The 49095-nt window shown below is 70.2% G+C and carries 46 protein-coding genes; 22 read left to right on the top strand and 24 right to left on the bottom strand.

What is annotated here, in order from left to right; translation table 11 throughout:
- Window positions 1-252: 252 nt before the first annotated feature.
- The gene (locus E4V01_RS12835) at window positions 253-978 is read left to right on the top strand and encodes a DUF2076 domain-containing protein (protein ID WP_060770291.1); all 726 of its coding nucleotides are present in this window, start codon (window positions 253-255) and stop codon (window positions 976-978) included.
- Window positions 979-1058: 80 nt separating this feature from the next.
- Here E4V01_RS12835 and E4V01_RS12830 read toward each other — a convergent pair whose 3' ends face one another.
- Window positions 1059-1769: a L,D-transpeptidase gene (locus E4V01_RS12830; RefSeq protein WP_135298604.1), complete on the bottom strand. Its 711-nt coding sequence runs from the start codon at window positions 1767-1769 to the stop codon at window positions 1059-1061.
- A 229-nt stretch (window positions 1770-1998) separates the two neighbouring features.
- On the opposite strand from E4V01_RS12830, the gene E4V01_RS12825 reads away from it, so the two are divergent.
- The 5 genes from E4V01_RS12825 to E4V01_RS12805 all read left to right on the top strand — a co-directional run bounded on the left by E4V01_RS12825 (window position 1999) and on the right by E4V01_RS12805 (window position 7179).
- Complete coding sequence (locus tag E4V01_RS12825) at window positions 1999-2724, top strand: protein phosphatase CheZ (RefSeq protein WP_060770289.1); 726 nt, start codon at window positions 1999-2001, stop codon at window positions 2722-2724.
- A gap of 95 nt (window positions 2725-2819) precedes the next feature.
- Complete coding sequence (uvrC, locus tag E4V01_RS12820; RefSeq protein WP_135298603.1) at window positions 2820-4868, top strand: excinuclease ABC subunit UvrC; 2049 nt, start codon at window positions 2820-2822, stop codon at window positions 4866-4868.
- Between the two features lie 85 nt (window positions 4869-4953).
- On the top strand, window positions 4954-5553 hold the full coding sequence (pgsA, locus tag E4V01_RS12815) for a CDP-diacylglycerol--glycerol-3-phosphate 3-phosphatidyltransferase (RefSeq protein WP_135298602.1): 600 nt from the start codon (window positions 4954-4956) through the stop codon (window positions 5551-5553).
- A gap of 54 nt (window positions 5554-5607) precedes the next feature.
- Complete coding sequence (gene moaD / locus E4V01_RS12810) at window positions 5608-5859, top strand: molybdopterin converting factor subunit 1 (protein ID WP_060772289.1); 252 nt, start codon at window positions 5608-5610, stop codon at window positions 5857-5859.
- A gap of 147 nt (window positions 5860-6006) precedes the next feature.
- On the top strand, window positions 6007-7179 hold the full coding sequence (locus tag E4V01_RS12805; protein ID WP_135298601.1) for a TMEM43 family protein: 1173 nt from the start codon (window positions 6007-6009) through the stop codon (window positions 7177-7179).
- Window positions 7180-7203: 24 nt separating this feature from the next.
- Here E4V01_RS12805 and E4V01_RS12800 read toward each other — a convergent pair whose 3' ends face one another.
- Window positions 7204-8133: a metal ABC transporter substrate-binding protein gene (locus tag E4V01_RS12800; protein ID WP_060770285.1), complete on the bottom strand. Its 930-nt coding sequence runs from the start codon at window positions 8131-8133 to the stop codon at window positions 7204-7206.
- A gap of 219 nt (window positions 8134-8352) precedes the next feature.
- On the opposite strand from E4V01_RS12800, the gene E4V01_RS12795 reads away from it, so the two are divergent.
- From E4V01_RS12795 to E4V01_RS12775, 5 genes are all read left to right on the top strand, one after another.
- The gene (locus E4V01_RS12795) at window positions 8353-8886 is read left to right on the top strand and encodes a Spy/CpxP family protein refolding chaperone (protein ID WP_135298600.1); all 534 of its coding nucleotides are present in this window, start codon (window positions 8353-8355) and stop codon (window positions 8884-8886) included.
- A 120-nt stretch (window positions 8887-9006) separates the two neighbouring features.
- On the top strand, window positions 9007-10797 hold the full coding sequence (locus E4V01_RS12790; RefSeq protein ID WP_135298599.1) for an ABC transporter ATP-binding protein: 1791 nt from the start codon (window positions 9007-9009) through the stop codon (window positions 10795-10797).
- An 81-nt stretch (window positions 10798-10878) separates the two neighbouring features.
- Window positions 10879-11919 (top strand): aldose epimerase family protein, encoded by a 1041-nt coding sequence (locus E4V01_RS12785; RefSeq protein WP_135298598.1) that lies wholly within the window; start codon window positions 10879-10881, stop codon window positions 11917-11919.
- An 89-nt stretch (window positions 11920-12008) separates the two neighbouring features.
- Window positions 12009-12569, top strand: coding sequence for a GbsR/MarR family transcriptional regulator (locus E4V01_RS12780; RefSeq protein WP_060770281.1), 561 nt, complete (start codon window positions 12009-12011; stop codon window positions 12567-12569).
- Window positions 12570-12622: 53 nt separating this feature from the next.
- Window positions 12623-13318, top strand: coding sequence for a DUF4166 domain-containing protein (locus tag E4V01_RS12775; RefSeq protein ID WP_135298597.1), 696 nt, complete (start codon window positions 12623-12625; stop codon window positions 13316-13318).
- 17 nt (window positions 13319-13335) lie between these two features.
- Here the strand turns inward: E4V01_RS12775 and rsfS are convergent, their stop codons facing one another.
- The 4 genes from rsfS to proB form a co-directional block, all read right to left on the bottom strand.
- Window positions 13336-13638 (bottom strand): ribosome silencing factor, encoded by a 303-nt coding sequence (gene rsfS / locus E4V01_RS12770; RefSeq protein WP_245517538.1) that lies wholly within the window; start codon window positions 13636-13638, stop codon window positions 13336-13338.
- 351 nt (window positions 13639-13989) lie between these two features.
- Window positions 13990-14547, bottom strand: coding sequence for a nicotinate-nucleotide adenylyltransferase (locus E4V01_RS12765; protein WP_245517537.1), 558 nt, complete (start codon window positions 14545-14547; stop codon window positions 13990-13992).
- A 55-nt stretch (window positions 14548-14602) separates the two neighbouring features.
- Window positions 14603-15901, bottom strand: coding sequence for a glutamate-5-semialdehyde dehydrogenase (locus E4V01_RS12760; protein ID WP_135298595.1), 1299 nt, complete (start codon window positions 15899-15901; stop codon window positions 14603-14605).
- Between the two features lie 124 nt (window positions 15902-16025).
- Window positions 16026-17159: a glutamate 5-kinase gene (gene proB / locus E4V01_RS12755; protein ID WP_060770277.1), complete on the bottom strand. Its 1134-nt coding sequence runs from the start codon at window positions 17157-17159 to the stop codon at window positions 16026-16028.
- A 131-nt stretch (window positions 17160-17290) separates the two neighbouring features.
- Here proB and E4V01_RS12750 point away from each other — a divergent pair, with 131 nt between their 5' ends.
- Complete coding sequence (locus tag E4V01_RS12750) at window positions 17291-17803, top strand: response regulator (RefSeq protein ID WP_371688519.1); 513 nt, start codon at window positions 17291-17293, stop codon at window positions 17801-17803.
- Between the two features lie 92 nt (window positions 17804-17895).
- Here E4V01_RS12750 and E4V01_RS12745 read toward each other — a convergent pair whose 3' ends face one another.
- From E4V01_RS12745 to ftsE, 3 genes are all read right to left on the bottom strand, one after another.
- Complete coding sequence (locus tag E4V01_RS12745; RefSeq protein WP_135298594.1) at window positions 17896-18600, bottom strand: YdcF family protein; 705 nt, start codon at window positions 18598-18600, stop codon at window positions 17896-17898.
- A 241-nt stretch (window positions 18601-18841) separates the two neighbouring features.
- Window positions 18842-19822, bottom strand: a complete 981-nt coding sequence (locus E4V01_RS12740) for an ABC transporter permease (RefSeq protein WP_135298593.1) — start codon at window positions 19820-19822, stop codon at window positions 18842-18844.
- Window positions 19819-20520, bottom strand: a complete 702-nt coding sequence (ftsE, locus tag E4V01_RS12735; protein ID WP_003600594.1) for a cell division ATP-binding protein FtsE — start codon at window positions 20518-20520, stop codon at window positions 19819-19821. The genes E4V01_RS12740 and ftsE overlap by 4 nt, the downstream gene beginning before the upstream one ends.
- Window positions 20521-20688: 168 nt before the next feature.
- Between ftsE and E4V01_RS12730 the strand changes: the two genes are divergently transcribed.
- The 3 genes from E4V01_RS12730 to E4V01_RS12720 all read left to right on the top strand — a co-directional run bounded on the left by E4V01_RS12730 (window position 20689) and on the right by E4V01_RS12720 (window position 22832).
- Window positions 20689-21444 (top strand): DUF3426 domain-containing protein, encoded by a 756-nt coding sequence (locus E4V01_RS12730; protein WP_135298592.1) that lies wholly within the window; start codon window positions 20689-20691, stop codon window positions 21442-21444.
- A 290-nt stretch (window positions 21445-21734) separates the two neighbouring features.
- Window positions 21735-22304, top strand: a complete 570-nt coding sequence (gene hpt, locus E4V01_RS12725) for a hypoxanthine phosphoribosyltransferase (protein WP_060770272.1) — start codon at window positions 21735-21737, stop codon at window positions 22302-22304.
- 162 nt (window positions 22305-22466) lie between these two features.
- Window positions 22467-22832, top strand: coding sequence for a response regulator (locus tag E4V01_RS12720; RefSeq protein WP_003600588.1), 366 nt, complete (start codon window positions 22467-22469; stop codon window positions 22830-22832).
- A gap of 156 nt (window positions 22833-22988) precedes the next feature.
- On the opposite strand, the gene E4V01_RS12715 is transcribed toward E4V01_RS12720, so the two are convergent.
- A complete protein-coding gene (locus E4V01_RS12715) occupies window positions 22989-23504 on the bottom strand; it encodes a TspO/MBR family protein (RefSeq protein ID WP_060770271.1) in 516 nt (171 codons plus the stop codon).
- 97 nt (window positions 23505-23601) lie between these two features.
- Here E4V01_RS12715 and E4V01_RS12710 point away from each other — a divergent pair, with 97 nt between their 5' ends.
- Window positions 23602-24819: a PLP-dependent aspartate aminotransferase family protein gene (locus tag E4V01_RS12710; protein WP_135298591.1), complete on the top strand. Its 1218-nt coding sequence runs from the start codon at window positions 23602-23604 to the stop codon at window positions 24817-24819.
- A gap of 91 nt (window positions 24820-24910) precedes the next feature.
- A complete protein-coding gene (locus E4V01_RS12705) occupies window positions 24911-25378 on the top strand; it encodes a hypothetical protein (protein WP_135298590.1) in 468 nt (155 codons plus the stop codon).
- A gap of 93 nt (window positions 25379-25471) precedes the next feature.
- On the opposite strand, the gene mdoH is transcribed toward E4V01_RS12705, so the two are convergent.
- Window positions 25472-27403: a glucans biosynthesis glucosyltransferase MdoH gene (mdoH, locus tag E4V01_RS12700; protein ID WP_135298589.1), complete on the bottom strand. Its 1932-nt coding sequence runs from the start codon at window positions 27401-27403 to the stop codon at window positions 25472-25474.
- A gap of 34 nt (window positions 27404-27437) precedes the next feature.
- Between mdoH and E4V01_RS12695 the strand changes: the two genes are divergently transcribed.
- The 3 genes from E4V01_RS12695 (at window position 27438) to E4V01_RS12685 (ending at window position 30106) form a co-directional block, all read left to right on the top strand.
- Window positions 27438-29114, top strand: coding sequence for a glucan biosynthesis protein G (locus tag E4V01_RS12695; RefSeq protein WP_135298588.1), 1677 nt, complete (start codon window positions 27438-27440; stop codon window positions 29112-29114).
- Window positions 29115-29181: 67 nt separating this feature from the next.
- Window positions 29182-29826: a PRC-barrel domain-containing protein gene (locus E4V01_RS12690; protein WP_135298587.1), complete on the top strand. Its 645-nt coding sequence runs from the start codon at window positions 29182-29184 to the stop codon at window positions 29824-29826.
- Window positions 29827-29869: 43 nt separating this feature from the next.
- A complete protein-coding gene (locus E4V01_RS12685) occupies window positions 29870-30106 on the top strand; it encodes a hypothetical protein (RefSeq protein WP_060770266.1) in 237 nt (78 codons plus the stop codon).
- A 160-nt stretch (window positions 30107-30266) separates the two neighbouring features.
- Here the strand turns inward: E4V01_RS12685 and E4V01_RS12680 are convergent, their stop codons facing one another.
- Genes E4V01_RS12680 through E4V01_RS12670 form a run of 3 tightly spaced genes read right to left on the bottom strand, consistent with a single transcriptional unit; the run spans window position 30267 to window position 32475 of the window.
- Window positions 30267-31094, bottom strand: coding sequence for a substrate-binding domain-containing protein (locus E4V01_RS12680; protein WP_135298586.1), 828 nt, complete (start codon window positions 31092-31094; stop codon window positions 30267-30269).
- Window positions 31067-31783, bottom strand: a complete 717-nt coding sequence (locus tag E4V01_RS12675; RefSeq protein WP_135298585.1) for a phosphate ABC transporter ATP-binding protein — start codon at window positions 31781-31783, stop codon at window positions 31067-31069. Before E4V01_RS12675 ends, E4V01_RS12680 begins: the two co-directional genes overlap by 28 nt.
- On the bottom strand, window positions 31780-32475 hold the full coding sequence (locus E4V01_RS12670; RefSeq protein ID WP_135298584.1) for an ABC transporter permease: 696 nt from the start codon (window positions 32473-32475) through the stop codon (window positions 31780-31782). The genes E4V01_RS12675 and E4V01_RS12670 overlap by 4 nt, the downstream gene beginning before the upstream one ends.
- A 125-nt stretch (window positions 32476-32600) precedes the next feature.
- On the opposite strand from E4V01_RS12670, the gene E4V01_RS12665 reads away from it, so the two are divergent.
- A complete protein-coding gene (locus E4V01_RS12665; protein WP_135298583.1) occupies window positions 32601-33638 on the top strand; it encodes a substrate-binding domain-containing protein in 1038 nt (345 codons plus the stop codon).
- 58 nt (window positions 33639-33696) lie between these two features.
- Here E4V01_RS12665 and glp read toward each other — a convergent pair whose 3' ends face one another.
- The 4 genes from glp to E4V01_RS12645 are packed head-to-tail and all read right to left on the bottom strand — an operon-like array spanning window position 33697 to window position 38542.
- On the bottom strand, window positions 33697-34947 hold the full coding sequence (gene glp / locus E4V01_RS12660) for a gephyrin-like molybdotransferase Glp (protein WP_135298582.1): 1251 nt from the start codon (window positions 34945-34947) through the stop codon (window positions 33697-33699).
- A 3-nt stretch (window positions 34948-34950) separates the two neighbouring features.
- Entirely contained in the window at window positions 34951-35487 is a 537-nt protein-coding gene (gene mobB / locus E4V01_RS12655) for a molybdopterin-guanine dinucleotide biosynthesis protein B (protein ID WP_135298581.1), read from the bottom strand.
- On the bottom strand, window positions 35484-37460 hold the full coding sequence (locus tag E4V01_RS12650) for a molybdopterin biosynthesis protein (protein WP_135298580.1): 1977 nt from the start codon (window positions 37458-37460) through the stop codon (window positions 35484-35486). Before E4V01_RS12650 ends, mobB begins: the two co-directional genes overlap by 4 nt.
- On the bottom strand, window positions 37457-38542 hold the full coding sequence (locus E4V01_RS12645) for a molybdopterin-binding protein (protein WP_135298579.1): 1086 nt from the start codon (window positions 38540-38542) through the stop codon (window positions 37457-37459). Before E4V01_RS12645 ends, E4V01_RS12650 begins: the two co-directional genes overlap by 4 nt.
- 218 nt (window positions 38543-38760) lie before the next feature.
- Between E4V01_RS12645 and E4V01_RS12640 the strand changes: the two genes are divergently transcribed.
- The gene (locus E4V01_RS12640; RefSeq protein ID WP_135298578.1) at window positions 38761-40062 is read left to right on the top strand and encodes a c-type cytochrome; all 1302 of its coding nucleotides are present in this window, start codon (window positions 38761-38763) and stop codon (window positions 40060-40062) included.
- A 27-nt stretch (window positions 40063-40089) separates the two neighbouring features.
- On the opposite strand, the gene E4V01_RS12635 is transcribed toward E4V01_RS12640, so the two are convergent.
- From E4V01_RS12635 to E4V01_RS12610, 6 genes are all read right to left on the bottom strand, one after another.
- The gene (locus E4V01_RS12635; RefSeq protein ID WP_003606929.1) at window positions 40090-40263 is read right to left on the bottom strand and encodes a metallothionein; all 174 of its coding nucleotides are present in this window, start codon (window positions 40261-40263) and stop codon (window positions 40090-40092) included.
- A 188-nt stretch (window positions 40264-40451) separates the two neighbouring features.
- The gene (locus E4V01_RS12630) at window positions 40452-42320 is read right to left on the bottom strand and encodes a response regulator (protein ID WP_060770256.1); all 1869 of its coding nucleotides are present in this window, start codon (window positions 42318-42320) and stop codon (window positions 40452-40454) included.
- Window positions 42317-44050, bottom strand: a complete 1734-nt coding sequence (locus tag E4V01_RS12625) for a response regulator (protein WP_135298577.1) — start codon at window positions 44048-44050, stop codon at window positions 42317-42319. Before E4V01_RS12625 ends, E4V01_RS12630 begins: the two co-directional genes overlap by 4 nt.
- Complete coding sequence (cheB, locus tag E4V01_RS12620) at window positions 44047-45132, bottom strand: chemotaxis-specific protein-glutamate methyltransferase CheB (RefSeq protein WP_135298576.1); 1086 nt, start codon at window positions 45130-45132, stop codon at window positions 44047-44049. The genes E4V01_RS12625 and cheB overlap by 4 nt, the downstream gene beginning before the upstream one ends.
- On the bottom strand, window positions 45129-47375 hold the full coding sequence (locus E4V01_RS12615; RefSeq protein WP_135298575.1) for a response regulator: 2247 nt from the start codon (window positions 47373-47375) through the stop codon (window positions 45129-45131). The genes cheB and E4V01_RS12615 overlap by 4 nt, the downstream gene beginning before the upstream one ends.
- Window positions 47376-47399: 24 nt before the next feature.
- Window positions 47400-49094, bottom strand: a complete 1695-nt coding sequence (locus tag E4V01_RS12610; RefSeq protein WP_060770252.1) for a methyl-accepting chemotaxis protein — start codon at window positions 49092-49094, stop codon at window positions 47400-47402.
- Window position 49095: the final 1 nt, after the last annotated feature.

Here is a 49095-nt window from a genome sequence, read left to right as displayed (position 1 = left end):
TTATGCCCGTTCGGGGCGCCGTCGCGGATACGGATCGGCCTTTCACGCGCGGGTAATCGACGCGAGACCCCTGACAAAAGCTCGGCTGGTCCCCATCTCCTAGAGCGCATCCGGACGACGCGGTCACCAACTCGTCGAAAGAATGCGCGTCAAAACAACGACCTAGAGACGACGGCCTGATGCGATCAGGTCGGATACGGTTCTAGCCGCCGCGCGGTCACGATGCCGTCGGCGCCTCAGGGAGACGGCTCCATGAACAGCGAAGAACGCGACATCATCAACGGCATCTTCCAGCGGCTCGAACAGGCGTCCGGACAGGCCCGCGACGCCGATGCGGAGCGCTTCATCGCCGAGAAGCTTCGCAACCAGCCTTACGCACCCTACGCCATGGCGCAGCTCATCTACGTGCAGGAAGAGGCGATCAAGAGCCTCAACCAGCAGCTCGAACAGGCACGCCAGCAGGCTCAGTCCCAGCCGGCCGGCGGCGGTGGCTTCCTGTCGAGCATCTTCGGTGGTGGCCAACGCTCCGAACCGCAGCGCCCCGCCGGCCAAGCCTGGAGCCAGCAGGGCGGCTACGGCCAGCAAGGCGGGTATGGCGGTCCCCAGGGCGGCCCGCAGCAGGGCTATGGGGGCGCTCCGCAGGGTGGACCCTGGGGCGGCCAGCCTCAGCAGCCCGCACGCGGCGGCGGCTTCCTGGCCACGGCCCTGCCGATGGCAGCGGGCGCAGCGGGCGGCATGCTGCTCGGCAGCGCGCTCTCCAACGCCTTTGCCGGCGGACATTCCCAGCTCGGCAGCGCCTCCGCGGCGGGCTTGGCTGGCGGTGAGACGGGCGGCGGTATGTTCGGTGGCGGTGGCGATCAGGATCTCGGGTCGGCGCTCGGCGGCGGCGACGGTGGCTTCCAGGACGCCTCATTCGGTGGCGGCGGCGATGATTTCGGCGGCGACCTCGGCGATGGCGGGGACGACGACTGGGCCTGATCCCGCCCGAACGCCCTGAAGACTCGCGAAGCCCGACGCCGCTCCCGCGGCGCCGGGCTTCTTGCTTTTGTCGGATGACGTCAGATGACCTCGACGCGGGTGCCGACCGGCGTGCGCTCGTAGAGGTCGATCACGTCTTCATTCATCATGCGGATGCAGCCCGAGGACACGTTCTGCCCGATCGTGTGCGGCTCGTTGGTGCCGTGAATGCGGTAGAGCGAGGTGCCGAGATACATCGCGCGCGCTCCGAGCGGATTCTCCGGGCCCCCCACCATGTGGCGGGGAAGGTCGGGGCGTCGCCGGAGCATTTCGGCGGGCGGCGTCCAATCGGGCCATTCACGCTTGGCCGAGATCGTCTTCGCGCCGGTCCAGACGAAGCCCGGTCGTCCGACGCCGATGCCGTAGCGGATGGCCTGCCCGGCCGACTGTATGAGGTAGAGATACTTGGCGTTCGTATCGATCACGATCTGGCCGGCCCGTCCCGGCCCGTCATAGGCGACGACCTGCCGGGCGAAGCGCGGATCGACTGCCCGCGCAATCCGACCCTCCTCGGGTGCCGGCCCCGTCGGCAGCGCCGCGAACCGGGCGCGCGGCTGCATGACGGCCACCGGCCGCCGCTCGCCGAGAGTGCCGTAACCGTCCACGGCGGGGCGCCGGGTCGGGCCGTGCCCGTCCCCCGTCATCAGGAACTCAATGAAGCCGCCGCCGTAGCGGCCCGGCTCCGCCCGCGCCACCACGCTCGAACCCATCACTGCCAGCGCCGCCAGCGCCACGCTCCACTTGCCCCGCATCCCCGGCTCCCAACCTGCCCACGCAATGCGGCAAGTCTTTTCCGGGTCGTGCCTGCGGGCGATGAACGGACGTGGTGAACAATTCTTTCCGAGGCTTGAGCCCCCGCTAAGTCCGGGTCGTCGTCAACGAGCCGTAAATGCCGTCGCTCCGCTGGAAAATTTCAGCAAATCGAAACCACTGCACGGGATTGTATCAAACGAGATTTTTGCTCGAAGGCCTGTCGGACCGATGATCACCAAACGCTACCGCATCGAGGAAAGCCTGGGCTTGCCCGTTCCGGCGGCCGGTATCTCTGCGGCTCCGGCGGAGTCAGCGCCGAACCCGCGGCTCGACGAGATCCTGACGGCGATCAACGACCTGCGTCGCATCACGCAGGCTAGTGCCGGCGAGACCATCGAAGCCTGCCGCCGCGAACTCAGCGAAGCGTTCGCCATGCGCCACGAACTCGAGGTGATGAAGGAAGCGATCACCCGCACCAAGGGCGAGATCGCGAGCCTCCACCGCTCCGAGACCACGGGCAAGGGCATGCGCCGCGTCGCCGGCGAACTCGATGCTGTGGTCGAATCGACCGAAGAGGCCACCTCGACGATCCTCGGCAGCATCGAGCGGATCGAGACCAACGCCAACATGATGCGCGGCCTGCGTCTGCCCAAGGCGGCGCAGGAGGGTATCGACGGCATCCTCGACAACGTCGTCTCGGCCTATGAGGCCTGCAACTTCCAGGATCTGACCGGTCAGCGCATCAGCAAGATCGTCAACGTGCTGAAATTCGTCGAGGAGCATCTCGACCGCGTCATCGAGGCCTGGAGCAACCTCGAAGGCTTCCGCGACCTGCTCGCCGTCGAAACGGCCGCGGTCGATGAGAACGACGAGAGCTCGCTCCTCAACGGACCGAAGCTTCAGGACGATCCCGGCCACGTCGATCAGTCGGACATCGACGCCCTGTTCGACTGACGCCCCGCGCCGCAGGGCCATCGCCGCAGGCGATTGTCCCGCCTCAGGCCACCGCGGCCCTTTCAACCGGAATCGGTGCGGCTTACATCGGAGCCATGAGCCGCGCGACCCGATCCGCCTTCGACGACGTCCCGCCCGACGGGTTCGACGAGGACGAGACCGAGGCTGCCTCCCTCGACGAGGCGCCCGAGATAGACTTCGATTTCGAGCCCGGTGCCGTCCAGGCGGGCACCGAGATCATCCGCCGGTTCTGGTCGACCCTGCCGACCTCGCCGGGCGTCTACCGGATGTTCGACGCCAAGGGCGACGTGCTCTATGTCGGCAAGGCCAAGAACCTGAAGGCCCGCGTCGGCTCCTACGCCCGCGGTCAGGCGCATTCCAACCGCATCGCCCGCATGATCGCCCAGACGGCGGCGATGGAGTTCGTCACCACCGCGACCGAGACCGAAGCGCTGCTGCTGGAGGCCAACCTCATCAAGCAGCTGAAGCCGCGCTTCAATGTGCTGATGCGCGACGACAAGTCGTTCCCCTACATCCTGCTGACCAGCGACGGGCCGGCGCCGCAGATCGTCAAGCATCGCGGCGCGCGCCGCCGGAAGGGCAATTACTACGGCCCCTTCGCCAATGTCTGGGCGGTCAACCGCACGGTCAACGCGCTCCAGCGCGCCTTCCTGATGCGGACCTGCTCGGACAGCTATTACGAGAACCGCACCCGGCCCTGCCTGCTCTACCAGATCAAGCGCTGCTCCGGCCCCTGCACCGGCGAGATATCTTCCGAAGACTACGTCGCCTTGGCCGACAACGCGCGAGCCTTCCTGTCCGGCAAATCCAACGCCGTGAAGGACCGGATGCGCGAGGAGATGCAGCACGCCTCCGAGGCGCTCGAATTCGAGCGTGCCGCGCGGTTCCGCGACCGCATCGCCGCGCTCTCGGCGATCCAGGGCACGCAGGGGGTGAACACCCAAGGGGTCGAGGAGGCCGACGTGTTCGCCATCGACGAGCAGGCGGGCCAGTTCTGCATCGAGGTGTTCTTCTTCCGCAACTTCCAGAACTGGGGCAACCGCGCCTACTTCCCCAAGGCCGACCGCTCGATGAGCGTGGACGAGGTGCTGGCCTCGTTCATCTCGCAGTTCTACGACGACAAGCCCGCCCCCCGGCTCGTCCTCGTCAGCCACACGATCGAGGACGCCGAACTCGTGGCCGCCGCCCTGTCGAGCCGGGTCGAGCACCGCGTCGAGGTCCACCAGCCGCAGCGGGGCGAGCGCAAGAACCTCGTCGATTACGCGCAACGCAACGCCAAGGAGGCACTCGGGCGCCGGCTCGCCGACACCGCCTCGCAGGGCAAGCTGCTGACGGCGCTGGGCCAAGCCTTCGGTCTCGACAAGCCGCCCCGCCGTGTCGAGGTCTACGACAACTCGCACATTTCCGGCACGGCGGCGGTCGGCGGCATGATCGTCGCCGGGCCGACCGGATTCATGAAGACGCATTACCGCACCTTCAACATCAAGTCGGAGGAGCTGACCCCCGGCGACGATTTCGGGATGATGCGCGAGGTGCTGACCCGCCGCTTCAAGCGGCTGGCCAAGGAGGCGCCGCGCACCCCGCGGGAGGGCGAGGCCGGCGAGTCTCAGGCTCCGGAGCAGGCCGTTCCGGCCGTGGTCGAGGTGCCCGACGATCCCGACGCTTTTCCGGCTTGGCCCGACCTCGTTCTGATCGACGGTGGCGCCGGACAATTGGAGGCGGCCCGCGCCTCGCTCGCCGAGATCGGCGTGACCGGCGTGCCGCTGGTCGGCATCGCCAAGGGCCGCGACCGCGATGCGGGCCGCGAGACGTTCTTCGTGCCCGGCCGCAGCCCGTTCAAGCTGCCGCCGCGCGATCCCGTGCTCTATTTCGTGCAGCGCCTGCGCGACGAGGCCCACCGTTTCGCCATCGGCACCCACCGGGCACGGCGCAAGCGCGAGATGACGAAAAACCCGCTCGACGAGATCGCCGGGATCGGCCCCACTCGCAAGCGCGCGCTGCTGCACCATTTCGGCACGGTGAAAGCCATCGAACGCGCCGCCTTGGAGGATCTCGCCAAGGCGCCGGGCGTGAACGCCGCCACCGCGCGGGCGGTCTACGACTTCTTCCATGCCAATGCTTGAGCCGAGCCCCGTGCCGAGAGAGCCCGCACCCGATGCAGCAACGCCGCGGTTGACGCCCCCCGCCGCCCGTGATTTCACCCCGCCGATGAACGCCGTCCTCCCCCGACGCCGGTCGCAGGCCTGGACGCTCGCGAACTGCCTCACCTACGGCCGCCTCGTCGCGGTGCCGGTCGTCGTCGTCCTGCTGTTCTGGCCGGACGAGTTCGCCGCACGCTGGACCGCCTTCGGTGTGTTCGTAGCCGCCGCGATCACCGACTATCTCGACGGCTACGTCGCCCGCGCCTGGGCGCAGAGTTCGGCGCTCGGGCGGATGCTCGATCCGATTGCCGACAAGCTCCTCGTTTCCGCTCTCCTTCTGATGCTGGCAGCCGACCGCACCATCGCCGGCATGTCGCTCTGGGCGGCCATCGTCATCCTGTGCCGCGAGGTGCTGGTTTCCGGCCTGCGCGAGTATCTGGCGGAGCTGAAGGTCGGTCTGCCGGTCAGCCGCATCGCGAAGTGGAAGACGACGGTCCAGCTCATCGCCCTCGGCTTCCTCGTCGCCGGCCCGGCCGGCGAGGCCGTCATTCCCGGCAGCCTCACCGTCGGCATCGTCCTGCTCTGGCTCGCCGCAGCCCTCACGCTCTACACCGGCTGGGACTACATGAGGGCCGGGATCCGGCACGTGATCGACGATCCACGCTGATTGTGTTGGGATTCTTTGGCGCGGCGCTTCGCGGCGCCGCCGGGGATGCATGCGATGAAGCTCGTCTATTTCGCCTGGGTGCGCGAGCGCGTCGGCAAGCCCGAGGAGACGGTGAGCCCGCCCGAGGGCGTCGCCACCGTCGCCGACCTGATCGGCTGGCTGAAGACGCGGGGCGAGGAATACGCCTACGCCTTCGAGAATGAAGGCGTGGTGCGCGCGGCGATCGACCGGGTCCATGCCAAGCCCGGCAGCGCCATCGCCGGGGCGCAGGAGATCGCCTTCTTCCCGCCGATGACGGGCGGCTGAGACCGGGCCGCCGCCGCGAGGGGACGATTCACCGATCTCTGGGACGCCGGGTCAAGACAAGCCGGCCGCCGGCCCGCCGATTCTGCGCTACGGTCACCGCGTGACGCGCGACGCCTTCGGCACCGCGCCGGAGGCGGGTGACGGGCCATGGCGGATCAGGACGACATCTTCGCGAATTCTTCCGATGCCGATGTGGTGGCCGCACCGCAGGGCTTCGGAGAACGGCTCGGCGGCAGCTTCGTGGCGATTCTGTTCGGGATCGTCCTCGTTCCGCTCGCCTGTTTCGGCCTGTTCTGGAACGAGGGACATGCCATCCACGTCGCCAAGGCGCTGGCCGAGTTGGGTACGGTCGTCCGCTCGATCCCGACCGACCGGCGCGACCCCGCTGTCGACGGCAAACCGGTCCACATCGCCGGGACCGTGACGAGTGCTGCGGGCGTGGCCGACACGCAGGTCGGCCTGCATGTTCCGGGCATCCATCTCGATCGGCAGGTCGAGATGTACCAGTGGCGCGAGTCCGAATCCGGCAGCGGCCAGGACCGGAAATACACCTATCGGCGCGAATGGTCGGCACACCCGATTGCGTCGGACCGTTTCCACGCGCCCTCCGGCCACCAGAACCCGTCCTTTCCCGCGATCCGGTCGCGCCACCTCGGGGCGGCGGATGCACGAATCGACGCCGTTCCGGTCGGTGCGCAGGCGGCGCAGATGCTTGTCGCCGACGAGCCCGTGGCAGCCGATGCCGCGGGCGCCGCCGCTCTCGCCCGCGCGACTGGCCGTCCGGCGATCGTGGATGGCGGTGCCTACTTCGTCGGTCGCGACGCCGCCGAGCCGAAGGTAGGCGACTTGAAGATCCTCTATCATCGAGCGCCGGAGCGGCCGGCGTCCTTCATCGGCCGGCAGGAGGGCACGGGCCTCACGCCCTTCCGCACGACGAACGGCGAGGAGATCCTGTTGGCCGAACCCGGAACGCTCTCGGCCGAGGCACTCATCGCCAGGGGCCACGAGGACAACCGGGTGATGACCTGGATCCTGCGAATCGCCGGAATGGTGGTGCTGCTGATCGGCTTCTGCCTGTTGTTCGCGCCGGTGAACCTGCTCGCGAGCCTCGTCCCGTTGCTGGGAAGCGTCGTGGCGGGGGCGACCTTCCTGATCGCCCTGGCCGCGACCCTGCTCGTCGGGCCGACCGTGATCGCGCTGGCATGGCTGGCCTACCGGCCGTTGCTCGCCCTCGGCATCATCGCTGCGGCGCTCCTCGTGGCCGGCGGGCTTTTCGCCCTGCGCCGGCGCCGGACCATGCCGCTTCTGGCGCCGGCCTGATCCCCGGAAGGATGCGACGCCCCGTCAGCTCAGCGCGTCCCGGAACGCGCTGAGATTGGCGCGCATCATCTCGAGATAGCCGGGGGCCGGCCCCCCCGGCGCGCTCAGCGCGTCGGAGTAGATCCGCCCGCCGACCTTGGCGCCGCTTTCGCGGGCGATCTGCTGCATCAGCCGCGGGTCGGCGATGCTCTCCACGAACACCGCCGGCACCTTGTCCCGGCGGATCTGGCGGATGATGCGGGCGACATCCTTCGGGCCGGCCTCGCTATCCGTGGAGATGCCCTGCGGCGCCAGGAAGCGCATGCCGTAGGCGGCGCTGAAATAGCCGAAGGAATCGTGCGTGGTGATGATCCGACGCCGCTCTTCCGGGATCGCACCCAAAGCCGCGCGGATCTCCGCGTCCAGCGCGTCGAGCTTCTGCGTGTAGGCGGCGGCGTTCGCGGCGTAGAGCGAGGCGTGGTCCGGGTCGGCGGCGCTGAGGCCGTCGCGGATGTTGGCGACGTAGAGCTTGGCATTCGCCACGTTCTGCCAGGCATGCGGATCGGGGTGGTCGCCGTGATCGTGTCCGTGATCCTCGGCGTGATCGTGGTCGTGGCTGCCCGCGACCGTTTTCACCCCCTTGGAGGCGACGGTGACCGGCGCCTTGGTGCCCGAGGCCTTGATCAGCCGCTCCATCCAGCCCTCGAAGCCGAGGCCGTTGACGACGACGAGATTCGCCTCGGCCAGCTTGCGGGCGTCGCCCGGCGTCGGGGAATAGCCGTGAGCGTCTGCGTCCGGCCCGACGAGGCTCGTCACCGCGACCTGCTCGCCGCCGACCTGCGCCACGAGATCGGCCAGGATCGAGAAGGTCGCCACCGCCTTCAGCCGCGCGCCGTCCGCCGCGGCCATCGACGGCGCGAGGCCGAGCCAAACCAGAACAACGATCGCGACGCCGCGCCCCACGCCCAAACCCATACCGAAAGCTCCTCCGCTCAGCCGTAGTGATAATGTAACATTATCACATCTCCAAGGGCTGGGTTGAGATGGAGCCGCGGAGAACGGGCCGGGCTGCCAACATGGAGAAGGTTTCATGGAGCAGACACAAACCGGAGACGCGCGGACACATGCGAGAGAAGGGGCGGACGCATCCTCTCAGGGTTGGGGCAAGGGCCCCTGAATGATGGAAGATGTGTCATGACCAAGCCGAACTTGAGCAAGCGAAGCGTGGCCGGGCTCCTGCTGGCGGGGCTGGCGGTCCTCGGTGCGGCCGGCTTCGGGTCCGCGGCGGTGCGCGCCGGTGACCGGGGCGGCCCCTTCGCGGACGGCCCCCACGGCCATCGGCACGGGCATTGGGCGGCGCTCTCGGCCGAGGATCGGGCCGCCTTCACCGACGCCCGCATCGCCGGCCTGCATGCGGGCCTGAAGCTGAACCCCGAGCAGGAGGCGTTGTGGCCACCGGTCGAGACCGCTCTGCGCGATCTCTCCAAACAGCGGGACGCCCAACGCGAAGCGCGGCGCGGGCGCGGCAGGATGACCGAAGACGCCCCTGCGGCACTCCGCGCGATGGCGGATGCGGCCACCGCCCGCGGCGAGGCTCTGCGCAAGCTCGCCGAGGCCAGCACGCCGCTCTTCGCCAGCCTGGACGAAGGCCAGAAGCGCCGCGCCATGGTGCTCGCCCGGCCGATGCGTCCGTTCGGCGAGCATCGGCACCGGCACGGGGGCGAGTAGCCCTCCCGCGAAGGCTGGGTTTCGCGGCAGGCAACCGCCCGCGCTTGATCCACGGCCCTTACGGCTGCAAACACCGCGGGCCCCGGCGTTCCGCCGGGGTCAGCACAGACACGGTACAAGATGGCGCGCCGGCCGCTCCTGAGAGGCGACACCCTTCCCCTGCTCGGGCGGCTCTGGCGGGAATGGCTCTCACCCCACCGCGCGACGCTCGCGGTGGTCCTCGTGCTCATCACCGTCGTCGGCGTGGCGACGGGGCTCTACCCCGCTCTCATCAAGGCCGCCTTCGACGCGTTCGACCGGAAGGACATGAGCGCCCTGGCCTACGGCCCGCTCATCGTCATCGCGGTCACGTCCGCGCGCGGCTTCGCCCTGTTCGGGCAGACGGTGCTGACCAACCGGGTCGTCACCCGCGTCGAGGCCGACATGCAGGCCGCGCTCTACGCCCATCTGATCGATGCCGACCTCGCCCAGCTCGGCCGCGAAAGCCCGGCGGCCTTCACCCAGCGCTTCACCACCGACTTCGCCTTCATCAAGGAGGCGTTGACCCGCATCTCGACGGTGCTGCTGCGCGATGTGGCGATGCTGGCCGCACTGGTGATCGCACTGGTCTGGATGGACCCGCTGCTGACGCTCGCCGCCGCGGTCACGGCTCCTCTTGTCGCCGGCCCGGTCAACCGGATCGGCAAGCGGCTGCGCCAGGTCTCGACCACGACCCAGGAGCAGATGGGCGCGACCGCGAGCCTCATCACCGAGAGCCTCCAGGGCGCCCGCGTCGCCAAGACCTATGCCCTCGAAGGCTATCTCAAGGACCGCGCGGCGCAGGCTCTGGACGAGGTGCGCCGCCTGAAGATGAAGGCGGCCAACGCGCGCGGACGGCTCGACCCGCTGATGGAGATCGGCGGCGGTCTCGCCGTGGCGGGCGTGCTGGTGCTGGTGGGCCAGCGGGTGATGTCGGGCGACCGCACCGTCGGCGACTTCACCGGCTATGTCGCCGCGCTCCTGCTCGCCGCGCAGCCGGCCCGGGCGCTCGGCACCCTCAACGCCATCCTGCAGGAGGCGGCGGCGGCGCTGACGCGCTACTTCGCCCTGATGGACGAGCAGCCGACGATCCGCGAATCCGTGGCGGCCCGTCCGCTCACGGTAACGCGGGGCGAGATCCGCTTCGAGAACGTGCATTTCCGCTACCGGGCCGATGCGCCTGCCCTCGAGGGCATCGACCTCGTGGTGCCCGCGGGCTCGACCACGGCACTCGTCGGGCGTTCCGGCTCCGGCAAATCCTCCCTGCTCAACCTCGTCCCCCGGCTTCAGGACGTGACGGCGGGCCGGGTTCTCATCGACGGCACCGACGTGCGCGACGTGACCATCGCCTCCTTGCGTGCGGCGATCGCGGTGGTGTCGCAGGAAGTGGTGCTGTTCGACGATACCGTCGCCGCCAATATCGGCTTCGGCCGGCCCGGCGCGACGCAGGACGAGATCGAGGCGGCGGCGCGGGCCGCGGCGGCGCACGGTTTCATCACGCGTCTGGGCGAGGGCTACGCGTTCCGGGTCGGGCCGGGCGGCGGCCGGCTCTCGGGCGGTGAGCGCCAGCGCATCTCGCTCGCCCGCGCCTTCCTCAAGAATGCGCCGATCCTGCTCCTCGACGAGGCGACCTCGGCTCTCGATTCCGAATCCGAGCACCTCGTGCAGGAGGCGCTGGAGCGGCTGATGCGCGGGCGCACGACGCTGGTCATCGCCCACCGCCTCTCGACCGTGCGCGAGGCGGGCCGCATCGCGGTGCTGGAGGCGGGCCGGGTGATCGAACGCGGGCGCCACGACGAGCTGGTGGCCGCGAGCGGCACCTATGCGCGCCTGCACCGGCTGCAATTGTCGGACGATTCCGGCGTATCGCCAGCGCAGGCGGCCCCCGTCTGACAGCGGTGGCATGAATCGACCGGCCCCGTGCGACCCGCACGGCCTCTCGCGCGTAATTCCCGGTCATGGCGGGAGACAGGGATGCGGCCAGAGCCGTTCGGAACGACGCGGGCGGGCGAGCGCGTCACGCGGCACACCCTCGCCCGCGACGATCTGCGGGTCCAAGTGATCGATTACGGCGCGATTCTCACCGCCATCGAAGTGCCGGACCGGGAGGGCCGCCGCGCCAACGTCGTCCTCGCCCTCGATTCGGTGGAGGGCTACGAGACCGTGAGCCCACATTTCGGGGCGATTGCCGGGCGTTACGCCAACCGCATCGCCAGGGGGCGCTTCACCCTCGACGGCACCGCCTTCGAACTGCCGATCAACGAGCCGCCCAACTCCATGCATGGCGGTCCCGAGGGTTTCGCCAAGCGCCTGTGGCAGGTGTCGGAGGTGGATGAGACGCGCATCGTGCTGAGACGGCGCAGCCCCGACGGCGAGGAGGGCTTTCCGGGCAATCTCGACGTCGAGGTCGTCTACAGCCTGCCCGAGCCCGGAACGCTGCGCATCGATTACCGCGCCGAGACCGACCGGCCGACAGTGCTGAACCTGACCAATCACAGCTACTTCAACCTCGCCGGCGAGGGCACGGGCGATGTGATGGATCATGTCGTGCAGATCGTCGCCGACGCCTACGCGCCGACGGACGCGACGCAGATCCCGACCGGAATCATCGCGCCGGTCGCCGGCACGCCCTTCGATTTCCGCGAGCCCACGCCGCTCGGTGCGAACATCCGGCAGGGTCACGAGCAGATCGTGATCGCGGGCGGATACGACCAGTGCTTCGCTCTGCGAGGAGCCGTCGGCGCGCTGCGTCCGGCCGCCTCCTGCTTCTGCCCGGCCAGCAGGCGGCGCCTCGATCTCGCGACGACCCAGCCGGCGCTGCAGCTCTACAGCGGCAACAATCTCGACGGCTCGCTGGTCGGCCCGTCCGGCCGCACCTACCGCTCGGGCGACGGCGTCTGCTTCGAGACGCAGGGGTTTCCCGATGCGCCGAACCATCCGAACTTTCCGAGCACCGTCCTGAGGCCGGGAGAGGTCTTCACCGCGATCAGCACTTACCGATTCTCGGTCGGCTGAGCGGACGCGCGTCCTTCACGAAGCAAGGAAAGAGGCGAGCGTGGACCTGAGCGCTTGACATCCATCTCGTTTGGTCTGAAATTTCTGTCATGACAGAAATTTCAGACCAAACGCAAACGCTCGCTCCCGCAGTGGAGCGGTTTATCCTCCATTGGGGGGATCTCGGCGGGCAATGGGGCGTGAACCGCTCCGTCGCTCAGATCCACGCCCTGCTCTACCTCGCCGACAAGCCGCTCGCGGCGGAAGACATCGCGGGGACGCTCGGTATCGCCCGCTCGAACGTCTCGAACTCGCTGAAGGAATTGGCGGGCTGGAACCTGATCCGGCGGGTGCCGGTGCTGGGCGAGCGGCGGGACTTCTTCGTCGCCGAGACGGACCTGTGGGAGATGGTCACCCGCATCGCCGCCGGCCGCAAGGAGCGGGAGATCGACCCGGCGCTCAAGGCCCTGCGGGAATGCGTGGCCGAGGCGGAAGGCGATCCTCGGGTCGGGGCGGTGGCCGGGCGGCGACTCAAGGCGATGCTCGACTTCACCCAGACGCTCGACGGCTGGTACGCGCAGATGTTGAACGTGCCCCACAACACCCTGGCCAAGCTGATCCGGCTCGGCGGACGTATCGTCCGCTACCTGCCCGTGAAATCCGAGACCTGATCCCCCGCCGGTCGGGGGTCCGCCGTCCGGGAGCGTGTTTGAGGAGGCCCTTGATGCCCGCCGCCGGCAAAGCCGCCATCCCGATTGCAGACGCGGTCCGCCCGGCGGAACTGTTCGATCTGCGTTTTCGCGCGCTGGTGCCCGAGGCGGATTGGGCGCGTCTGCCCCCTGCCGTGCGGCGGCGTTTCTCCAAGCGGCTCGGCGAGGGCGAAAGTGCGGTCTATGCCGGGCGGGTGGTCGAGACCCATCTGACCCGGCTCGGCTGGTTGCTCGCTCACGCCTTGCGCCTCGTCGGCGCACCGCTGCCGACAGCTCGGATCGCCAACGTGCCGAGCGTGGTCGCCGTCACCCAGGACGGCGCCGGCAACGGGCAGATCTGGACGCGGCTCTACGCCCGTGGCTCAGGCTTTCCGCAGACGATCCACTCGGCCAAGCGCTTCCGGGGGCCGACCGGGCTGGAGGAGCGGGTCGGCGCCGGGCTCGGCATGAGTCTGCGGGTTCTGGTAGAGGATCGGGCGCTGGTGTTTCGCAGCGAGCGCTACTTCATCGATCTGCCGGGCTTCCGGCTCATCCTGCCGCGATGGCTGACGCCGGGCACCCTGACGGTCAGCCACGGTGCCACCGGCGCCCGCGCCTTCCGCTTCGTTCTGGAGATCCGTCACCCGTGGTTCGGCCGGCTGCTGCGCCAGGAGGCGGAGTTCTCCGACCAAGTCGATGCGCGCGACGAGGTGACCGCCGCGCTGCACTGATCGAGCCTGATCGAGGCTCAGCCTGCCAGAAGTGCGCCCGAAGGCCGGTCGGCGCCCCAGATCTTCTCGAGGTTGTAGAAGCCGCGGACTTCCGGGCGGAAGATGTGGACGAGGATGTCGCCCGCATCGATCAGCACCCAGTCGCAGGCCGGCATGCCCTCGACGCGGGCATTGCCGAATCCCTTGACCTTCATCTCCTGGATGATCTTGTCGGCGATCGAGCCGACATGGCGTTGCGAGCGGCCGGACGCGATGATCATCGTATCGGCGAGCGAGGTCTTACCCGCGAGGTCGATCTCGACGGTTTCCTCGGCCTTCATCTCATCGAGACATCCGAGGGCCAGGGCCTTCAGCGCGTCGGAGGAAGCGGGCTCGGCATCGGAGCTGACGGCGACGTGTGGAATGTGTGCGGACAGGGTCTCGATTCCCGAAGATCAATTCGCGGCGGTCCCGCCACGCGCTGAAATTGGCCGCTTTCGGCCCACTTTTCAAGCGGAAGAAGCGCCCTAAGGCTCGTGTGCCGCGATTGGGGAGGCAAAACGCGGGTTCGCGCGCCCATATGATGGACGTTTTCGCGACCGATCGGAGGACGGGCACGCCGCGAGCGGGCGCCGTACGGTGCCGGGTCGTGCCGGCGAATTTCGACGTCATGTCGCCGGCAGGAGGCCCCGTCACCGCGTGCGCAGAGCGGTGGAGGACAACGCGGAGCGCGGCCCGTGCAGGAAGGTCCAGGCCGGCGTGGGGCGGATCGCCAGGGTGGGGGCGTCCACTTCCGGAATTCGGGCCGATGCGAAAGCCTGCGCCGCCCGCGCCGAAGAAGCCGTCAGGGTGTAACCGGGCCGGTCGATCACCGCGACCGGCATCAGCGACAGGATCTCGTCGAAACGGCGCCAGCGATGGAAGGTGCCGAGCGAATCCGCACCCATGATCCACACGAAGTGAAGGGCCGGCCGGCGCCGGACCAGCCAGCGCAGCGTATCGGCGGTGTAGCGGCTGCCGATCCCCCCCTCGAAGCCGGTGACCGCGATGCGCGGATCGGTGGCGAGCGCCCGCGCCTGCGCCACCCGCTCGTCCAGCGGGGCGAGCACGCCATGGTCCTTGAGCGGGTTGCCGGGCGTGACGAGCCACCAGACCCGGTCGAGCCGAAGGCGCCGCAGGGCGGTGCGGCTGACATGCAGGTGCCCTGCATGCGCCGGGTTGAAAGAGCCGCCGTAGAGGCCGATCCGCATGCCGGGCGCGGCCGGCGGTAGCCTGTGATCGCGCAGAGGAACCGCCGTCAGCGCGTCACGGCCGCGTCTGGCCGCTGCCGTGGACGCGGTACTTGAAGGTGGTGAGCTGCTCGACGCCGACCGGGCCGCGGGCATGCATCCGCCCAGTGGCGATCCCGATCTCGGCGCCGAAGCCGAACTCGCCGCCATCGGCGAACTGCGTCGAGGCATTGTGGGTCACGATCGCCGAATCGACTTCGTTGAGGAAGCGCGCGGCGGCCTCGGTGTCGTCGGTGATGATCGCGTCGGTGTGGTGCGAGCCGTTGGCCTCGATATGAGCGATCGCCGCATCGAGCCCATCAACCACCTTCGCGGAGATGATCGCGTCGAGATACTCGGTGCGCCAGTCCGCGTCGGTCGCCGCACTCACCCGCGGGTCGGCGGCTTGCGTCGCCGCGTCGCCGCGCACGGCACAACCGGATTCGAGCAGCGCCTCGACCAGCGGCTTGAGGTGGGTCTGCGCCACCGCCGCATCGACGAGCAGCGTCTCGGCGGCGCCGCAGATGCCGGTGCGCCGCATCTTGCTGTTGAGGAGCAGGCTGCGCGCCATGCCGAGGTCGGCGCCTTCGGCCACGTAGACGTGGCAGATGCCGTCGAGATGGGCGAAGACCGGCACCTTGGCTTCGGCCTGGACGCGCTCCACGAGGCTGCGCCCGCCGCGGGGCACGATCACGTCGACGCAGCCGCCGAGGCCGGTGAGCATCAGGCCGACCGCTGCCCGGTCGCGGGTCGGGACGAGCTGGATCGCATCCGCAGGCAGGCCAGCGCGGGCGAGGCCCTCGCTCATCGCCGCCGCGATGGCGGTCGCGGTGCGGTGTGAATCCGAGCCCGCGCGCAGAATCGCGGCGTTGCCGGCCTTGAGGCAGAGCGCGCCGGCATCCGCCGTCACGTTGGGGCGGCTCTCGAAGATGACGCCGACGACGCCGAGCGGCACCGAGATGCGCTCGATCAGGAGGCCGTTCGGCCGCTCGAAGGCGGCGAGCTGGCGTCCGACCGGATCGGCCAGGCCCGCGACCTTCTCCACCGCCTCGGCGATCGCCGCGACCCGACCCTCGTCCAGGGTCAGGCGGTCGATGATCGCCTTAGTGAGGCCCGCGGCCTGCGCGGCGGAGACGTCCCGCGCGTTCTCGCGCAGGATCGCCGGGGCGCTGGCGCGGATCTGCTCCGCGATGGCCCGCAGACCCAGATCCTTCGTCTGCGCCGGCGCGAGCGCCATGGCCCGGCCGGCGGCGCGGGCGCGCCGGCCGATGCCGGCCATCAGCGTCTCAAGGTCGTCGGCGTCCGCAAGATCGGACTTGAGATTCAGGACAGGCACGTTCCTGCTTCCCGTCTGGCACCGCTGGTGCGGCGCGATTGCGCATTTGAATGCATATGCACCCTCCCGCGCCCCTTTGCACATCGCCTTGGGGTTGAACAAGCGTCGATGTGAAGTTGCCGCGTCAGGCCCCGATCATTGCAAGGTCGTCGCGGTGGATCATCTCCGTGCGACCGGCCTGGACTGAGGCGGCGGCGATCTCGCGGCTGGAGCGGCCGATGATGGCGGCGGCATCCGCGCTGTCATAGGCCACGAGCCCCCGCCCGAGAATGCGCCCCTCGGGTCCGCGGATCAGCACGGTGTCGCCCTTGGCGAAACTCCCCTCGATCGCTGTGACGCCCACCGGCAGCAGGCTCGCCCCGCCCTGAAGCGCGCGGGCAGCGCCGGCATCGACCACGAGGGTGCCGGAGGCCTCCAGCGAGCCCGCGATCCAGGTCTTGCGCGCGGCGGTGGGGGTCGAGCCCGACAGGAACCACGAGCAGCGTCCGCCCTCTCGCACCACGCGCAGCGGATTTTTTCCGCGCCCGTCGGCAATGACCATGTGGGTGCCCCCGCTGGCGGCGATCTTGGCCGCCTCGACCTTGGTGCGCATGCCGCCGCGGGACAGATCGGAAGCGGGCCCCCCGGCCATCGCCTCGATCTCCGGGGTCACCCGCTCGATCACCGGCAGGTGGCGCGCTTGCGGGTCGCTGTGAGGCGGCGCGGTGTAGAGGCCGTCGATGTCGGAGAACAGCACCAGCACGTCGGCCCCGATCATGGTGGCGACCCGCGCCGCCAGTCGGTCGTTGTCGCCGTAGCGGATCTCGGCGGTCGCCACCGTGTCGTTCTCGTTGACGACCGGGACCGCGCGCACTTCGAGAAGCTTCTGCATGGTCGCGCGGGCGTTGAGGTAGCGGCGGCGCTCCTCGGTGTCCTTCGGCGTCACAAGCACCTGTCCCGCGACGATGTCGTGGTGACCGAGCGCCTCGGTCCAGTACCGGGCGAGCGCGATCTGGCCCACCGCCGCCGACGCTTGGCTCTCCTCCAGGCGCAGCGCACCGGGCGGAAGGCCCAGCACCGTGCGGCCGAGCGCGATGGCGCCGGAGGAGACGACCACGACATCGACGCCGCGACCATGCAGGTCGGCGATGTCCTCGGCGAGCGCGGCGAGCCACGCGTGACGCAGGCGTCCCCGCGCGCGATCCACCAAGAGGGCCGAGCCGACCTTCACGACGACGCGGCGGAAATCTTCGAGAGCGGGAGGGAGGAGCGCGGTCATGCGACAGTCGTTACAGGGAGCCTGGCGAGTGCTGGTGCCGAAGACGGTTCCTGTGCATCAAACGTCCGGTCCTGGCCAGATCCTTGCCGCACATCAGCCGGCCACCGAATTCAGGGTCGTACAATTTCTAGGTGCTTTTTCGCCAACGAGTGATACGTCATGCGCGCTGGCTCATTTTAATCATGTTCTTTGAATTGATGGTGCCGAAGGGGGCTTCACGCGAAGCCCGCGCGCATCTCGACGCGCTTCGAAATGGAGGAAGTGCCCCATTGCCGGTCAGTGCCCTCCTGAACCGCTGCGTTCTGATCGTCGAGGACGATTACTTCTGGGCCGATGAATTGCGACGGGGCTTGGAGAAGGCCGGGGCGGTCGTTCGCGGCCCGGTCGCCAGCATCGAGGCGGCCCTGGATGCCCTTGGTTCCGATGGCGCCGTGGACGGCGCGATTCTCGACCTCGGTCTCAGGGGCGAGCGCGCCTACGCCGTCGCCGAGCGCCTGATTGCCCGGCGCACACCCTTCCTGTTCGTGACGGGCTACGACGCGGGTTCCATTCCGGATGCCTACACCGCCGTTCCACGGTTCGAGAAGCCGGTGGCGTTCGATACGATCTTAAGGGCATTGAGCGCGCTGATGCCCCCCGCCTGACCCCTCCCGCCTGCTTCTCGGCTTTGGCGGCGGCATAGCCGACCTGAATCGTCGGCACGCCTTGCTGGCCACGGGCGGGGCCGCCGCGCCGGTCAGTTCGCCTCGCGCAGCAACCGTTCGGCCACGACCTTCACCGGTTGGCGGCGCCCGATCAGTACGGCGAAGCGTGACTGCTCCGGGTCGGACTCGAAACGGGTCCGTCCCCAGGCGACCAGAAATTTGAGATATTCGGCCCCGAGCAGACGGGTGGCCGCCGGATCCGCCCACCAGCGGCCGACATCGAGCCCATCGGAGACGACGGGATAGGGGATCAGCGTCTCGCCGTCCTTCAGGGCATGCCGCAACTCCACCAGGGTGCGCGGCATGTGATAGTTCGACGTCACGACCACGACGGTGCCGAAGCTGTGGCGCCGCATCCAGCGCCGGGTCTCGATGGCGTTGCCGATCGTGTTGCGCGCCCGGTAGTCGAGATCGACGCAGCAGGTGATCCAGTGCTCCTGTGACGGATTGAGGCGCACGATCTCCTCGCGGGTGGTGCGCTCGTTGACGCCTGAGATCAGCAGCCGCCTGCCATGGCCCTCCGCCAGCAGATCGATGGCATCGCCGACGCGTTGCGAGCCCCCGGTCATGGCGACGACGCCATCGACGCCGTCCAGGCTCGGCCGGTCGGTTCGCTCGACCACCGCGACGAAAGCGAGGAAGCCGCCCGCCAGAGCGAGCAGACTGAGGAGGGAGAGGCCGACGAAGGCCCGAAGGAGCCGGATGCCGCGCCCCGACCGCGCCGGGTTCTCAGTCATTCGAGCCGCGGAGGGCTGCGACGATGCGTGGGCCGACAGGTCCGCCGCCCAGGACCATCCGAGCGCCTCGCGGTGGGACTCGCAGCGGGAATCGTTTGGGAGCCGGCCCGGGCCGGCCGCCTGTCGGCGGGGCACTCGCGGAAGCATGACGGACGGAACAGGGGCTCATGAACGGTGTCGGTGCCGAGACTCTCGGTTCTCAATGGTTGTCGAAACGTTAACAGGTTCAATCGACCCGACTCTATCGGAGGAACCGGCGTACGGTGAAGCGCGACACAGCCGCCGTGACGAGGGACGCGATCATGCCGATGAACACGATGATCGCGTAACCCCGCCAGCCGATCTGGAACGTCCCGAACAGCGCCTCGATCTCCTCGCCAGCCGGTCCCGAGCGCCACATCCGGGCGAACAGGCCGGCGAGCGCGCAGGTCAGCAGCGCGGCGCCCGCACCCAGCGCCCCTCCCCTCAAGCCTAAGCGGAAGAAGCGGCTCTGGAAGGCCTTGGCGATGTAGTCGTCGTCGGCGCCCACGAAGTGCAGCACCTCGACCACCTCGCGGTTTCCGGCCATGGCGCCGCGGGTGGCGAAGACCACGGCGAGCCCGGTGGCGAACAGGACGAGGAGGACGATGCCGATGCCGATGCCGGCAAAGGTGTTGGCCATGGTCGAGAGTCGCTGGAGCCAGAGCGCGTGGTCATCGAGGCTCGCCACGCCCGGAAGCGCCTCGGTGAGCGCGGCGCGCAAAGCCGCGAGGTCGGGGCTTCGGTCGCTCGCGAGCGTCAGCGCGATCAGCCGCGGAACCGGCAGGTCCGACATGTCGAGGCCACTTCCGAGCCAGGGTTCGAGCAGCCGCTCGGACTCCGCCTTGGAGAAGATGCGCGCACCGACGATGCCCGGCGCGGCGCGTGCGAGGCTTTCGGCCCGCTTCACGTCCGCCTCGATGTCGCGCCCGGCTCCGGGCCGGATCTGCACCGTCATCTCCTGCGCGACGCTGCCCTGCCACTGGCTGGCGCTGGAGACGGCGATTTCCGCCGCACCCGCGCAGAGCGCCGCGAGGAAGGTGAGGATGGCGATGACCGCCGCCAGCGCCCGGCTCGCGGCGGAATCGGTCGGCACCAAGGGGGCGTTGCGACGCAGGTTGGCCGGAAGCGGCGCCTCGGATGCGGGGGCCGCCGCTTTCGCCGCAGCTGCGCCGCTCCGGGCGGGGGAGCGCACCTCGTTCATGGGCCTTCCACCCGCAGCCTGCCGTCGGCGAGCACCATGCGGCGCGCCTCGACGAGATCCATCAAGCCGTAATCGTGGGTGGCGATCACCACGGACGTGCCGAGCCGGTTCAGCTCCATGAACAGCCGCAGCAGGCGCCGGGCGAGGCTTGGATCGACGTTGCCGGTGGGCTCGTCGGCCAGCAGCAGTTCCGGCCGCGCGATCAACGCCCGCGCGATCGCCGCGCGCTGTTTCTCGCCGCCCGACAGGAGCGGCGGCAGGACGTGCATGCGCTCGCCGAGCCCCACCCAGCGCAGCAATTCGACGACCTCCGCCCGGTAGCTCGCCTCCGCCCGCTCCTGCACGCGCAGGGGCAGGGCCACGTTCTCATAGGTCGTCAGGTGATCGAGCAGGCGGAAATCCTGGAACACCACGCCCATGCGGCGGCGCAAGCCCGTGAGCGCGTCGTTGGAGATCCCGCTCACCTCCCGGCCGAACACCGAGACGATGCCGCGGGTCGGGCGCACGGAGAGCAGGATCAGGCGCAGCAGCGTCGTCTTGCCCGCTCCGGAAGGGCCGGTGAGGAACTGAAAAGAGTGCGGCGCGATCTCGAAGCTCACATCGGACAGCACCTCTGGCCCGAGGCCGTAGCGCATGCCGACGCTCTCGAACCGGACGACGGGCTCCTCCGCGCCGGACAGGAGGCTGCCCGTTTTCATCCCAGCCGACAAGGACCGCTCACTCCACGCTTCGCACGCGACACATCACCCTGTGCCATATCCGGCTTCACTGCCGGTTAACCCTACTCGGTGAGAACGTTTGTGTCCTTTTCGAGAGCGCGGCAACCCGCTGCCGGGACCTGACACCGACGCGGCTTAACCCATCCCATGCTGATCGTCTGCCCGGCCTGCGCCAGCGAGTATCGCATCGATGCCGACCGCGTCGGCACCAGCGGGCGCTCGGTGCGCTGCGCGGCCTGCCGCGAGACGTGGTTCATCTCGTCCGACGAGGTCGTGGCCGCGATGTTCGACGAGATGTCGGCGGCCGAGGAGCCTGACACCAGCGCCGCTCCCCCATCACCGGAGCCGCCGCCAACCGAAGCCCCGGTCGATGAACCCGTGCCGCGTCCGCGACCGAGCAAAGGGAAGGCCGCCAAGCGGAGCAAGCCGAAGCGCTCGGCGCGGCGCTTCTCCCCGGCGATTGCCGCCTGCCTCGTCCTTGCCGCCGCCTTGCCGCTCGTGCTCCTCGGGCGCGCCAGCGTCGTGCGGGCGATGCCGCAGACGGCGGGGCTGTTCGCCCGCGTGGGCCTGCCGGTGAATTTGCGCGGCATCGATCTGACCGACATCGCCGCGTTTCAGGTGGCCGCCGACGGCAGCAACCCCGCCCGGCTCGTCGTGGAGGGGGATCTCGTGGCGGTTGCCCGGGACCGGGTCGCCGTGCCGGCGATCGAGCTCGAGGTCCGCGACGCCGGGGGACAGTCGCTCTACCGTTGGACCGTCCCGGGACCGCGCGCGGCCCTGGAGCCCGGCGAGCGGGCGCGGTTCAAGGCGAGCCTCTCGGCCCCCCCGGAAAAGGGCCGGCAGGTCGAGGTGCGCTTCTCGGACGATGCCGCCGTCGGCGCGGGCGCCGTTCCGTCCCCTTAGAGCACCGCCCTGGATATAGGATCCGGGACGGTGCTCTATCCTCCTGGTTTTGCATCATCCATTTCCGAAAGCCGGCAACCACCTTTCGGGATGATGCTCTGGAGCAATCTCGGGAAAGCCATCGTGGCGTTCCGGATTACAGCTGTGGATTGCGTCGATCCGGCAGCGGGCGCGTCGCTTGCGCGGGTCTGCAACGCTGGCGGAGCCCGCTGCGCATGGTATGGTGAAGTATGGCACGGCCGAGGGTGGTTCGTGCCGTTGGAACATTCCGCGAAACCATCACGAGCCGCATGAGCACCGCATCGAAACGCGTCCGTGTCCTGTTCGACGAGGCGGCGATCGCCAAGCGCAACGACGAGTTGGCTGACGAGATCGTCGCGGCCAAGCCCGAGAACCTTCTCGTCGTCGCGGTGCTCAAGGGCAGCTTCATGTTCGCCGCCGACCTGCTGCGGTCGCTCCACCGGGCCGGGCTCTCGCCGCAGGTCGAGTTCGTGCATCTCTCCAGCTACCGCAACTCGACCGTCTCCTCGGGCCAAGTCGAGATCCTGCGCGACGTGCAGAGTGAGGTGCGCGGGCGTGACGTGCTGCTGGTCGACGATATCCTCGAATCCGGCCGCACGGTCGTCTTCGCCAAGGACCTGTTGATGGCCCGCGGCGCCAAGCGCGTGCTGACCGCGGTGCTCCTGGAGAAGCCGGGCAAGCGTGCCGTGACGATCGACGCGGATTTCGTCGGCTTCACCTGCCCGGACGTGTTCGTGGTCGGCTACGGCATGGACGCTGCCCACGCCTTCCGCCAGCTCCCCTTCGTCGGATTGGTCGACTACGACAGCAGCGACGCGGATCTGTTCGGGGGCGCCTGACCGTAATCCCGGTCCGGCAAATTCCTGATAAGAACGTGATACTTGCTCGAAATTTGCCACCGATGGAACTCTGTCAGCTTATGAGGCTTGACAGGCCGCGCTTCCCTGCGGTCACTCGGGCGCGACGATCCCCATCGAAGGAACGGTAGAGGACGCCCGACCATGGCGCGCATCCTGCTCGTGGATGACGAGGATACGGTTCGCGGCTTCCTCAAGCGCGGGCTGGAATTGGACGGTCACACCGTCGTCACGGCCATCGACGGCAGCGACGGCCTCGATCGCCTGTCCGAGGCCGGTGGCGGCTTCGACCTGATGTTGACCGATATCCGCATGCCGCTGATGGACGGCATCGCGCTGTCGCTCGCGGCCAAGCGCGACTATCCCGATCTCACGATCCTGCTGATGACGGGCTTTGCCGACCAGCGCGAGCGCGCCCGCGGCCTCGATGCCATCGTCACCGACGTGCTGACCAAGCCCTTCTCCCTGGCCGACCTGCGCTCCACGGTGACGCGGGCGCTGGCGGCTTAAGGCATCGTCTTTTTGCCGAAAGCGGCGCCCACCTTTCGGGACGATGCCGTCGATCCGTATCCGACCTGATTGCATCGGGCCGGCGCTTCTCGATCATGGGTTCGAGGCGCATCCCGACGAACCGGTAACCCCTTTGTCGGGATGCGCTCTCGGGACTCAGTTCATCTGCCAGATCGTTCCGTTGAGCAGGCAGGCAAACGACACCCAGGCGGCGTAGGGCACGAGCAGCCACGCCGCAGCCCGATCGAAGCGCCAGGAGAGGCGGATCGTCCACAGGATCATGGTCAGCATGGCGAGCGCGACGATCAGCGCGAGGCCGAGCTGGTGGGCGGCGAAGAAGACCGGTGTCCAGGCGGCATTGAGGGCGAGCTGCGCGCCGAAGGCGGCCAGTGCCAGCCACCACGCCTTCCGGGCCGGCCCCGGCACCGGGCGCGCGCCGAGCAGCCGCCAGAGAGAGACCGCGATCAGGGCATAGAGGATGGTCCAAGCCACTGGAAACACCCAGTTCGGCGGGTTGAAGGCCGGCTTGCGGATCGTCGTATACCACTCCTCGATATTGGTGCCGGTCGAGAGCGACCCCACCGCCGTCACCAGGATGACGGGGAGGATCGCGGCGGCGAGCCGTGGGATCGGCGGCAGGGCCGGCCGCTCGGGGATGTCCAATGCGCTCATGCGCCCTGCAATGCTCCGTCGCTCATTTCTCCGCCTTGCCCGGTCCGGCGGATTCGCTCAAGCCGGCATCGCGACCCGACACCGAGCGAGGAAACCCATGAGCCGGTCCAACGCGCCTCACGGCGATTCCGATGCAGCGTCTTCCGAGGCACTTTCGTCCGAGGAATGGCGCCCGGCGACGCTGGCCGCGCAGGCGCTCGGCCGGGTCGAGCCGGTGACGCGGGCGGTGGTGCCGCCGCTTCATCTCTCGACCACCTATCTGCGCGACCCCGACAACGCCTACCGCTCCGGTTTCATCTACGCCCGGCCCGACAATGCCACGACGCGCGAGGCGGAGGACGTGATCGCCGCGCTCGAACGGGCGGAAGCGGGCGCCCTGCTGTTCGGCTCCGGCATGGCGGCAGCGTCGGCGGTGTTCTGCGCGTTGGAGCGCGGCGACCACGTGATCGCGCCCGACGTCATGTACTGGGGGCTGCGTCGCTGGCTGAGGCAGGAGGCGCCGCGCCTCGACCTTGCGGTCGACTTCGTGCCGATGGACGACACCGAGGCCGTGCGTGCCGCGATCCGGCCCGGCAAGACCCGTCTCGTCTGGGTCGAGACGCCGGGCAACCCGCTCTGCACGGTCACCGACATCGCCCGCATTGCCGAGATCGCCCATGCCGCCGGGGCGCGGGTCGCCGTGGACTCGACCGCTGCGAGCCCGATTCTGACCCGGCCGCTGACGCTCGGGGCCGACATCGTGATGCATTCGGCCACCAAGATCCTGAACGGCCATTCCGACGTGGTGGCCGGCGTTCTGGCCGGGGCGCGGACGGATGCGTTCTGGGATCGGCTCGTGGCGATCCGCGGCGGCTGGGGCGCGATCCTCGGCCCGTTCGAGGCGTACCTTCTGATGCGGGGACTGCGCACGCTGCCCCTGCGCGCTGCCGCACAGAGCGCCGGGGCGCTCCACCTCGCGCAGCGGCTCTCCGCGCATCCGCTCGTGAGCGCGGTGCTCTATCCGGGGCTGCCCGACCATCCCGGCCACGCAGTTGCTGCGCGGCAGATGACGGGCGGGTTCGGCTACATGCTCTCGATCCGCGTGGCCGGCGGCGAGGCAGCGGCGATCGAGACCGCCGCGCGGGTGGCTCTGTGGAAGCGGGCCACCTCGCTCGGCGGCGTGGAGAGCCTCATCGAACACCGCGCCTCCGTCGAGGGGCCGGGTACCCCCTGCCCGCCCGACCTGTTGCGCCTCTCCACCGGCATCGAAGATCCGGAGGACCTGCTTCGCGATCTCGACGCGGCTCTGACGGCTGCGCACAGGCCGACCGGCTGACGCTTTTTTCGAATTTTGTGGAGGGCGCGTGGCCGTTGCGGTGCTCCGTGCGTTGTCGGGGCGACGAGCCCCAACCGGGACGCGAGCCGCCATGATGAACCGCACGCCCCTCCTCCTCGCCACACTCTCCCTCGGCCTTCTCTGCGGCGCAGCCCAGGCCGAGGACGGGCCGCCGAAGCTCGATGTCGAGGCGACCTGCCAATCGGCAAAGCGGGTGCAGAAGACGCTCAGCGACAATGTCAGCGCCGATTCCTGCCTCAATTCCGAGCGCGGCGCCGAACGGGATCTGAAGAAGCGCTGGAGCGAGTTTCCGGCCGCGGCCAAGACGCAATGCACGCAGCAATTCGAGGCCGGTGGCTTCCCGTCCTATGTCGAGCTGCTGACCTGCCTCGAACTGGCGAGCGGTACGGTCCCGACACAGCCCGCCCTCGACTCCTCGGGCAAGTCCGATGTCGGCGGTGCGGCCAGCCGCGGCGAAAGGAAGGATGGGAGCACCCTCACCCGCGACCCCGCGCCCACCCAGCGCACTAATCCGATCGAGGTGCTCGAGGGCAAGTAGCCCGGCGGTTCATCCGCGCCGATCCTCTCGGCCCATGTGCGCCGAGGGCTGCGCCCTGACGCCGAGCCGGAAATCCGCTTCGGCGCAGAACGCTCAGCGCAGGGTCGGCGCGTGCGCCTCGTCGATGGTCGCAGGGAGCCACGGGGACGGCGCGGCGGTGATCGCCGTCGGCTCGGCGCCGGCGGTGCGGCTCTGGTGCAATTCGAGCAGTTCCGGAGCCGGGCGCGTGTCGTCCTCGGTGAGGAAGAGGCCGCGCGCCTTCGAGCCGAGCCCGAGGCGGGTGCTGCTGGTGAGAACACTCTGGAACGGGCTCGTCAGCAGAGCGAGGGCGACCGGCGCCATCCACAGGGCGAGCCAGGAACTGCCGAAGGCGAGCAGCACCGCGAGCGCCCCGCCCGCCGCAACCGCGTCGCTCTGGAGGCGGAGCGCCTCCCGCCACGGCACGCTGCGATCGTCGCGGGATTGCGTGTCCCAGCGAACCACCCGCCCGAACAGGGTCGTCACGACGGCGCCCGCCGCGAACAACGCCATCACCGGCCAGAGCAGGACCCAGATCGCCTGCTCGAGCGCCGCGCTCACGAGCAGCGAGCGGGTGCCGCCGAAATCCGCCCGGCGCCGGGCCGAGGCGAGGACGTAGCCGAGGCTCAGTAGCTTCGGCAGCGCCATCACCGCGACGACGAGGGCCGCGAGCGCCCAGGCCGCCGCGTTGCCGCCGTCGAGACCGTAGCCGATCAGTCCGAGTTCGCCCGAGCGCACCGCCTGCCACGTGCCGAGCGCGAGGAAGGCGATCCAGAGCGGATACACGCAGTAGCCGAGGATACCCACGCCGAGATGCCAGCGGCTCGCGCCGAGCAACCCCTTCATCGGCAGCACGCGGATATGCTGCAGGTTGCCCTGGCACCAGCGCCGCTCGCGCCCGAGCAGGTCGATGAGGTTGGTCGGCATTTCCTCCCAGGTGCCGCCCATCTCCGGCAGCAGGCGCACTTCCCAGCCGGCGCGGCGCAGCAGCGCCCCCTCGACGATGTCGTGGCAGAGGATCTCGCCGCCCAAAGGCGGCTTGCCGGAGAGGACCGGGAGTTCGGCGTTGTTCGCAAACGCCTCGATGCGCAGGATCGCGTTGTGACCCCAGTAGGAGCCGTCCGGCCCCTGCCACGTCTCGAGGCAGCGCAGGGAGAGCGGCGCATAGAGGCGCACGGCGAATTGCTGGATGCGCGCGAACAGCGTGTCGCGGCCGGCCGCGTAGGAAACGGTCTGGATCAGGCCGGTGCGCGGGTTCTCCTCCATCAGCCGGGCGAGCCGGCGCATGGCGGCGCCGGTCATCAGGCTGTCGGCGTCGAGCACGATCATGAAGTCGTATTCGTGCCCGTAGGTGGCGCAGAACTCGGCGATGTTGCCCGCCTTGCGGCCGGAATTGTCGGCGCGGCGGCGGTAGCGGATGCGCGGCATGCCGCGGCCCTCGCGCCGGCTCCAGGCCTGGATGCGGGCGAATTCGTGCTCCTCGACTGCGCTGATCGCGCCCTCGCGGGTATCGGACAGGACGAAGATGTCGACATCCGAACCGTCGCCGCCCTCGCGCTGGAGCGACCGGGCCATGACCCGGATCGCCGAGAACACCGCGAGCGGGTCCTCGGCATGGATCGCCACCACCGCCGCCGTGCGGCTGAGGCCGGTGGGACGGGTCGAGATCGTCGCGGCGCGGCGCTCCAGCGCGGACAGGGTACGGTCGCCCATCAGCGCGGCGATGAGCCCGTAGAGATACTGCCACGCGGTGAAGCTCTGCCACGCCATCAGCACGACGAAGAGCCCGAGTACGGCGCACCCGAGCCACGTCTCCGGCACGCCGTAGGCCGCGAGCGCCAGGGCGGCGATGGCGGCGGCGATGGCCAGCGTCGGCGCCGCCAGCGCGAGGCGGCGCCGGCGGAACGAGGCCGGCCGCGGCGCGGGGCCCGCGCCCCTCGGGCGGGTTTCACCCCCGGCCCCCGTCTCGACGGAGCGGTCCGCCTGCGGCAAGTCTGGGCTGGACATGATCGGCGTCGACACTCGCGGGAGGGATGAACGGATGGCAGGACCGTCGGACGCGGACAACGAGGCGCCCGAAGTAATCGACGTTTCGCGGCGCGCCATCGTCCGTGGCGCTTTTCGAGGTGCTCTTGCCGGTACGGCCGGCCTGGGCATTCCTGGCCTCTTCGACCTGAATGCCGCCAGAACGATGGCTCAAACGTTGCCAAACGCCTCATCCCAATCGCCGATCGAGGCCCGTCCGGTCACCTTCGAGGCCGTGGCGGAACGGGCCGAGCGGCTGGCGGCGCAGGTTTACGCGGCGCCGAGCAGCTCCCTGCCGCCGGAGCTGGCCGCGCTCGACTACGACGCCTTCCAGGCGATCCGCTTCCGACCCGAGGCGACGGTCCCGCTCGGACCCCGCTTCTCGATGCAGCCGTTCCACCGCGGCAACCTGCACGCCAAGCGAGTGAAAATTTTCCTGCAATCGCCCGACGGCGTGCGCCCCTTCGGCTACGATCCCGACCTGTTCGATCTCGGGCTGGCCTTGCAGGGGCGCCGCTATCCCACCTCGCTCGGCTATTCGGGCTTTCGCATCGCCCACGGGTTCGATGCGAGCCGGCCGATGTCCCACGAGGAATTCCTGGTCTTCCTCGGTGCCTCCTACTTCCGCATCCGCGGCCGGGGGCAGATCTATGGCCTCTCGGCCCGCGGCATCGCCGTGAATACGGGATTGCCGCAGGGCGAGGAGTTTCCCGACTTCACCAGTTTCTGGATCGAGGAGCCGCACGGCGGCGCGGCGACGATCACGATTCTCGCGCTGCTCGACGGTCCGAGCCTGACGGGCGCCTACCGCTTCGCCGTCACGCCGGGCGATCCGTCCCATGTCGCGGTCGAAGCCGCCTTGTTTCCGCGCCGTCCGATCGCAGCGCTCGGCCTCGCGCCGCTCACCAGTATGTTCCTGTTCGGCGAGAACGGGCCGGGCGTACGCGGCGCCGAGCCGTTCGACGATTTCCGACCACAGGTGCACGATTCGGACGGGCTGGTGGTGCAGACCACCGGCGACCGGTTGTGGCGGCCCCTCGTCAACGGCCGGCCCGCGCCGCAGATCTCGTCGTTCCGCGCCGCCCCGCTCGAAGGCTTCGGTCTGCTGCAACGGGAACGGCACTTTGCCGCCTATCTCGACGTGCAGGCGCAGCACGAGGACCGGCCGGGCCTGTGGATGACGCCGCAGGGCGGATTCGGCGCGGGTGCGGTCCGGCTGTTCGAGATCCCCTCACGCACGGAGGCGACCGACAACATCGTCGCCGCCTTCGTGCCGGAGGCGCCCGTCGAAGCAGGCAAGCCATTGCGGCTCGCCTATTCCCTCGTCACGGTCGGCGCCGAGCCGGCGCCGGCCCTCGCGCCGCCGCTCGCCCGTGTGGTTTCGACCCGCGTCGGTTCGGCTGAGCGTCTGCGGCCGACCGATCCGCCCTCGCCGCAGCGGCGTCTCTACGCCATCGACTTCGAGGGGCCGGGCCTGCCCGACGATCCGAAGGCATCCATCGACGTGGCGCTCTCGGCGAGCGCGGGCGCGCTGGTCGAGCCCTATGCCGAGCGGGTGCCGCAGACCGGCGGCTGGCGCCTCTACGCCGAGTTCCGGCCGCCCGATCCGCGGCCTGCGGGGGACGTGGTGCTGCGCGCCCGCCTCTCGCATGCGGGACGCGTTATCACCGAGACGTGGGACGGCGTCGCCTGACGCGGATGAACTGGCAGGGTCGCCGGCCGTTAACGGGGCACCAGCACGTCCGAACCCGGAGTCAGGGATGCGTCCCAACTTGTCCAGCGTCCCGCGATCCGCGCTCGCCGCCCTCGCCCTCTCACTCGCGGTTGCCCCGCTTCCCGCCCTCGCCGAGGCGGCGCCCGCCGGGCCTGCGGCCACCCGCTTCATCGAGCGGCCCGAGGTGGGCACGATGCGCGGCTCCAAGGTGATCGGCGTCGGCGTGGTCGGGGCGGACCATGTCCGGGTCGGCAAGATCGAGGACGTGCTCGTGGACGGCACGGGCCGCATCCAAGCGGTGGTGATCGGCGTCGGCGGCTTCCTCGGCGTCGGCGAAAAATACGTCGCGGTGCCCTTCGACCAGCTCGCCTGGAATTTCGAGGATGTGTCCCTCACCGGCGGCACGTCTTCGGTGGTGACGCCGGACAACGCACCGAGCGAGAAGGCCGCCGACAAGGCCAGTGCGGAGACGATGCCGGGCTCGAAGGTTTCCCCCGAGGTGCTAGGCGCGGTGCAGAACCAGCAGAGCGGCCGCGTCACAGAAGCGACCGGTTCGGTCGAGCCTCAGCAGCCAAGTTCCACGCCCGCGACGGTGCTCGTGGGCCACGATCTGATCCATGCCGAGGTGCGCTTGACCAAGGCACAGCTCAACGACGCGCCGGCCTTCCAGTTCGACAGGGCGAAAGAGTAACCGCCTTCGCCCGGGCGGCCTGCATCCTTGGAGCTTGCGTATCATGAGACATGCCGCCTTCGCCGTGACGGTCTGGCTCGCCGGACTTCATGCGGCGCTCGCCCAGGCCACCAACCCTGCCCCGCCGATTCCGGAATCGGGGCCGTCCGGCTCCAGTTCGGGCGCGGCGACGTCCGCGGCCACCGACTTCAACTGGGTCTGGGTCAGCGTGCTGATCGCGCTCGCCGTGCTGGCCCTGTGGGTCTTCGCCCGCAAGCGTCAGTCGGGTCCGCCGCGGTAGAGACGGGATCGTTGGGGTCTTCTTTTCAACCCGCCTCCTCACCCTGAGGTGGCGGCGCGAAGCGTCGCCCTCGAAGGGTCCGCCAGTCACCGCACGGGAACCGAAAGAATCCTTCGAGGCCACTGCGCGGCGCCTCGGGATGAGGCGGTGTAGACGGGCGTCAGCCCTTCTTCGCGCTCGGGAAGAACAACGGCTCGCCGTTGATCTTGTAATCGGCGATTGCCCGCTGTCCCTCGGGCGAAACCAGCCAATCGATGAAGGCTTGGCCTTCCTTCACCCTCACGTTCGGGTGCTTCTCCGGATTTACCAGCATCACGCCGTAGGGGTTGAACAGGCGCTTGTCGCCCTCGACGAGGATGGTCAGGTCGCCCCGATTCTTGAACGAGAGCCACGTGCCGCGATCGGCCAGAACGTAGGCGCCGAGCGACGAGGCGGTGTTGAGCGCCGGACCCATCCCCTGTCCGACATCGCGATACCAGTCGCCGCGGACCGCCGGGAGATCGACGCCGGCCTCCTTCCAGCTCCGCAGCTCGGCGCTGTGGGTGCCGGAGCGGTCGCCGCGTGAGACGAAGGGCGCTTGTCCCTCCGCGATGGCCTTGAAGGCGTCGTCCACCCCCTTGCCCCGGATGCCGGCCGGGTCGGCCTTCGGGCCGATCAGCACGAAGTCGTTGTACATCACGTCCTGCCGCCCCTTGGCGAAGCCCTCGGCGACGAACTTGTCCTCGGCCGGGCGGTCGTGAACGAGCACGACGTCGGCGTCGCCCCGGCGCGCGGCGTCGAGGGCTTGGCCGGTGCCGAGCGCCACCACCTTCACGTCGATCCCGCTCTTCTGCTTGAACAGCGGCAGGATGTGCTTGAACAGGCCCGATTGCTCGGTCGAGGTCGTGGAGGCGACGACGATCGAGGCGGGCTCCGCTGAGAGCGGTGAGGCCGTGCCGAGGGCGGCAAGGAGCGAGAGCGTCAGGAAGCTGCGGCGAAGGAGGTCCAAGGCAGTTCTCCGGTGAGGTAGGCCCGCGCTTCAGGGGTGCGGGGTGAGAAGAGGACGGATCGAGTCGGACCCCGCTCCACGGCGCGGCCGGCGGTGAGCACCACGGTCTCGTCGGCGAGCCGGGCGACCTGCCCGAGATTGTGCGAGACGAGGAGCACGGTGGTGCCGGCCCGCGCCATCTCGGTGATCAGGCTCTCGATGGTCTCGGTCGCGGCCGGATCGAGGCTCGCGGTCGGCTCGTCCAGGAGCAGGAGGTCCGGCCGCATCGCCCAGGCGCGGGCGAGCGCGAGGCGCTGCTGCTCGCCGCCCGAGAAGCGCGTCGCCGCGTCCTTCGCCCGCTCCGACAGGCCGACGCGGGCGAGCGCCGCCGCGATCCGTTCGACGCTCTCCCGGCGGGACAGCTTCAGCGAGACCAGCCCGAGGGCGACGTTGGCGGCCGCACTCGCGCGCACCAGAGCGGGGCGCTGGAACACGAAGGCGCGGCGGCCGGGCGTGAGGCGCACCGTGCCGGTATCCGGCCGCAACAGACCGTCGATCACCCGCAGGGTCACGCTCTTGCCCGCCCCGTTGGGGCCGATCAGGGCGGTGATGCCGTGCGCGGCGACGTCGAGGTCGAGACGGTCGAGGATCGGCCGTCCGCCGAACGCCAGGCTGACGCCGTCGAGACGGATGGCGGGCGCGGCGCTCATCCGTAGGCTCTCGCGACATGGCCGCGCAGGAGCGCGGCGGCGGCGTTCACCGCCAGCACGAGGCTCATCAGCACGAGGCCGAGCGCCAGGGCGAGGCTGAGGTCGCCCTTCTGCGTCTCCAGCGAGATCGCCGTCGTCATGGTGCGGGTATGCCCGTCGATATTGCCGCCGACGACGAGCACGGCGCCGATTTCCGAGATCGCCCGGCCGAAGGCGGCCAGTGCCGCCGTGACCAGCGAGAACCGCGCGTCGTAGATCAGCACACTTGCTCGGCGCGGTGCGGAGAGGTGTAGCGAGCGCAGCTGCTCTCCCAGATGCGCCTCGGCATCGGCGATGACCTGACGCGTCAGCGCCGCGACGAGCGGCGTCGCCAGCACCGCCTGCGCCGCCACCATCGCAGCGGGGGTGAAGAGCAGGCCGAACGCGCCGAAGGGACCCGAGCGGGAGAGGGCGAGATAGAGGATCAGCCCGACGATCACCGGCGGCAGGCCCATGAAGGTGTTGAGAAGCCCGACGACGGCGCCGCGCCCTGGAAACCGCGCCACCGCGATCAGCGCCCCGAGCGGAATACCGAGCGCGAGCCCGATCCCGACGGCGGTGACGCTGACGCGCAGGGACAGCCACGCGATCGCCAGGACATCCCGGTCGAGCGTCCACAGGCGCGAGAACGTCTCCTGAAGGGTTTGGCTCAAGGGGCTCGGCTCGTCGACATCATCGCCTCCGCACCCGGAGCGCAGCTGAGGCGTGTCCGGGGCTGCGCGGGGCAGGCCGGGATGATACGCCGGCTGACGCAAGATCAATAGGAAAGGCCTTGCATATGGTTGGTGAGGACGGGCGGCCCCTGGCTTCGGCCGCCTCCGGATGGGACGGGCTCCGCGTACGCCTCCATGTCGAGGGCCGCTGCGAGGGGGCATCCGACTTCGCGCTACGCGGTGCGTACCTGCTTCTCGAAGCGCTCGGCCGGACTGGCTCACTCCAGGGAGCGGCCGAGGCGCTCTCGATCTCCTATCGCTCGGCCTGGGGGCAACTCGATGCGCTGGAACAGGCCCTCGGCCAGCCCGTCGTGGTGAAGACCAAAGGGCACGGCAGCAGCCTCACGCCGCTCGGAGTCGCGCTGCTGACACTGCTTCAGGCCTCGCAGACCCGCCTCGCGCCCGCCCTTGCGGCCGAGGAGATGGCGCTGAGCGAGGGCCTGCGGCGGCTTCTGGAACCGGCCGATGCACGTATCCGTCTCGCGGCGAGCCACGACCCGCTGCTGCTGGAGGCGATCGAGGCGCGGCGCGAGATCGACCTGATGGTCGCCGGCAGCCTCGATGCCCTGGCGCGGCTGTGCGAGGAAACGGTCGATGCCGCGGGCTTCCATTACGGGTCGGACGGCCCGCCGCCAGCGCCCTTCGGCGCGGTGTTCGACCGTCGCGACCTCGTCGTCGTCCCGCTGTTCCGCCGGGAACAGGGCCTGATGCGGGCCTCCGGCAATCCGCTCGATTTGGGAAGTGTCGCCGACATTGCCGCGCGGCGGGCGCGCTTCGTCAACCGGCAACGGGGGGCCGGCACCCGAATCTGGTTCGAACGGCTCTGCGCCGAGGCGGGCATCGACCTCGAGCGCATCGTCGGCCATCAGACCGAAGAATTCACGCATCAGGCGGTGGCGGCCCTGATCGCCACCGGCGCGGCCGATGTCGGCATGGGCACCCGCGTGGTTGCCGAGCGCTTCGCCCTGGATTTCCAGCCCGTGGGTTGGGAAACGTATTTCCTCGCGATCCGCGCGCGGATCGATACGGAACGGCTCGGGGCGCTCCGCGAGGATCTCCGCAGCCGGGCCGGACGGACGCCCGGCTACGCGCCGCCCCTCTGATGTCTCGTGGTCGCGATCCGCGGCCCGGCCTCGCCGGATCAGGCCGAGAGGCGAGCCCTCACCACAGCAAGACGTGCGGATAATACGCCAGCAGATCGCCGGGGTTCACGCCCGTCGCGTCGTCGGGCAACTCGACGAGGCCATCGCTCTCGGTGAGCGAGGTCAGCACCCCCGCCCCGTCGCGCGGGAATTTTCGCGCTTCCAGGTCGCCCGTCTCGCTGTGGACGAGATTGACGCGGACGAATTCGCGGCGGCCTGCCTTCTTGCGGTAGCTGAAGCCCGCCCGTACCGGCCAGGACAGGGGCGGCTCGTAGCGCGCGCCGCCGAGCCGGGCGAGCAGGGGCCGCACCACGAAGAGCAGCGTGATGTAGACCGCCACCGGATTGCCCGGCAGCCCGACGAAGGGCGTGCCGGCGACCAGCCCCACCGCGACCGGACGGCCGGGCTTGATCGCCAGCCGCCAGAGCATCAGCCGGCCCTGCGCCTCGACGGCGGTCTTCACGTGATCCTCCTCGCCGGTCGAGACGCCACCGGAGGTGAGGATCAGGTCGTGGTCCCGCGCCGCCTCGGCGAGGCGGGCCGGCAGGGTGGCGGGATCGTCGCGCAGGATGCCGAGGTCGTCCACCGCGACGCCGAGCCGGGTCAGCAGGGTCACGAGAAGGACGCGGTTCGAATCGTGGATCGCGCCGGGGCGAAGGGGGATGCCCGGCTCGGTCAGCTCGTCGCCGGTCGAGAACACGGCGACCCGCAACCGGCGGCGCACGGCGAGTTGCGCATGGCCGGTCGCGGCGGCGAGGGCCAGATCCTGCGGGCGCAGGCGCCGTCCTGCGGGGATCGCAAGGGCGCCCGCCGCCAGATCCTCGCCGGCGGGCCGGGCATTGGCGCCGGGCTTCAGCCCCGGCGGCAGGACGACCCGCTCGCCCTCGCGGCGCACGTCCTCCTGCATGAACACGGTGTCGGCGCCGGGCGGCATCGGGGCGCCGGTGAAGATGCGGATCGCGGTTCCCGCGGGCAGATCTCTGGCCGCCGCGCCGGCCGCGAGCCGGCCGCTGACCGGCAGGACGGTCTGCGTCCCTGCCTCGAGGTCGGCGAAGCGCACGGCGTAACCATCGACCGCGGCGTTGGCGAAGGGGGGCAGATCGTGGCCCGCAAAAACGTCCGCGGCGGCGATCCGCCCGTCGGCGAGGCCGAGCGGCACGGTCTCCGTGCCGGCGACCACGGGGAAGCGCTCGGCGATCATCGCCACCGCTTCCTCGATCCGCATCGGCTTGCCCCCGAAGGCGAAGCAATCGTCGGTGAGCTGTGCCATGGCTCAGGATCTTTCCAGCCGGGCGAGCACGGTTTCAAGCGCCTCGGCGCGCTCGGTCACGAGATCGGCGATGGCCTCGACGTCATCGAGCCCGACCACCGGCACCGCCGCCTGCGGGAAGGGAACGTCGCTGGCGATGCCGACGATGCGCGGGTCTTCCTCGTGCAGGGGCGGACGGCCGTTGGCCGCGCGGAACACTTCGAGCTTCGGATGCGCCCCGCGCTTGAAGCCCTCCACCAACGCGAGACCGGTCGGCGTCAGCCGGCGCAGCAATTCGGGCAGGGTGGCCTCCGCGCCAGCCTCGACCTCGCGGATCTGCGCCCACCGCCGGGCGGAGGACACGATCACTTCGCTCCCCCCGGCCTGCCGGTGGACGAAGGAATCCTTGCCCGGCTGATCGATGTCGAAGGCGTGGTGGGCATGTTTGAGAGTCGCGACCCGCATCCCGCGGGCGACGAGGACCGGGATGAGGCGGGCGAGCAGCGTGGTCTTGCCCGCCCCGCTCCAACCGGCGAGGCCGATGACGCGCAGGTCGCTCACGATTCGCCTCTTCCGGGTTCGAACCCGAGTTCGTTCAGGGCCGCATCCGCCTCGCGCGTGCCGAGAAGCGCCAGGAAGGCGGCGAGCGCGGGCTTCTCGCGGTCGGCCTCGCGGTAGGCGAAGTCGTAATGCTCCTGAGCCAGCGGCAGGAAGCCGAGGCCGTAGGCCGCCGCGACGCTGGCGATCGCGACACCCCAATCGGCTCGGCCCTGCGCCACCGCCGCCGCGACGGCGTTGTGCGAGCGCGGCTGGTTCCAGAAGCCGGCCGGCCGGGCCGCGCCGATCAGGCCGTCGACGAGGAGCCGGGTGCCGGACCCGGCGTTGCGGCAGACCATCACCGCGTCGGGATCGGCCAGCGCCGCGTTCACCGCGTCGGCGGCGCTTCGGCCCGCGAAGCGGGGGTCGCCGGCGCGGAACACCACACCCTGGAGCCGGCGCCAGCCGGGGGCGAGTTTCATGCCCGCTTCGAGGAAGGGCGCGTTGTAGCGGCCGGTCTCGGGGTCGAGCAGGTGCATGGCGGCCAGATCGCATTCGCCCCGGCGCAGGGCCGCGAGCCCCCCGGCCGAGCCGACCCACACCGTGCGGGCACGAAAGCCCCGCTCGGCCAGCAGCCCGACCACCCGGTCGAGCCCGATGCAGTGGCTACCGATGATGGTGAGGTCCGGCGGCCGTACGCCGGCCCCGAGGCGAACCACCGAGACCGTCTCGCCCGCCTCGACGCCCGAGCGCGCGGCCGGCACGGCGAAGAAGCCATCGGCCTGCGAGAAAGCGGTGACGGAGCCGGAGCCTTTCGGCAGCGGCAGGGCGACCAGGCCATCGGCCGCCTGAGCGAGCGAGGCCATCACGAATTCGGTGCGGCCGAGTTCGGAGGTCAGCCGCTGCGGCAGGCGCGCCGACACCGCCTCCTCCTCCCGCGGCGGCAGGCCGGCGAGCGCGCGCACCAGCGGCACCACGAATTCGTGGAAGGTGAACATCGCGGAGGTCGGGAAGCCCGGCAGCACGACCACCGCCTTGCCCTCGGCGACGGCGAGGCAGAGCGGCTTGCCGGGTTTCAGAGCCACGCCGTGGACGAGGATGCCGGGCGGACCCAGCCGCGATAGGATGCGGTGCGAGACATCGCCCGCGCCCTTCGAGGTGCCCCCGGAGAGCACGACGAGATCGCTCCGCGCCAGCGCCTTGCGCAGGGCGATGTCGAGCGCCGCCTCGTCGTCAGGGACGATGCCGAGCGGCACGGGCTCGCCGCCGTTCTCGGCGACCGAGGCCGCGACGATTGCGCCGTTCGAATCGTAGATGGCGCCCGCGCGCAGGTCGCCGCCCGGTGCGACCAGCTCGTCGCCCGTCGAGAGCACGGCGACGCGGGGGCGGCGCACCACGGCAATCTGGGCGAGCCCGCAGGCCGCGAGCATGCCGATCTCGCGGGCGGTCACCACCGCCCCTTTGCGCAGGACGGTTTCGCCCGAGGCCATGTCGGCGCCGGCATAGCCGACGAACTGCCCCGGCCGGACCGGACCCGTCACGTCGATGGCAAGGGCGTCTTCGAAGAATTCGGTCTGCTCGACCATCACCACGGCGTCGGCCCCGCGCGGGATCATGCCGCCGGTGGCGATCGGCGTCGCAGTGCCGGTGGCCACCGAACGCGTCGGGGCGACGCCGCAGGCCAGGATCTCGCGGTTGAGAGCGAGCCGGCGGGGCCGCGCGGCGTTGGCGCCCTCGGTGTCGGCGGCGCGAAGCGCAAAGCCGTCGACCAAGGCGCGGTCGAAGGGCGGCACGTCGATCGGCGAGGCGATGTCGCCGGCGAGCACCCGCCCGAGCGCCCGGGCCAGCGGCACGGTCTCCGGCGGGAGCGCCGCGTGCGGGATCGCTGCGCGGAAGGTCGCATGCGCGTCCTCGCGGCTCATCACCGTCAGGAACTGCTCCTGCCGGGCGGCCGCGGTGAGCCGCCGGGTGAAATCCGTCTCGCGATCCGCGCTCACAGCGGCACCACCTCGACGAGGCTGCCGGCCGGATAGCCCTCCCGCTCCGGCGGGACGAGCACGATTCCGTCCGCCTCGATCAACCGGCGTAGGGGAAGGTCGGCTCCGCCGAGGGGTTCGATGTCCGTCCCCTGGACGCGAACGAAGACGATTTCGGCAAGCCCGACGGTCGAGGTGATCTTGCGCGCGGTCCGCCCCGCCCTCGGCGCGGCTTCGACGGCGCTGGTCAGCGCTGCGACCAGCGGCCGGCCGAGCGCCAGGACGGTCGCCAGTGCTGCATCGGGCCGGCCGGGCAGGAGCAGGACCGGGCGGTCTCCGGCATCGCCGATCCCCGCCGTCTCCCCGGGCCGCAGAGCGAGGCCGTGAGCGACCACGCGGCCGGCTTGCGCCAGCCCTTCGGCGCTGCGGTCGCTGCGTCCGAAACCCGTGCCGCCGAGGACGAACACCGCATCCGCCCCGTCGGCCGCGATGGCGTGGGCGATCCGTTCGGCGACATCCGGCACCGTCACCGTCTCGGCAATCCCGCCCGCCCGCGCGATCAGGGCACTGAGCGTCGGCGACAGGACGTCCGGCGCCCCCGTCACCACGAGGCGAATCCGGGCTTCGCGGATCGCAACTTCGAAAAGACCCGCGGCAGCGAGGCCGAGAAGGTGGCGCGGCTCGATCCGCTCACCCGCCGTCAGAAGGGCGTCACCTTCGGAAAAATCCTCGCCCGCGGCGCGGGTGCCTTCGCCCGGACCGACGTCCGCGACGGCGCTGCGGTGCTCCAACCCCTCGGCGGCCAGTATCGCGTCGGTGCCAGGCGGAAGGCGCTCGCCGGCTTCGACCCAGGCGGGAGCACGGGGCAGCGTCACCGGTGCGTAGGGCGAGGCACCGCTGATCTGCGCGGCCTCCACCGCGAAGCCGTCGCGCAGGGCGGTGAGCCCGGCCGGGATGTCCTGGGGAAACGTGAGCGACGTCGCGGCGATGTGCCCGGCCGATCGCGCCAGCGGCACCGATCGCGGCGCGACCGGCGCTGCATGCCGCAAAAGCAGGGCGAGCGCGTCGGCGAGCGGTGTCAGGGCGGCGGAGGCTGCGCGCATCGTTCAAGCCTCCGCGCGCGCCGGCAAGGCGGCGGGCCGAACGGCGAGGATGCGTGAGGCTCCGTCCTGTCTCATCACCGCGAGCGATGCGCCATCGCCGGTCGCGGATCAAGGTTCGGCAGACCACCGCTCCGGCGCCTGAGACACAAACCCTCACCTTCCGTGGGCGGACGGCGTCCCGACCGGTCGCGTATGGTCCGCCGGGAAAACGGAGTTGGATGACGATGCGGGCGACGCGGATTCTCGGTCTGATCGCGGCCTTCCTGCTCGCCGTGCCGGCGTCGGCGCAGATGCGCGGCCACGGCGGGCCGGTTCGTGCGCTCGCCGTGACGGGCGACGGTCGCCTCGCGGTCTCCGGCGGGTTCGATCAGGCGGCGATCGTCTGGGGTCTCGAGACCGGCGCGGCGCTGAGCGTCCTGCGCTTCCACGACGGCGCGGTGAACGCCGTGGCGGCCCTTCCCGGCGGGCGCTTCGCCAGCGCCTCGGAGGATGGGCGCATCGCCCTGTGGCGGTTGGGACAGGCCGAGCCGGAGCGCGTGCTCGAAGGACATGCCGGCCCCGTCGCCGGGCTCGCCGTCTCGCCCGACGGAACCATGCTGGCTTCCGCCGCCTGGGACGGCACCGCGCGGATCTGGCCGCTGGCGGGCGGACCGGCGGGGATTCGCGAAGGACACAAGGGCAACGTCAACGCGGTCGCCTTTCTGCCCGACGGCCGCCTCGTCACGGCCGGCGCCGACGCCAGCGTGCGGATCTGGACGCCGCAGGGGGAGACGGCCGTGGCCGCGACGCTGCCGAGCGCTCTCAGCGCGTTGGCGGTGACCGCGGACGGGGAGATCGCCGCGGCAGGGGCAGATGCCACGGTGCGGTTTCTCGCCCCCGACGGGCATGTGCGGTCAGAGGTCGAACTCGGTCCTGCCCCGGTGATCGCGCTGGCGCCGGCGCCCGACGGCACGCGGATCGCCGCCGCGAGCGCGGGCGGTACCGTCGCGATGATCGAGCGGGCCAGCGGAAAGATCCTGTTCACGCTGGTCGGGCCGGGCCTTCCGGTCTGGTCGCTGGCGTGGCGGCCGGATGGGAGCGAACTCGTCACCGGCGGCGGCGACCGACTCGTGCGGCGCTGGAACGCGGCGACCGGCGAGCCGATCGGCCCCCTCGCGATGCCTCGGCCCGCAGACGCGCTCGCCGCGTTTCACGGTGAGCGGGGCGCGGAGGTGTTCCGCGCCTGCGTCGCCTGCCACACCTTGACGCCCGACGACGCGCCGCGCGCCGGCCCGACGCTCGCCGGCCTGTTCGGCCGGCGCATCGCGGCGGTTTCGGGCTACCGCTACTCGGAGGCACTGAAGGGTATGGACATCGTTTGGACTCCGGAGACGGTCGCCCGCCTGTTCGAAGTCGGCCCGGCGCGCTTCACCCCCGGCACCCGGATGCCGGAGCAGACCATCAACAGCGCCGAGGACCGCGACGCGCTGATGCGCTTCCTCGCCAAGGCGACGGAGAAACACCCGACTGGGCCGAACTGAGCCGCACCCGGTCGAGCCTTCGGCGAATCAGCCGTGGCAGCTACAGCCCGCGTGGTCGCAGCCGGCATGATCGGGATGACCTTCGGCGCACTCGTCGCAGCAGAAGGCCTTCTCGTCGCGCTTCACCGCCTTGGTGACCGAGACCACGCACACGCAGTCCGGGCAGGCGCATTTCACCATATCGACATCGACGCTCGCCATCGGGGTCATCCTTCTCAAGACGGTTCTTTCCGCGCCCCGAAGCAGCGTGGCGCATAAACATCTTCCTGCGGGCCGATGCGGAGTGCAATCCTTGCGCGCGCGGGTTCACCGGAAGTGGCACGAATGTGTCCGGTAATGTGCGCTTGCGAGAGGGGCGGACCGTCCCTTGCGATGGGCTCGAGGCCCGGTCAGGCCGTGGTGTCGAGAAGCTGCGAGACCCGCGCCGCGAGTTCGGCGGAGGCGAAGGGCTTTGTCATCACCGGCAGATCCTCGGGAATCTGCACGGCTTCCGCATGGCCCGTCAGCAGAAGGATCGGCACGCCGGAAAAGCGCTGGCGGATCGCGGCGGCGAGCTCGACCCCGGTCATGCCGGGCATGGCGAGGTCGGCCACCACGAGATCGAAGCGCGCGCCCTTCTCCATCAAGTCCAGAGCCGTGCGCCCGTCCGCCGCCTCGGTTTCGCTGTAGCCGAAATCGCTGAGGAAGGAGGCGGTGACGTGCCGCACCTCCTCGTCGTCGTCGACCACGAGGATGCGGGCCGGACTTGCCGCGATCACCACCGCCGGGGCCGCCGGCTCTTCGGTGCCCTGGGCGGCGCTCTCGGCGCGCGGGAGGGCGAGTTCGATCCGGGTGCCCCGGCCGACTTCGCTGGTGATGCGCAGCCGCCCGCCCGCCTGCTGGGCAAGGCCGAACACCATGGCAAGGCCGAGGCCCGTGCCCTGCCCGACCGCCTTGGTGGTGAAGAACGGCTCGCAGACGCGTTCCAGAATTTCCGGCGGGATGCCGGTGCCTTCGTCGGCGACCGTGACGACGGCGTAGGTGCCGGGTTCGAGATCGGGATCGTCGGAGATCTCGGCGCGGCGGGTCGAGATGGTGACCGTGCCGCCGTCCGGCATCGCGTCGCGGGCGTTGATGCAGAGGTTGAGCACCGCGAGTTCGAGCTGGTCGGGATCGACCAGGGCGAAGGGCATGTCGGGTTCGAGATCCCGCACGACGCTGACATGGCTGCCGAGGCTGGAGCCGAACAGCGCGCTCATTCCCTCGATCAGCGCGTTCGGGTCCACGGGCCGCGCATGGGCGTCGTTGGAGCGGCTGAAACTCAGGAGCCGCTTGGTCAGCGCCGAGCCGCGTTGCGCCGCGCCGGTGGCGTTGTCCACGAGGCGCTTGACCCGAGGCTGGTCGGCGATCTTGGGACCGACGAGTTCGAGACTGCCGAGGATCGCGGTCAGCAGGTTGTTGAAGTCGTGGGCGATGCCGCCGGCCAGCGTGCCGAGTGCCTGCATCTTGTCGGATTGGCGCAGCCGCGCCTCCAGGCTCTTCTGCTCGGTTACGTCCCGCTCGATCGTCGCGAGATGCGTGACCTCGCCGGCTCCGCCGCGGATCGGCACGCGGATGACATGCGACCAGCGCTCGGCGCCGAGCGCACCGCGGGCGATCACCGTCGAGCCCGCTTCGCCGGCCGCGACGGCACGGCGGTCGGCGCCTTCCGCTTCGTGGGCCTGAGGCGTATCGGCGATCTCGACCTCGGTGCGGTCGAGGCAGGCCTCGACCGTGCTGCCGACAAGGCTGGCCTTGCGCGCGTTCAGGCGCACGAAGCGGCCCGACGCGTCCTTGAAGGAGATCGCCTCCTCGGCGTGATCCAGGAGGCCGCGCAGCAGGGCACGCTCCGTGGCGAGATCGCGGCCGAGGCGGTGGCGTTCGTAGGCGTTGCGCACCGTGGCGCGCAGAAGCGTCGGGTCCCAGGGCTTGGCGACGTAGCCGATGATGCCGCCGCGATTGAGCGCCGCGATCACCGCCGAGATGTCGGCGTAGCCGGTGAGCAGGATGGCCTGCGCCTCGTGGAAACTGCGTACCTCGGCCAGCAGCGCGTCACCGGTCATGCCGGGCATGCGCTGGTCGGAGACGACGACCGCGATGTCCGGGTCGGCGCGGAGGATGTCGAGCGCCTCTTCGGGCTTGGCCGAGGTGAGCACCCGGTACTCGTCCTCGAACAGGTCCTCCAGAGCGATCAGGATGTCCGGCTCGTCATCGACGGCCAGAATCGTGCCTTTGCTCATACCGGTGCCGGTTGCCTCGGAATTCCGATGACGAAGCTCGCGCCGCCGCCCGGCGCCGTCTCGACGATCAGCGAGCCGCTATGCGCCTGAACGACGCTGTAGGCAATCGCCAAGCCAAGCCCGGTTCCCGATCCGACCGGCTTCGTCGTGAAGAAAGGCTCAAAGATCTTTTCTCGTAACGCCTCGGGAATACCGGGCCCGGTGTCGCTGATGCGGATCATGTCGGTCTCGGCATCCGAATAGGTCGCCACCGTGATCGTCCCGTCGCCGTGGATTGCATCCGCTGCATTGCCGAGGATGTTCATGACAACCTGATTCAACAGGGCCGGCGTGCAGGAAATCTCCGCACGTCCCGAGAAGTCGCGGGTCACCGTGATCCGGGTGCCGAGCTTGTGCTGGATCAGCGCCAACACCGTCTCGATCGCTTCCGGCACGTTGACGAGGCCGCGCTCGCCCTCGTCGAGCCGCGAGAACTTCCGCAGATTGAGAACGAGATCCTGGATCCGGGTCAGGCCCAGACGCATCGAGCCGACCCGGTCGCGCGCCTTCATCAGCGCCCGCTGTCCCTCCGGCGCATCGGGCGGCGGCAAATCACCGAGCAGGCGTTCCACCGTGCCCTGGTGGGCGAGGATGAAGGCGAGCGGGTTGTTGATCTCGTGGGCGATGCCGGCGACCAACTCGCCGAGCGAGGCCATCTTGGCCGCCTGAACCAGCTTGGCCTGGGCCTCCGTCAGCTTGCGGTTGGCATCCTCCAGGTCACGGTTGGCCTGTCCGAGGGCGTCGGCGAGGGCGGCGCGGGCGGCGGCCGCCTCGGCCTCGGCGCGGGCGCGTTCCACCGCCCGCTCGCGGTCGCCGAACTCGCCGGAGATGCGGCGGTTGTCCTCTTCGAGCAGGCGGCGGCGGACGAGGCCGCGCACGCGCATCGCCAGGACTTCGCCGTCGGCCTTCGAGACCACATCGTCGGCGCCTGCGGCGAAGGCGGCGACCAGTAGGCTCTTGTCCGGCTTGTCACCGGCCATGCCGACGAGGGGGAAGGCGTTGCCGCCGCCCTCCGGTGCCTTCATGCGGCGCTCGGCGATCTCGGTGCAGAGCGCGATGCCGTCATAGGCGCTGCCGACGAGGTCGAGGGTCACGCAGTCGAATCCGGCGCCGGGTTCGTCGAGGGCCGCGAGCGCCCCCGTGCGGTCGGCCGCGGCGGCGACGGTGTGGCCTTCCTGGGTCAGCAGGCCGGTGAAGAAGGCGCGGTAGGTGGCGCTGCCATCGACGATCAGCACCCGGCCGCGGCGGAAGGCGGCGCCAGACGGTCCCTCCGTCGCGGAACTCTTGCGCTCGCGCAGGAGGGCGCGGATGCGCAGCACCAGCAGGTCGCGATCGGCCGACTTCTCGACATAGGCGTCGGCGCCGCTCTCGAAACCGTGGCGCTCGCCGTTGCGGGCGCTCGTGAGCATCACCACGGGCAGCGCCCGCGTGCGCAGCGAGAGCCGCATCTGTCGGGTGAACTCGTCGCCGTTCATGCCGGGCAGGTGGTGGTCGGCGACGACGAGATCGGGAAGGTCGGTGTTGAGCAGGTCGAGCGCGGCCTCGGCCGTGGCGCAGCGCTGCACCGAGAAACCCTGCCCTTCGAGCTGAAGCCGCAATTCGAGCGCCTGGGTCTCCGAATCCTCGACCAGCAGCAGGCGGTGGCCGGGTGGGGCGGATGATGCGCCGGAGGGCGATGCGCTCGCGGTCATGCCGGCTTCCTCTGTGCGAGCCGCACGAGATGGGGCGCCACTTGATCGATGGGGAGCACGCGGGACGCCGCGCTGAGGCGCACCGCCGCCGCGGGCATGCCGTAGACGACGGCGCTGCTCTCGTGCTCGGCCACCGTGGCGGCGCCGGCCTTGCGCATGTCGAGAAGGCCCTGCGCCCCGTCCTCGCCCATGCCGGTGAGCAGCACGCCGATGCCCTGCGCGCCGGCCTGCCGGGCAACGGAGCGGAACAGCACGGTCGCGGCCGGGCGCTGTCCGCCGACGGGGGCGCCGTCACTCACCCGCAGCGTGCCGTTCCCGCCGAGTTCGAGATGACGGTCGCCGGGGGCGACGTAGACATGGCCGGCCTGCATCACCTGACCGTCCCGCGCGACCCCGACGGGGAGCGGCACCACGCCGTCGAGCCAACTCGCAAAGCCGTCCATGAAGGCGGCGCCCATATGCTGAACCAGCAGGATCGGAAGCGGAAACTCGGCCGAAAGACCGCCGATCACCTTGGCGAGTGCCGGCGGGCCGCCGGTCGAGGCGGCGACTGCCAGCACGCTCGGTGCGGCTTCCGTTTCCAAGGAGGCCGGCAGGTCGAGCGGGGGCGCGGTCTTGCGCGCATTCCATTCCGCCCCGATCGGCCGGCGGCGGATGACCGGGACCGCGGCCATGATGCGCAGCTGCGTACAGATCTGGCCCGCGACCGCCTCGTAGCCGTCATTGGTCGTGGCCACCGGCTTCTCGACCACCGAAAGCGCGCCGGCCCTGAGCGCGTTCATCGAGATCTTGAGCGAGGAGTCCTCGACCGAATCGGCGATCACCACGATCGGCGTCGGCCGGCTCGCCATGATCCGGCGGGTCGTCTCCAGTCCGTCGATGCCGGGCAGGCGGATATCCATGGAGATCACGTCCGGGCGCACGGTCTCGATCGCCGCGAGCGCCGCCTCGCCGGATTCCACGGCGCCGGCCAGTTCCAGCCGCGGATCACGGGCGATGATGTGGGTGAGGAGGATGCGCACCACGAGCGAATCCTCGACAACCAGCACGCGCACGCGCGGATTCCCTGCCCCTCCGTTCACAGCAACTGACCGATGGTGTCCAAGAGTTCGCGCTGATCGAATTTCTGCTTGGTGAGGTAGGCGTCGGCGCCGAGTTCCAATCCCCGGGCGACGTCTTCCTCGTCGCCGCGCGACGTCATCAGCACGATGGGGAGACGCGCGAAATCCTCTTCGGCGCGCAAAGCCTCGACGAGACCAAAGCCGGTGAGGCGCGGCATCTCGACGTCGGCGACCACGAGATCGACCGGCTCGATGCGCGCGCGCAGACGGTCGAGCGCCTCCTGCCCGTCGACGCAGACGATCACGCGGTAGCCCGCCGCTTCCAAGATGCTTTTCTCCAAGGTGCGGGTGGTGATCGAGTCGTCCACGACAAGAATCGTCGAACGTCGCGTTTCCGGGATCGTTCCGCTGCCGTCCCCAAGTCCTCTCGACGGGGACCGGCCGGCGCGCAGGCCGGCGCGGCCGATCCGGTCGATGAGTCCGTCCGGATCGAGGACGAGGGCGGGGGTATCGGTGCCGAGGATCACCGTGCCGGTGACGAGGGCAGGATCGCTGCCGATCGGCGGTGCGGGCAGGACGAGGAGCGTGCGCACCTCCTCCAGGCGATCGACCGCGAGCAGGCAGCGCCCCCGCGTGCCGCGCAGACGCACGATCGGGATCATCGCACCCTCCGGGCGGCTGCTGCCGAGGCCGAGCAGATCGCCGAGTTCGGCGAGTGGCAGCGTCACGGTCTCGCCGCCCTCCCCCGCCACCTGCGCCACCGGTCGGCCCGCCACCGTGGACAGGGCCGAGGCATCGAGCCGCGAGAGCGCTTCCGCGGCACCGCTCGGCAGGGCGAAGCGGGTGCCACCAGCCGAGACGATCAAGACCGGCCGCCGCGCGGCCGAGAGCGGCAGGGTGAGGATCAGCGACGTGCCGTGCGGATGGCGGCGGACGAGCTGCACTTGTCCGTGCAGGGAGCGGGCGACCTCGGCCACCACCGACAGGCCCATGCCGCGGCCCGACAGGGCATCGACCGAACCGGCGGTGGAGAAGCCCGGCTCGAACGGCAGCGCGAGCAGCATATCCGGATGGAGGCTCTCGCCCGGCGCGATCAACCCGCGAGCGCGACCCGTCGCCTCGATCGCCGCGAGGTCGGGCCCGCGGCCATCGTCGTGAATGCCGAGGACGAGCCGCCCGCCCTGTGCCTCGACGGTGAGCCCGATCGTAAGGGAGGCGGGCTTGCCCTGGCGCTGCCGGCTTTCCGGACTCTCCGCGCCGTGGCTCAGCGCGTTGCGCAGGGCGTGCAGCACCGGATCCTTGAGCGCCTGAAGCATTGCCCGGTCGACCGGCAGGTCGAGCCCGCGCGTCGCGACCTCGACGTCCTGTCCGTCGGAGCGGGCCATATCGCGCACCGCGCGGGCGAGGCCGCCGAACACCGTCTCAGCCGGCACCAGCGCGAGGCGCTCGGCTTCCTCGCGCAGGCGGCGCGCGGCGATCTCGACGGACAGGATGACGGTCTTGTGCCCTTGCGCGAGGTCGGAGGCTTCGCGCGACAAGGCGGCGAGCCCCGATTCGATCTCGGCGAGCGCCCGGCGCAAAGCCGCGGTCTCCGTTTCCTCGGCCCCGCCGGGGATGGTATCCGGAACGCGGCGGGCGGCCTCCGTGCGGCGGCGCAGGGCGCCCGCGTTCGCCGAGAGACGCGTGATGCGCTCGGCGACGGCCCCCTGCCCCGGCAGCGCGGCCCAGAGCCCGTAGCTCGCCCGCGTCAGGGCTTCGACGGCCGAGGCCGGCACGCGAAGAATGGCTTGCGAAGGCTCCGCGGCCGGTTCGGTCGCGGCAGCCGGAGCGGCCGTTGGCGCGGCGGTCGGGGCAACCGGCGGCGAATCCGACTCGGGCCGAGCCGGTTCCGAAGCGGCGGCCTCGGGGTCGAGGCAGGCATTCAGCGCGGCCAGCGCATCCTCGGGCATGCTCGCCTGCCCCGTCGCGGTCGCGGCGACGTAGGCCTCGATCCGATCGAGGGCGAGATGGGTCGCGGCCCGTGCCGCCCGGTCGAGCGGGCGCTGGCCGGCACTGATGCGTTCGAACAGCGCTTCGAGCTGGTGCGAGACCGCCTCCACGGGAGGCAGATCGACGGCGCGGGCCGCGCCCTTCAGGCTGTGGGCGCGACGGAACACGTCGTGCCAATCGACCGGCCCCTCCGCCGCGAGGGCGGCGCGGATCGCGTCGAGATGCTCGCGGTGCTCGATCTCGAAGGCGGCGAGAAGCTGCTGGCGGATGTCCATGCGGCGGGACGCTCGGCCGGACCGCTAAAGCCGGTAGCGCTCGGCCAGAGCCATCAGCCCCTGTGCCAGCTCGGTCAGGTTGGCCGAGGCGGTTTCGACCTCGCGGGTGCCGGCGGCCGTCTGCTGGCTCGCCTGCCGGATGTTCTGCAACGCTCCCATCACCTGCTCGATGCCGAGCTGCTGCTGGTTGGTCGAGGCCACGATCTGCTGGAAGGTTTGCACGCCCTCCTCCACGCGCGCCGCCATCTCCTCGATGGTGCGGACGGTCGAATCGGTGCGGTTCTTGCCGGCGGCGGCGCGCTTGACCGCCTCCTCGGTCAGCATGACCGAGGCGTTGATGCCGCGCTGGATCTCCCCGAGGATGCCGCGCACCTGCGCGGTCGCGCCCTTCGCTTGGTCGGCAAGGAGCTTCATCTCGGAGGCGACGATGGCGAAGCTGCGCCCGCTCTCGCCGGCCGCCGCTGCCTCGATGGCGGCATTGAGGGCGAGCAGGTGGGTGCGCTCCGAGATGTCGTTCACCGTGACGATGATCTCGCCGATGGCTTGTGTCTTCTCGCTGAGAGCGACGATGTTGCCGGCAACCGCCTCGCCCTGCTCGCGGATCGCATCCATCGCCTTGGCGGTGTCGGTAGCGGCGCGCAGGCCCGAACGCGCGGTCTGCGCCGCGGCCTGGGCGGTGGCGATGACTTCGGTGGCGCGCTTCAAGATCTGCGCCCCCGAATGGGTGATCTCGTCCACGGTCGCCGCGGTCTCCTGGACGGCGGCGAACTGCTCCTCGACGCTGGCCGCCTGTTCCTGGGCGGAGGCGCGGATCTCGGCCGCGGCGGCGTTGAGGTCGGCAGTGGCGGCGCGGTTGGTCCGGGCAAGGTCGGACAATCCAGCCACCATCCGGTTCAACGTGTCCCCGAGCCGACCGACCTCGTCTGTGCCGGAGCGGTTCAGGCGCCCCGTCAGGTCGCCGTCACCGATCTGTGCGACGAAGCGCATCACGTCCTCCAGTGGGCGGACCACCGCGCGGCTGATCAGCGCCGTCACCAGGATGGAGAGCAGGATCGAGGCGGCGACGGTGATCGCAACGGAGATCACGCTGTTGCGATAGATGTCGCTGACGCTGCGCTGGCCGGCACCGATGACGCCGTCGAGGGCGGTACGGGCGTTGGCGATGCTGCGCAGCAAGCCATCATGCAGCCGGTTGACGTCCTCGTTTCTGGCCTCGACCGTGGCGATGTCGCGGGCATCCACGGCGCGGAGCTGCTGCTCGCTGGCGTTGCGGACCTGGCGGAACGCCTCGCTCGTCTCGGTCAAGACGGCTCCGAGCCGGCCCCAGGCCACAGCGCGTTCTGCGGAGAGTGCGGCGGATTGATACTCCTTCACCTCGCCGGTCATGGTGGCGAGGAGCCGTTCCAGCTCCGCCACGTTCTGGCGCCAGCTTCCCAGGAAATCTTCCGAGCGGCCCGAGTTCGACGCCGGGTTTGCCTGCGCCTGGGTCAGAACGGAGATCACGGCGTTGCGGCGCACCAGACCCATGTTTCGCGCGACGTTGCCGAGGTCGTCGAGCTGGCGCAGCACGCCGACGTCGCGCGTCACGATGAGGTCGGTCGTGTCGCGCACGCTGCCGATCTGGCGCAGAGCGTATGCGCCGAGAGCCGCGACGATCAGGCTCGCCGCCACGAAGCCGAGGAGGATGCGTTTTCCGATCGAGATCGACACGGGCGACATG

The sequence above is a fragment of the Methylorubrum sp. Q1 genome, assembly GCF_004683995.1.
Taxonomy (GTDB): Bacteria; Pseudomonadota; Alphaproteobacteria; order Rhizobiales; family Beijerinckiaceae; genus Methylobacterium.
The sequence above is the reverse complement of the archived record's forward strand: the minus strand, read 5'-3'. Positions and strand labels throughout refer to the sequence as shown.

Coding starts and splice junctions, on each gene's coding strand:
- E4V01_RS12720 (WP_003600588.1), top strand. CDS start 22,467: ATGGCGCGCATCCTGCTCGTGGATGACGAGGATACGGTTCGCGGCTTC.
- E4V01_RS12685 (WP_060770266.1), top strand. CDS start 29,870: ATGAGACATGCCGCCTTCGCCGTGACGGTCTGGCTCGCCGGACTTCAT.
- E4V01_RS12625 (WP_135298577.1), bottom strand. CDS start 44,050: ATGACCGCGAGCGCATCGCCCTCCGGCGCATCATCCGCCCCACCCGGC.
- E4V01_RS12635 (WP_003606929.1), bottom strand. CDS start 40,263: ATGGCGAGCGTCGATGTCGATATGGTGAAATGCGCCTGCCCGGACTGC.
- E4V01_RS12805 (WP_135298601.1), top strand. CDS start 6,007: ATGGCGGATCAGGACGACATCTTCGCGAATTCTTCCGATGCCGATGTG.
- pgsA (WP_135298602.1), top strand. CDS start 4,954: ATGAACGCCGTCCTCCCCCGACGCCGGTCGCAGGCCTGGACGCTCGCG.
- E4V01_RS12775 (WP_135298597.1), top strand. CDS start 12,623: ATGCCCGCCGCCGGCAAAGCCGCCATCCCGATTGCAGACGCGGTCCGC.
- E4V01_RS12690 (WP_135298587.1), top strand. CDS start 29,182: ATGCGTCCCAACTTGTCCAGCGTCCCGCGATCCGCGCTCGCCGCCCTC.
- E4V01_RS12835 (WP_060770291.1), top strand. CDS start 253: ATGAACAGCGAAGAACGCGACATCATCAACGGCATCTTCCAGCGGCTC.
- E4V01_RS12715 (WP_060770271.1), bottom strand. CDS start 23,504: ATGAGCGCATTGGACATCCCCGAGCGGCCGGCCCTGCCGCCGATCCCA.
- rsfS (WP_245517538.1), bottom strand. CDS start 13,638: ATGAAGGCCGAGGAAACCGTCGAGATCGACCTCGCGGGTAAGACCTCG.
- E4V01_RS12785 (WP_135298598.1), top strand. CDS start 10,879: ATGCGGCCAGAGCCGTTCGGAACGACGCGGGCGGGCGAGCGCGTCACG.
- proB (WP_060770277.1), bottom strand. CDS start 17,159: ATGACCGCGCTCCTCCCTCCCGCTCTCGAAGATTTCCGCCGCGTCGTC.
- E4V01_RS12665 (WP_135298583.1), top strand. CDS start 32,601: ATGGTTGGTGAGGACGGGCGGCCCCTGGCTTCGGCCGCCTCCGGATGG.
- E4V01_RS12640 (WP_135298578.1), top strand. CDS start 38,761: ATGACGATGCGGGCGACGCGGATTCTCGGTCTGATCGCGGCCTTCCTG.
- ftsE (WP_003600594.1), bottom strand. CDS start 20,520: ATGAAAACGGGCAGCCTCCTGTCCGGCGCGGAGGAGCCCGTCGTCCGG.
- E4V01_RS12730 (WP_135298592.1), top strand. CDS start 20,689: ATGCTGATCGTCTGCCCGGCCTGCGCCAGCGAGTATCGCATCGATGCC.
- E4V01_RS12645 (WP_135298579.1), bottom strand. CDS start 38,542: ATGCGCGCAGCCTCCGCCGCCCTGACACCGCTCGCCGACGCGCTCGCC.
- E4V01_RS12790 (WP_135298599.1), top strand. CDS start 9,007: ATGGCGCGCCGGCCGCTCCTGAGAGGCGACACCCTTCCCCTGCTCGGG.
- moaD (WP_060772289.1), top strand. CDS start 5,608: ATGAAGCTCGTCTATTTCGCCTGGGTGCGCGAGCGCGTCGGCAAGCCC.
- E4V01_RS12630 (WP_060770256.1), bottom strand. CDS start 42,320: ATGAGCAAAGGCACGATTCTGGCCGTCGATGACGAGCCGGACATCCTG.
- E4V01_RS12705 (WP_135298590.1), top strand. CDS start 24,911: ATGATGAACCGCACGCCCCTCCTCCTCGCCACACTCTCCCTCGGCCTT.
- E4V01_RS12765 (WP_245517537.1), bottom strand. CDS start 14,547: ATGCGGATCGGCCTCTACGGCGGCTCTTTCAACCCGGCGCATGCAGGG.
- E4V01_RS12675 (WP_135298585.1), bottom strand. CDS start 31,783: ATGAGCGCCGCGCCCGCCATCCGTCTCGACGGCGTCAGCCTGGCGTTC.
- mdoH (WP_135298589.1), bottom strand. CDS start 27,403: ATGTCCAGCCCAGACTTGCCGCAGGCGGACCGCTCCGTCGAGACGGGG.
- E4V01_RS12615 (WP_135298575.1), bottom strand. CDS start 47,375: ATGGACATCCGCCAGCAGCTTCTCGCCGCCTTCGAGATCGAGCACCGC.
- E4V01_RS12780 (WP_060770281.1), top strand. CDS start 12,009: ATGACAGAAATTTCAGACCAAACGCAAACGCTCGCTCCCGCAGTGGAG.
- uvrC (WP_135298603.1), top strand. CDS start 2,820: ATGAGCCGCGCGACCCGATCCGCCTTCGACGACGTCCCGCCCGACGGG.
- E4V01_RS12830 (WP_135298604.1), bottom strand. CDS start 1,769: ATGCGGGGCAAGTGGAGCGTGGCGCTGGCGGCGCTGGCAGTGATGGGT.
- E4V01_RS12745 (WP_135298594.1), bottom strand. CDS start 18,600: ATGACTGAGAACCCGGCGCGGTCGGGGCGCGGCATCCGGCTCCTTCGG.
- E4V01_RS12610 (WP_060770252.1), bottom strand. CDS start 49,094: ATGTCGCCCGTGTCGATCTCGATCGGAAAACGCATCCTCCTCGGCTTC.
- glp (WP_135298582.1), bottom strand. CDS start 34,947: ATGGCACAGCTCACCGACGATTGCTTCGCCTTCGGGGGCAAGCCGATG.
- E4V01_RS12795 (WP_135298600.1), top strand. CDS start 8,353: ATGACCAAGCCGAACTTGAGCAAGCGAAGCGTGGCCGGGCTCCTGCTG.
- E4V01_RS12740 (WP_135298593.1), bottom strand. CDS start 19,822: ATGAACGAGGTGCGCTCCCCCGCCCGGAGCGGCGCAGCTGCGGCGAAA.
- E4V01_RS12800 (WP_060770285.1), bottom strand. CDS start 8,133: ATGGGTTTGGGCGTGGGGCGCGGCGTCGCGATCGTTGTTCTGGTTTGG.
- E4V01_RS12695 (WP_135298588.1), top strand. CDS start 27,438: ATGGCAGGACCGTCGGACGCGGACAACGAGGCGCCCGAAGTAATCGAC.
- E4V01_RS12825 (WP_060770289.1), top strand. CDS start 1,999: ATGATCACCAAACGCTACCGCATCGAGGAAAGCCTGGGCTTGCCCGTT.
- E4V01_RS12710 (WP_135298591.1), top strand. CDS start 23,602: ATGAGCCGGTCCAACGCGCCTCACGGCGATTCCGATGCAGCGTCTTCC.
- hpt (WP_060770272.1), top strand. CDS start 21,735: ATGAGCACCGCATCGAAACGCGTCCGTGTCCTGTTCGACGAGGCGGCG.